Source organism: Pseudomonas sp. TE12508 (genome assembly GCF_056279485.1).
Genome location: NZ_JBWCCN010000002.1, coordinates 281,153 through 338,622, shown reverse-complemented (window position 1 = coordinate 338,622; position 57,470 = coordinate 281,153). Strand labels below are relative to the sequence as shown.

Genomic DNA, 57,470 nt, shown 5'->3' with positions numbered 1-57,470 from the left:
GTCACCCGGCTTTGCCCACGCAAAGGCCTTGGGACGACGCTTTTTTTTGGAAGGTGCGAAATCGATGAACGAACCATCAGCCGGCCCACTGGCCTGGGTCAACGGCAGCGATGCCCCGGAAAAGACTGAAATCAACCTCGGCTTCATGGCCCTGAGCGACTGCGCCTCAGTGGTGGTCGCCGCCACCCAGGGCTTCGCCCAACCCTACGGCCTTACCCTGAACCTCAAGCGCCAGTCGTCCTGGGCCAACCTGCGAGACAAACTGGTCAGCGGCGAACTCGACGCCGCCCACAGCCTGTACGGCCTGATCTACGCCGTGCACCTGGGCATCGGCGGCGTAGCCTCCACCGACATGGCCGTGCTCATGGGCCTGAACCAGAACGGCCAAAGCATCAACCTTTCCCACGGCTTGCAGGCCTTGGGCGTGACCAGTCCTGAAGCACTGGACCGGCACGTGCACCAAAGTCGCCCAAAACTGACCTTCGCTCAGACTTTTCCCACGGGCACCCACGCCATGTGGCTGTATTACTGGCTCGCGAGCCAGGGCATTCATCCGTTGCAGGATGTCGACAGTGTGGTGGTACCGCCGCCGCAAATGGTCGCGCACCTGCAAGCCGGGCGCATCGACGGTTTCTGCGTCGGCGAGCCGTGGGCGGCCAGTGCGGTGCAGCAGAATCTCGGGTTTACGATGGCCACCAGCCAGACCCTGTGGCCCGATCACCCGGAAAAAGTCCTCGGCTGCACCCGCGCCTTTGTCGAGCAATACCCCAACACCGCACGGGCATTGGTGATGGCGATCCTCGAAGCCAGCCGATTCATCGAAGCCAGCCACGAAAATCGCCGCAGCACCGCGCAACTGTTGAGTGCGCCTGAGTATCTGGATGCTCCGCTCGACTGCATCGAACCACGGTTGCTCGGTGACTACGCCGACGGCCTGGGTAATCGCTGGCAAGACCCGCACGCCATGCGTTTTCACGTTGGTGGCGAGGTCAATTTTCCGTATTTGTCCGACGGTATGTGGTTCATGACCCAGTTCCGTCGCTGGGGGTTGTTGCGTGACGACCCGGATTACCTCGGCGTGGCCCGTCAGGTCCAGCAACTAGACTTATACCGTGAGGCCGCCACCGCTGTCGGCGTGCCCGCCCGGAGCCAGGAAATGCGCAACAGTCAATTGATCGACGGCAAAGTCTGGGACGGCTCGGACCCGGCCGGCTATGCCCGCAGCTTCACGCTGCACGCCATGAGCGACAGCGCTCCCCTTCTCGCCAGCCGCTGACAGGAGCCTGCGAATATGTTGCGTATCCTGCTGATCAATGACACAGCGAAAAAAGTCGGGCGCCTGAAGGCGGCTCTGACCGAAGCCGGGTTCGAGGTCATCGACGAGTCCGGCCTGACCATTGACCTGCCCGCGCGCGTCGAAACGGTGCGTCCGGACGTGATCCTGATCGATACCGAGTCACCGAGCCGCGATGTGATGGAGCAAGTGGTGCTGGTGACCCGTGACCAACCACGGCCGATTGTGATGTTCACCGACGAGCACGACCCCGACGTGATGCGCCGCGCAATCAAGTCCGGCGTCAGTGCCTACATCGTCGAAGGCATTCACGCACAACGCTTGCAGCCGATTCTCGACGTGGCCATGGCGCGCTTTGAAAGCGACCAGGCCCTGCGCGCGCAACTGCACGCTCGCGACCAGCAACTGGCCGAGCGCAAGCGCATCGAGCTGGCCAAGGGGCTGCTGATGAAGATGAAGGACTGCAACGAAGAAGAGGCCTACACCCTGATGCGCCGCCAAGCCATGAGCCGCCAGCAGAAGCTGATACAGGTGGCGGAGCAGATTATTGCCATGAGTGAACTGCTTGGCTGAGGTATTGCGGTGCCTGTCAGGGCCTGCTCGCGATTGGCCGCAACTCGGTCTCAAACAGTTGGCACAGATCTCGCTAGGTAATCACCGCAAGGTAACCAACGGCGGTTGCCCCACCTACGACGAAGACGTCGCTCACCTCATTCGCCCCCTGGCGGATCGGGTAGCGGCGTTTTTTCGTTTTGGCCCCAGAGACCGGGGCCGGTGGTGCGGCCGTAGCGGCGCCCCACCCGCAAGCTCATGACTCCTTCTTGATACGCCTGACAGCTGAGGTGCGCGATGAATTCAAGCTTCTGGAAATCCGGCCATACCCCGACACTGTTCGCAGCCTTCCTCTATTTCGATCTGAGCTTCATGGTCTGGTACCTGCTCGGCCCTCTGGCGGTGCAGATCGCCGCTGATCTGCACCTGACCACCCAACAGCGCGGGCTGGTGGTGGCCACGCCGATTCTGGCCGGGGCCGTATTGCGCTTTGCGATGGGCCTGCTGGCTGATCGCCTTTCGCCAAAAACCGCCGGGATAATCGGCCAGGTGATCGTCATCTGCGCCCTGTTCGTCGCCTGGAAAGTCGGCATCCACAGTTACGAGCAAGCGCTGTTGCTGGGTCTGTTCCTCGGCATGGCCGGTGCGTCCTTCGCCGTCGCCCTGCCGTTGGCCTCGCAATGGTATCCGCCGCAGCACCAAGGCAAAGCCATGGGCATCGCCGGTGCCGGTAACTCGGGCACCGTGCTGGCCGCCTTGATCGCTCCGGTGCTGGCCGCCGCATTTGGCTGGAGCAACGTGTTCGGATTCGCCCTGATCCCGCTGATCCTGACCCTGATCGTCTTCACCTGGCTGGCCAAAAATGCACCCGAGCGCCCGAAAGCCAAGTCCGTGTCTGACTATTTCAAGGCCCTGGGTGATCGCGACAGCTGGTGGTTCATGTTTTTCTACAGCGTAACCTTCGGCGGTTTCATCGGTCTGGCCAGCGCCCTGCCCGGCTACTTCAACGACCAGTACGGCCTGAGCCCGGTGACTGCCGGCTACTACACTGCTGCTTGTGTGTTCGGTGGCAGCCTGATGCGTCCGTTGGGTGGCGCGCTGGCGGATCGCTTCGGCGGGATTCGCACCCTGCTGGCGATGTACACCGTGGCAGCGATCTGCATTGCAACGGTAGGTTTCAATCTGCCGAGCTCCTACGCCGCGTTGGCGCTTTTCGTCTGCACTATGCTCGGTTTGGGTGCAGGAAACGGTGCGGTATTCCAGTTGGTCCCGCAGCGTTTTCGTCGGGAGATCGGTGTGATGACCGGCCTGATTGGCATGGCCGGCGGCATCGGTGGCTTCGCACTGGCGGCCGGCATGGGCGCGATCAAGCAAAGCACCGGCAGCTATCAAATGGCCTTGTGGTTGTTCGCCAGCCTCGGCGTACTCGCCTGGTTTGGTCTGCATGGTGTGAAACGTCGCTGGAGAACCACTTGGGGTTCGGCAGCCGTTACCGCAGCACGGGTGTGAGGACTGAATGAGCCTGCAACTGAGCTTCGCCGAACACAGCGCCATCGGCCCCCGCGAGGAGAACCAGGACGCTGTGCGCCTGGTCACTCCGGCCCCGGCGCTGGCGGCAAGCAAGGGTTACCTGTTCGCCATCGCCGACGGTGTCAGCCAATGTGCCGATGGCGGGCTCGCAGCCCGTTCGACCTTGCAGGCCTTGGCGCTGGACTACTACGCCACCCCGGAAACCTGGGGCGTCGCCCAGGCATTGGACCGTCTGCTACTGGCGCAAAACCGCTGGTTGCAGGCGAACGGCGGCGGGCAACCGCTGCTGACTACCGTCAGTGCCTTGGTGATGCGCGGCCGGCGTTTCACCCTGGCGCATGTCGGCGATTGCCGGGTTTATCGCTGGCACGCCGACACACTGCAACGGGTGAGTGAGGATCACGTCTGGGACCAGCCGGGCATGCAGCATGTGCTCAAACGGGCCCTTGGGCTGGATCAACACCTGGTGCTGGACTTTCTCGATGGTGAACTGCGCCTGAACGAGAGTTTCGTGCTGCTCAGCGACGGCATCTGGGCCGTGCTGGGCGACACGGCCATTGCGGCGATTCTGCGCGATCAACCCGACCTGAACAGTGCCGCGCAGACCCTGGTCAATGCTGCACATCTGGCCGGCAGTCAGGACAACGCCAGCGCCCTGTTGGTGCGGGTCGATGCCCTCGGTGAAACCAGCATTGGCGACGCGCTGATTCATCTGCAGCAATGGCCGCTCCCGCCTGCGCTGAAACCGGGCCAGACTTTCGAAGGCTGGCAGGTCGAAGGGATCCTCGGCCAGAGCCAACAATCGCTGCTCTACCGGGTGCGCGACGCACAACAACAGCCCTGGCTGCTGAAAACCTTGCCCAGTGCGCTCCGTGACGATCACCAGGCCGGGCAGGCGTTGTTGTCGGAGGAATGGTTTCTCAAGCGTGTGGCCGGGCGGCACTTCCCTGAAGTCCATGCCGCCAGTCAGCGTCAGCATTTGTACTACGTGATGCGGGAATATTCCGGGTCGACCTTGGCTGAGCTGCATGAGCGTGTCGCAACGCTGCCATTGGCTCAATGGCTGGACCTGGCCGAACGCCTGCTGCGGGCCATCGGCATATTGCATCGACGGCAAATTCTGCATCGCGATATCAAACCGGAGAACCTGCTGCTGGGGGACGACGGTGAGCTGCGCCTGCTGGATTTCGGCCTCGCCTACTGCCCCGGGCTGTCCGAAGATCAAGCCTGCGCACTACCCGGAACACCCAGCTATATCGCGCCGGAAGCTTTTCGAGGTGATCCTCCTACACCACAGCAGGATTTGTATGCGGTCGGCGTGACCTTGTATTACCTGCTGACCGGGCATTATCCCTACGGCGAAATCGAAGCATTCCAGCGCCCTCGGTTTGGTGTGCCTGTCAGCGCCAGTCGCTACCGGCCCGACCTGCCGGATTGGATTGCGCAAAGTCTGGAGCGCGCGGTGGCGGCAGCTCCGGATCAGCGCTTTGAAACGGCGGAAGAATGGTTATTGCTACTGGAACAGGGAGAACGTCGCAGTTTGAGCGTGCGCCCCAGACCGTTGCTGGAGCGCGAACCGCTGAAAGTCTGGCGGACGTTGGCACTGGTGTCGTTGCTGGTGAATCTGGTGCTGCTGTTTTTGTTGTTTCATGGTTAAAAGATCAAAAGATCGCAGCCTGCGCCAGCGCCTACCGGTGCCCACGATCTCCTGTAGGAGCTGGCGAAGCCTGCGATCTTTTGATCTTTTCTGCTTCAAAACCGGGCATGGCGCATTGATCCGGTGCACGCAAACACCCTCCTCCCACGGTGAGAGCCCATAAATTCCGCATTTGTGCGACTTGGCACAACCACTGCATTACCTTTCCCAACATACATAAAGCCCAACCTTCAACGTAGAAGGCTGCGCTGCCCGAGAGAACGGGACAAGGACAAAGGCGTCCTCGCTAGTTAACTAGCGGGACGCCTTTTTTTGTTTGCGCAAAATTTTGTCGAGCAAGGCCTGAATGCCCTGATGAGGCAGGCCCGAGCTCCCCGGAGAACCTGATGAAAAAACTAAAACTAGTGATGATCGGCAACGGCATGGCCGGGGTACGTACCCTGGAAGAACTGCTCAAGCTGAGTAATGAGCTGTACGACATCACGGTCTTCGGCGCCGAACCCCATACCAACTACAACCGCATCCTGCTGTCGCCCGTGCTGGCTGGCGAACAGACTTTCGAAGAGATCGTGCTCAACGATCTGGACTGGTACCTGGAAAACAACATCAAGCTGCTGCTCAACCGTAAAGTGGTGGAGATCGACCGGGTCAAACGTCGGGTCATCGCCGAAGACGGCACCGAGGCCGAATACGACCGCCTGCTGATTGCCACCGGTTCGACCCCGTTCATCCTGCCGATCCCCGGCAACACCTTGCAGGGCGTGATCGGCTACCGCGACATTGCCGACACCCAGGCGATGATCGACACCGCCAAGACCCACAAGCACGCCGTGGTCATCGGCGGCGGCCTGCTGGGCCTTGAAGCCGCCAACGGCCTGATGCTGCGCGGCATGCACGTCACCGTGGTGCACATCGGCGAATGGCTGCTGGAGCGGCAACTGGACAAAACCAGCGGCCAACTCCTGCAAACCGCCCTGGAAGCCCGTGGCCTGCATTTCCGCCTGTGCGAACAGACCCAGGCCCTGCACGATGCCGGCAATGGCCGGGTCGGCTCGGTTGAGTTCAAGAACGGCGACATCATCCCGGCCGACCTGGTGGTGATGGCCGCTGGTATTCGTCCCAACACCGAACTCGCGGAAAAATCCGGCATCCCGTGCAATCGCGGGATTCTGGTCAACGACACGATGCAAACCTACGACCCTCGGGTCTACGCCATCGGCGAATGCGCCAGCCACCGTGGCATCGCCTACGGCCTGGTCGCGCCGCTGTTCGAACAGGCCAAGGTCTGCGCCAACCACCTCGCCCAGCTGGGTTTCGCCACCTACAAGGGTTCGGTGACGTCGACCAAACTGAAAGTCACCGGCATCGACTTGTTTTCCGCCGGCGACTTTATGGGCGGCGAAGGCACCGAGACCATCACCCTCTCCGACCCGATCGGCGGGGTTTACAAAAAACTGGTGATCAAGGATGACGTGCTGGTCGGCGCCTGTCTGTACGGCGATACGGCAGATGGCGGTTGGTATTTCCGGCAGATCCGTGAGAACCACGCCATCGGCGAGATCCGCGATCACCTGATGTTCGGCGAAAACGCTCTTGGCGATGTAGGACATCAAGGCCAGGACAAGGCCATGAGCATGGCCGACACCGCCGAAGTCTGCGGCTGCAATGGCGTGTGCAAAGGCACCATCGTCAAGGCCATCCAGGAACACGGCCTGTTCAGCGTCGATGACGTGAAAAAACATACCAAAGCTGCCAGTTCTTGCGGCTCCTGCGCCGGCCTCGTCGAGCAGATCCTGATCAACACCGTGGGCGGTGCGGCGGACGTCAAGCCGAAAAGCGAGAAAGCCATCTGCGGTTGCAGTGACCTCAATCACGGGCAAATCCGCCAGGCCATCCGCGACCAGCACCTGCTGACCATCGCCGGCACTATGAGCTACTTGAACTGGCGCACCCCGAACGGTTGCGCCACGTGCCGTCCGGCGCTCAACTACTACCTGATTTCCACTTGGCCGGGCGAAGCCAAGGACGATCCACAATCGCGCCTGATCAACGAACGCGCCCACGCCAACATTCAGAAAGACGGCACTTACTCTGTAGTCCCGCGGATGTGGGGCGGTGTGACCAATCCTTCAGAGCTGCGGCGCATTGCCGACGTGGCCGACAAGTACAACGTGCCGATGGTCAAGGTCACCGGCGGCCAGCGCATCGACTTGCTGGGGATCAAAAAGCAGGACCTGCCAGGCGTCTGGAAAGACCTGGACATGCCGTCCGGTCACGCCTACGGCAAATCCATCCGCACGGTAAAAACCTGTGTCGGCAGCGAGTTCTGCCGCTTCGGCACCCAGAACTCCACGCAACTGGGCATCGAGCTTGAGCACGACCTGTTCAACATGTGGTCGCCGCACAAAGTGAAACTGGCCGTCTCCGGTTGCCCACGCAACTGCTCGGAAGCGGGGATCAAAGACGTCGGAATTATCGGCGTGGATTCCGGCTGGGAGATGTACATCGGTGGCAACGGCGGGATCAAAACCGAAGTCGCGGAATTCTTCGTCAAACTGAAAACCGCCGAAGAAGTGCGCGAGTACAACGGCGCGTTCCTGCAGCTGTATCGCGAAGAAGCCTTCTACCTTGAGCGCACCGTGCACTACCTGCAACGGGTCGGTATGGAACACATCAAGAAAGCCGTGCTGGAAGACCCGGAACGGCGCAAGGCATTGAATGATCGCCTGCAATTTTCCCTGTCGTTCGAGCAGGATCCCTGGAAGGAACGCCTCGAACAGCCGCTGCTGAAAAAAGAATTCGAGGTCATTCCCGTGAAGAACCTGGAGGTGCAGGCATGAACTGGCTGGATATCTGCGCACTGGAAGAGATCAACACCCTTGGCTCGCGGATCATCGCGGGCCCGAAAGGCGACATCGCGATTTTTCGTACGAGTGACGATGAGGTTTTCGCCCTCGACGATCGCTGCCCGCACAAGGGCGGGCCGCTGTCCCAGGGTTTGATCTATGGCAAACGAGTGGCCTGCCCGCTGCACAACTGGCAGATCGACCTGGAAACCGGCGAGGCCCAGGCCCCTGATATTGGCTGCGCCCACCATCATTCGGCACGGGTCGAGAATGGCCGGGTGCTGCTGGCCCTGCGGGAAGCAAGCTGATGAACCAGATCACCGCCTCCACCTGCTGCTACTGCGGGGTCGGCTGTGGTGTGCTGATCGAGCACGACGGCGAGCGCATCCTCGGCGTCAGCGGCGATCCGGCACACCCGGCCAACTTCGGCAAGTTGTGCAGTAAAGGTTCGACCCTGCACCTGACTGGCGACCTGACGGCACGGGCGTTGTACCCGGAACTGCGCTTGGGCAAAGGCCTGGCCCGCAGCCGCACCGACTGGGACACTGCCCTCGATCACGCCGCCAACGTCTTCGCCGAAACCATCGCCGAGCATGGCCCGGACAGCGTTGCGTTCTATATCTCCGGGCAGTTGCTGACCGAGGATTACTACGCCTTCAACAAACTGGCGCGAGCGCTGGTGGGCACCAACAACATCGACAGTAATTCACGGCTGTGCATGTCTTCAGCCGTGGTCGGCTACAAGCGCAGCCTCGGCGCCGACGCCCCGCCCTGCAACTACGAAGACCTGGAATTGAGCGACTGCGTGATGATCGTCGGCAGCAACATGGCCTACGCCCACCCGGTCCTGTTTCGTCGCCTGGAAGAAGCGAAATCCCGCCGCCCACAGATGAAAGTCATCGTCATCGACCCACGGCGCACCGACACCTGCGATTTGGCTGACATGCATTTGGCGATTCTGCCTGGCACCGATGTCGCCTTATTCCATGGGATTTTGCACCTGTTGCTGTGGGAAGACTGGGTCGACCGCGACTTCATCAAGGCCCACACCGAAGGCCTGGCCGAGCTGAAAAACCTGGTGCGTGATTACACCCCGACAATGGCGTCGCAACTCTGCGGCATCAGCGTCGAGCAACTGCATCAATGCGCGCAATGGGTCGGCACTTCGCCGAGCTTTCTGTCGCTGTGGTGCATGGGGCTGAATCAGTCCACTGCCGGCAGCGCGAAGAACAGCGCGTTGATCAACCTGCACCTGGCTACCGGGCAAATCGGCCGGCCCGGTGCAGGACCTTTCTCGCTGACTGGTCAGCCAAATGCCATGGGCGGCCGGGAAACCGGCAGTTTGTCGAACCTGCTGCCAGGCCATCGCGAAGCGGCCAATGCCGAACACCGCGCGCAAGTGGCTGACTACTGGGGCGTTGATCAACTGCCCGCGAACACCGGACTGACGGCCATCGAACTGTTCGAGCAGATGCGCAGCGGCAAGATCAAAGCCCTGTGGATCGCCTGCACTAACCCTGCACAGTCGCTGCCGGACCAGACCGCTGTGCGCGAGGCACTGCAAGCCTGTCCGTTCGTGGTGTTGCAGGAAGCCTTTCGCACCACCGAAACCGCCGCGTTCGCCGACCTGCTGTTGCCCGCCGCCAGTTGGGGTGAAAAGGACGGCACGGTCACCAACTCCGAACGGCGCATTTCCCACGTCCGTCAGGCTATCGGCGCACCCGGTGAAGCACGGCCCGACTGGTCGATCACCATGGATTTCGCACAGCGCCTGGAAAAACATCTGCGCCCTGGAGCCACCAGCCTGTTTGCCTTTGAAACCCCGGCGCAGGTCTTCGACGAATACAAACACCTGACTCGCGGCCGCGACCTCGACCTCTCCGGAATCAGCCATGCGCTGATCGACCAGCTCGGCCCGCAGCAATGGCCCTTCCCCGCCGGGGCCCGCGAAGGCACGGCGCGGCTGTATCTCGACGGAGTTTTCCCGACCGCCAGCGGGCGTGCACAGTTCATCACCGACCCGTATCGCGCCGCCAAGGAACAACGCGATGCGCGCTTCCCGCTGACCCTGATCACCGGCCGCCTGCGCGATCAATGGCACGGCATGAGCCGCACCGGCACCGCCGCGCAGCTATTCGGCCATGTCAGTGAAGCCGTGTTGAGCCTGCACCCGGATGAACTGCGTCGGCATCGCCTGCAACCGGGCGATCTGATCAATCTGAAAAGTCGCCGGGGCTCGGTGATCGTCCCGGTCAGCAGCGATGACAGCGTACGTCCGGGCCAGGCATTCATGCCGATGCACTGGGGCGACCGCTTTCTCAAGGGCGGCGTGAATACCCTCACCCTTCCCGCCTTCGACCCATTGTCGAAACAACCGGAACTCAAACACAGCGGTGTGCGACTCGAGCCTGTGCAATTGCCTTGGCAGCTTTTCGCCCTGATAGAGGGTGATGTTCAACAGCACTTAGAGACGCTGCGACCGCTCTGCGAGGCGTTTTCCTACGCAAGCCTCAGTCTTACCGGCCGTGAACGCCCTGCACTGCTGATACGCGCCGCCAGCGCCACCGCGCCAGAGCCACAGCTGTTACGTGATATCGATCAATACCTGGGGCTCAACGACGGCCCGGTATTAGCCTACGACGATCCTCGGCGCTCGATCGGCAAACGGGTACGCATCGAAAACGGCCGGATCACCGCGATTCGCCTGGCCGGTGAAACGCTGGCCCAACACTGGCTGCAAAGTCTGTGGCTCGAAGGTCGCGCCGACGAACAGCTACGCCGTTGGCTGCTGGCGCCTTTGAGTGCGCCACCGGGCAGCGCTGGCGGTCCGGCATCGGGCACCAAAACCCTGTGCAACTGCATGAACGTCAGCCAGAACGCGGTGTGTGCCGGCATTGGCCGTGGCCTGGATTTGCAGGGTTTGAAACAAGAACTGGGTTGTGGCACGCAATGCGGCTCCTGCGTCCCGGAAATCAAGCGTTTGCTGGCCGCCACCGCGCAGCCAGTCGCCGTCATCTCGTGAGGAAAACACTATGAGCGCAAAAGTCTGGCTGGTGGGTGCGGGTCCTGGCGACCCTGAATTGCTGACCCTCAAGGCGGTTCGAGCGTTGCGCGAAGCGGACGTGGTGCTGATCGACGATCTGGTCAATGAGGCGGTGCTGGAGCATTGCCCGAACGCGCGAATCATTCCTGTGGGTAAACGCGGTGGCTGTCGCTCCACGCCTCAAGCCTTCATTCATCGCCTGATGTTGCGTTATACCCGTCACGGCAAATGCGTGGTGCGGCTCAAGGGTGGTGATCCGTGCATCTTCGGGCGCGGCGGTGAGGAAGCGCAGTGGCTGCGTGAGCGTGGCGTCGAGGTTGAACTGGTCAATGGCATCACCGCTGGCCTTGCCGGTGCGACCCAATGCGATATTCCGCTGACGCTGAGGGGTGTCGCGCGTGGTGTGACACTGGTCACCGCGCACACCCAGGATGACAGCAGCCTGAACTGGCAGGCCCTGGCACAAGGGGGCACAACACTGGTGATTTATATGGGCGTGGCGAAACTCAGTGAAATTCGTGAGCAACTGCTGGCCGGCGGAATGGCTGCCGATACGCCTGTGGCGATGATCGAAAATGCTTCCCTGCCGCATCAACGGGAATGTCGGAGCGACTTGGCAGCCATGGAAAACGATGCCTGTGACTTCCAGCTCAAAAGCCCGGCGATCCTCGTGATCGGTGCTGTGGCGGCCTGCGATGAGATCAAAAGATCGCAACCTGCGGCAGCTCCTGCATTGGCTCGGTGTTTATCCTTGTAAGGATCAAAAGATCGCAGCCTGCGGCAGCTCCTACATGGATTTGGCATTTAGCCCTGTAGGAGCTGCCGCAGGCTGCGATCTTTTCGGAACACCGCCAAAACCTCGCTGAAACCCAAATCGCAGACAAAGAAAAGCCCGGCCTAAGCCGGGCTTTTCCAGAGCTGCGAGCTAATTACTTAGCGCTAGCTTCAACCTGCGCTTCTACGCGACGGTTTACAGCGCGACCAGCTTCAGTTTTGTTGTCAGCAACTGGGCGGGATTCGCCGTAGCCAACAGACTGAACGCGGGACGATTCAACACCGTACTGGTTGGTCAGAACTTGCTTAACGGCGTTTGCACGACGCTCGGACAGTTTCTGGTTGTAAGCGTCAGGACCGACGGAGTCAGTGTGACCTTCAACAGTAGTAGTGGTGGATGGGTACTGCTTCATGAAGTCAGCCAGGTTTTTGATGTCGCCGTAGCTGTTAGGCTTGACTACCGACTTGTCGAAGTCGAACTTCACGTCCAGCTCAACACGAACAACTTCAGCAACTGCTGGGCAGCCATCAGCGTCAACAGTTACGTTGGCTGGGGTGTCCGGGCACTTGTCAACGTTGTCGCAAACGCCATCGTTGTCGCTGTCAGCGCAGACTTCAGCTGGTGCTGGAACTGGAGCAGCAGCAGGCTTGGAGCCGCCACCGAAGTTCACACCGATACCGACGCTTGGAGCCCACTCGGTGTCGCCCTGGTCGATGTTGTATTGAGCTTCAACGCCAGCACGGGCGTAGAAGTTGTCGGTGAAGTACAGCTTGGCACCGCCGCCAACGTTGGCGAAGGTGGAACCGTTACGACCACCGGAACCGTTCTGACCGATGCTCTGGTCGGAGAAACCAGCCGATACGTATGGACGCAGCATGTCGCCCGGGTTGTTGAAGTGGTACAGAGCATCCAGAGCAGTGTTGGAGCCCTTGATGTTACGGCCATCTTCGGCACGTGCGTTGTGCACTTCGTCGTAGGCCAGACGCAGTTCAACGTCGTCGGTCAGGAAGTAACCGATCGAACCGCCGAACAGGTTGCCGTTGTTCTTGAAGTCACGAGCGCTATCGAACATTTCTTTCTTAGCGAAGCCTTCGATTTCAACTGCGCCTTGGCCTTGTGCCAGAGCGCCGAACGAAGTGGCAGCAATAAGAGAACCAATGGCCAAGCCCAAGGTGTTTTTCAGTTTCATCCGTTAAATCCCCATCTGGTGATTGTGAAGCAGTCCCGCAAACCGGGGGACAACTCGGCGGCAAGTCTATCAGAACTTGCCTACACGTAAGAGATATTTGCGCCGAACTAAGTTTCAGCAATGCCTGCAAATTTCTCACGCAATTTGTCTAGAGCGCGTTTGTAACGCATTTTTGTTGCACTCAAACCCATGTGCATTATGTCTGCGATCTCCTGAAATTCCAGCTCTGCGACAAATCGTAGCACCAGAATTTCTCGGTCGATCGGGTTCACATACACCAGCCAGCGATCAAGTCCGCCCTTTTCCTCGGGTTTCGGCATCTTTTCTTCAGATGCTTCCTCGAGGGGGTCCAGACTCAAAGCGTCCATCAAGCGACGCTTTCGCCGTTCTTTCCGATACTGCGTGATGCACTCGTTGTACGTGATGCTATATAGCCATGTCTTGAACTTCGATTTCCCCTCGAAGTTCTTCAGGCCGTACAGCACCTTCAACATCACTTCCTGACAGACATCGTCTGCATCACGATCGTTCCCAAGATACCGTGCACAAACGTTAAATAATGTTCGCTGGTAACGCCGCATCAGTTCTTCATAAGCGCGCGTTACGTGAAACAGCTCGGTATGCGAGCGCGCGACCAACTCCTCATCAGAGAGCTCGCGGGGGTCGTAGCGCGTGGAGAGCGATTGAGCTTTATTCAAAACAAGTCTGGCCGACAGTCAGGTCAATGTCCGCCGCAGTCCTTCAGGACATTTTGCGGCGGCATACATTAGCAGGATTTGCCGGGTTAGCGGCTACTCACATGCTGCTCCAAGAGAATCCGATTCGAGAGAGAGACTAGCTCACCCTCATCGGTCAGCACGGTGGTTTTAACCGTGCCGATCTCTTCGATCTGACCTTCGACCTCGCCAACTCGCACTTGTTGCCCAACCTGATACAACTCACGCACATAGATTCCCGCAAGAATCTGACCGGCAATTTCCCGGCTTCCCAACCCCATGGCCAGCGCAACCGCCAGACCAACGGTAATCAAGACGATCACGATCACATGGTTGAGCAGGTCAGTCTTGACCTCCAACTGGCTGATCGCAACCGAAATACTGATGATGATCACCAGGCCCTGGGCAATTCGCCCCAGACCCGCGGCGTAATCAAGCCCTACGCCTTCAGCCGCGCCACGCACCAGCCCATTGGCCAGTTGCGCCAGCAAGACCCCCACCAGCAGTACCAGCGCAGCACCGAATACTTTCGGCAAATACAGCGCCAACATGTCCAGCGTAGCCGAAACTCGCTCAAGTCCAAGAGATTCTGCGGCAGAAACCAGAAAAATCAGCAGAACAAACCAATACACGATTTTACCGATCAACGTCGAGATAGGCACCTGAAGGCCTGCTCGGGACAGCAATTTGGTCAACCCGGTGCCGCCCATCAGGCGATCGAGGCCCAGTTTGGCGAGCAATTTGGAGAGCAGTGTGTCCAGCAGTTTGGCCACGACAAAACCCAGCAGCAGCACAACCAGTGCGCCAAACAGGTTCGGAATGAAGTTTGCAACCTTGGTCCATAACGCAGTCATTGCAGTGACGAGGCTCTGAGTCCAGAGATCAAGTTCCATATTCAATCAGCCTTATCAGCAGTGCGAGCGGTAGGTTTACGAAGACGGGAAACCGGCGAGATATGGGCCGATCCGTTATTCAGGGCGATCATCAGCGCGGGCAACCAGCGGCCCAGCAGGCTGAACAGATCGCCGGCACCGACCTGGCGGTTGGCGGTTTTCAGCACGCGGCCCAGGCAGGCATCGTCGTCACGGCTGGACGGCGAAGCTTTGAGCATGTCACGCAAAGACTGTTCAAACGGATCGTGCATACGCACCTCTCGTGATATCTGTGAAAGACGCGGTCAAATTTGGTCGGGTCACATGACTCATCATCAGAACCAGCGCAAACGTCGGAATAGCCACCACTGCCCCAGCGCTACCGAGCCTGCCAGCAAGCAGGCGATCAGGAAGCCATAAGGGCTGGTGGAGAACGGAATACCGCCGACGTTGATGCCCAAAAGGCCGGTCAGAAAACTCATCGGCAAAAAGATCCCGGTGATGATCCCGAAGCGGTACATCGTGCGATTCATGCGCACGCTCAGACGCCGGTCTTCGGCCTCCAGGACCAGCCCCACGCGCTCTCGGGTCAATTCCAGTTCCTCGAGATAACGGGTCAGGCTGTTGTTCAATTCGTTCCAGTAATCGCCATCGTCTTCGACGAACCACGGTAGTTTTATCCGCGTCAGCTGACCGAAAATATCCCGCTGCGGTGCCAGAAAACGTTTCAGTGCGGCCGCCCTGCGACGGATCTGCAAAACGGCCCCATGCTCAGGTGTATACCGTTCGTCGGTATCCAGCTTTTCTTCTTCCTCATCGACGATTTCCGAGAGGCAGCTGACCAGATCCTGCACTTTGTTAGTCAGGTATTGCGCCATATAAAGAATGAGTTCGGAGGCGGTTTTCGGCCCTTTGCCTTCGGTCAGTTGCACCAGCAACTCATCGGTGGCGCGCAACGGCCGCAGACGCAGGGAGATCACGCGCTGGGCCGAACCGAAGATCCGCACCGAGACCATGTCTTCCGGCTCGGCACCTGGATTGAGGTTGATCCCGCGCAAAAACAGCAACAGCTCGGCGTCCGGCAGCGGCAAAAGGCGCGGCCGGGTGTTCTCTTCCAGCAACAAGTCGCAACTAAATTCACTCAGACCGCTGTATTTACGCAGCCAGGTCTGGGTTTGCGGATGACTGCGATCCCAGTGCAGCCACAGGCTTTCATGGGCCTGCAACTGCAAGTCATCGAGTTCAGTCCGGGCTATCGAACGCGCACCGCCTTTACCGTCCAGCACCAGGGCATGCACCAGCCCCCACTGCGCGTTTTCTTCCTCGAACGTCCTCACCCCTTTAATGAAACGCGCTTTATTCAGGCATCTTCAGCGGGCTTGGCGAAATGATCACGCCGTTGTTATCCGCATAAACATAGTGACCCGGGTGGAAGGTCACACCCGCGAAGGTCACGGCAATATTGAGTTCACCCACACCGCGCCGGTCGGTTTTCATCGGGTGACTGGCCAGGGCTTGAACCCCCAGATCGGTTTGCGCGATGATGTCCACGTCGCGAATGCAACCGTAGATCACCAGCCCTTCCCAACCGTTACTGGCGGCTTTCTCGGCCAGCAGGTCGCCCAACAGCGCGCGGCGCAGGGAACCGCCACCGTCGACCACCAGCACTTTACCGTTACCCTTGAGCGCTACTTGCTCCTTGACCAGCGAATTATCTTCGAAACATTTGATGGTCACGATTTCGCCGCCGAAAGAATCACGGCCACCGAAATTGCTGAACATCGGTTCCAGCACCTGCACCAGCTCCGGATAGGCATCGCACAGGTCAGGCGTGAGGTAATGGTTCATCGAGAAACTCCTGTAGGAAGGAAGACAATCGAGTAGGCAGCATACGCGGGCCAAGGCTGAACGGCCGCAAACGCGCAGAGCGAAACAGTCACCAAAAGTGACCAGAACCGCTTAATGCGTCATATCTTAGCCGCAAGCCGTTCAGAGCGAAATGCCCTTGTTAGAGCATCAGGTTCAAACGGCCGAGGCCAAATCCGGCTTTCCACCCAGCAAAGGCGTCTGTTGATCTGCCAGCCAACGCGCCACCAACGGCCAGACTTCAGTTTGCGCAGATTTGCTGACAAGCATTTCCACATGACCGAAATTATCGCCAAAGCCTTGCTCGCGGCCAAGGGTGATGAATTGCTTGTGCTCGGAGCCGACCTGATCGAACAGCTTGCGGCAGGCCCAGGTCGGGTCCTGATGATCGCCCGCGGCACTCACGGCCAACACCGGTAACTGAATCTCGGCCAAACCCGCCCACCAGTCCTTGTCGGCATCGCCAAAACGCCCGAACAGCCCGTACCAGCGCATGCTTTCCAGGGCCAGGCCAATCGGCTCGTCCTCCGGGCCGCGCTTGAGGCGTGAACCTGACAGTTGAGCAAACCGCTTGAGGATGAAGCGCCCGCTCCACTCCACCGGTGGAAACTTCAACGGCCAATAGGTACGGCTGACCTGCGTACCGAAGAACGCGGCAGACGCGACGACAGGCTCGCCGATGTATTCTCCACCCAGCGCCGCCGCCAGCGTAATGCCACCCAGCGAGTGACCGATCCAGTGTGGGACCTGGCCGCTTTGCTCGCGAACGAATGCGCCAATGGCCGGCAAATCGTAACGCGCGTAGTCGGCGACGCGGTTTTTGCGATAGTCCTGATTGCGCTGAGACAGCCCATGACCGCGCATTTCCGGAATCCACACATCGAACCCCAGACGCGTCAGATAAGCCCCCAACCCCAAACCTTTGGGAGAGAACCAGAAACGTCGATTGGAAAAGCTGCCGTGCAACAGAATCACCGGCACGCCACGCACCGTCGGCTCATCGGCCAGACCCAGGCGTGTCACAGCCAGTTCGACGGTGCCGTCGGGGCTGTTGCCGGGTTTCAAACGATAGACGTCTTCGCTCAGATCACCGCGCCGCTCGGCGCTGATCAGGGCGACAGGAAATAGGTTGCTGCTGCTTTGCATAATGCTCTTGCACAAAAAAGGGCGGCATCCAGAGGAGCCCGCCCTACTTGAATATCTAAAAGAGCCGGCCAGTGTTGGAGCGAGCCTGCTCGCGAAGGACGCCAGAACAACGCGTTTATCCAGCAAGTACGCGTTATCGTTTACGACCATCGCGAGCCGGCTCGCTCCCACAGAGAGCGGCCCGTCCACACCATCAGGCCGGAGCTTGACCTTCAGCCAGGAAGAACCAGGTTTCCAGCACGGAATCGGGGTTCAGCGAAACGCTTTCGATGCCCTGCTCCATCAGCCATTTGGCCAGATCAGGGTGGTCCGAAGGACCCTGACCGCAAATGCCGATGTACTTGCCGGCCTTGTTGCAGGCCTGAATAGCATTGGCCAGCAGCTTCTTGACCGCAGGATTACGCTCGTCGAACAGGTGCGCGATGATCCCGGAGTCACGGTCCAGGCCCAGGGTCAGCTGGGTCAGGTCGTTGGAACCGATGGAGAAGCCGTCGAAGAACTCGAGGAATTCTTCAGCGAGGATCGCGTTGGACGGCAGCTCGCACATCATGATGATGCGCAGACCATTCTCGCCGCGAGCCAGGCCATTTTCGGCCAACAGATCGATCACTTGGCTGGCTTCGCCGAGGGTACGAACGAACGGCACCATGATTTCAACGTTGGTCAGGCCCATCTCGTTGCGCACGCGCTTGAGGGCGCGGCACTCGAGCTCAAAGCAGTCGCGGAACGATTCGCTGATGTAACGCGAAGCGCCACGGAAGCCCAGCATCGGGTTTTCTTCTTCCGGCTCGTAGAGTTTGCCGCCGATCAGGTTCGCGTATTCGTTGGACTTGAAGTCCGACAGACGCACGATGACCTTTTTCGGGGTGAACGCAGCGGCCAGGGTGCTGATGCCTTCAACCAGTTTGTCGACATAGAAGTCAACAGGATCGTTGTAACCGGCAATGCGCTTGTCGACGCTGTCTTTGATTTCTTGTGGCAGGCCGTCGTAGTTCAACAGCGCTTTGGGGTGCACGCCGATCATGCGGTTGATGATGAATTCCAGACGGGCCAGGCCCACACCGGCGTTCGGCAGCTGCGCGAAGTCGAAGGCGCGGTCCGGGTTACCAACGTTCATCATGATCTTGAACGGCAGATCCGGCATGGCATCCACGGAGTTTTTCTTGATGTCGAAGCCCAGTTCGCCTTCGAAGATGTAACCGGTGTCGCCTTCAGCGCAGGAAACGGTCACGCCCTGGCCGTCTTTCAACAGCTGGGTAGCGTTGCCGCAACCGACCACGGCCGGGATACCCAGCTCACGGGCGATGATCGCCGCGTGGCAGGTACGACCACCACGGTTGGTAACGATGGCACTGGCACGCTTCATCACCGGTTCCCAGTCCGGGTCGGTCATGTCGGAAACCAGAACATCGCCCGGCTGGACTTTGTCCATCTCGGACACATCCTTGATGATCCGCACCTTGCCGGCGCCGATGCGCTGGCCGATAGCGCGACCTTCCACCAGCACAGTGCCGGTTTCTTTCAGCAGGTAACGTTCCATGACGTTGGCCTGGGTGCGGCTTTTCACGGTTTCCGGACGGGCCTGCACGATGTAGAGCTTGCCGTCGTCGCCGTCTTTGGCCCATTCGATGTCCATCGGGCACTTGTAGTGCTTCTCGATGATCATCGCTTGCTTGGCCAGCTCGCTGACTTCGGCGTCGCTCAGGCAGAAACGTGCACGATCGGCCTTGTCCACGTCGATGGTCTTGACCGATTTACCAGCCGTGGCCACTTCGCCGTAAATCATCTTGATGGCTTTGCTGCCCAGGTTGCGACGCAGGATGGCCGGACGACCGGCTTGCAGCGTGCCTTTGTGGACATAGAATTCATCCGGGTTCACCGCGCCTTGTACGACGGTTTCACCCAGGCCGTAAGCGCCGGTGATGAACACCACGTCACGGAAGCCCGATTCGGTATCGAGGGTGAACATCACGCCGGCAGTGCCGGTTTCGGAGCGGACCATGCGCTGCACACCGGCCGACAGGGCAACCAGCTTGTGGTCGAAGCCCTGGTGGACGCGGTAGGAAATCGCACGGTCGTTGAACAAGGAAGCGAACACCTCTTTGGCGGCGCGAATAACGTTTTCGACACCACGGATGTTCAGGAAGGTTTCCTGCTGGCCAGCAAAGGAAGCGTCCGGCAAGTCTTCGGCGGTAGCGGAAGAGCGCACGGCAACGGCCATGTCAGGGTTGCCGGCCGACAGCGTGGCGAACGCAGTGCGGATCTCGGCGTTGAGCTTCTCGGGGAATTCGGCTTCCATGATCCATTGACGGATCTGGGCGCCGGTTTTGGCCAGGGCGTTGACATCGTCGACATCCAGCGCGTCGAGGGCTGCGTGGATCTGATCGTTCAGACCGCTCAGTTCCAGGAAATCACGATACGCCTGAGCTGTCGTGGCGAAGCCACCGGGCACCGATACACCGGCACCTGCAAGGTTACTGATCATCTCGCCCAGGGATGCGTTCTTGCCCCCCACATGCTCTACATCATGGACGCCGAGCTTATCGAGGGAAACTACGTACTCTACCAAGGTGATCTCTCCACTAACTGTGTTGGAAAAGCTCAGAAGCCGGCGACTCGGGGGAGCATTTGCCGGCTGTATGGCCTGGACCTGGAAAATAAGTGAGAATGCTGGCCACTGGCGGCCGACAAATCGCGCCTACTATATCCAAGAATCGTTACTAGCTTAAGGCCCAAGGTGCAAATGAAACGATCTGCTTTCTTTATCTCCGATGGCACGGGCATTACGGCCGAAACCCTAGGTCAAAGCCTGTTGGCGCAGTTCGAAAACATTACCTTCAGCAAAATCACGCGGCCCTACATCGACAACGCGGATAAAGCGCGGGCCATGGTACAACAAATCAACAAAGCCGCCGAAAACGATGGTTTTCGTCCGATTATTTTCGACACCATTGTCAATCAGGACATTCGTGAGATCCTCGCGACCTCGAATGGTTTCATGATCGACATTTTCTCGACCTTCCTGGCGCCACTGGAACAGGAACTGACCGAGCATTCTTCCTACACCGTCGGCAAATCCCACTCCATCGGCGGCAACTCCAATTACATGGAGCGCATCGAGGCGGTGAACTTCGCCCTCGACAATGACGATGGCGCCCGCACCCACTATTACGACAAAGCTGACCTGATACTAGTGGGTGTGTCGCGCTGTGGTAAAACCCCGACGTGTTTGTACATGGCCATGCAATTCGGCATCCGCGCGGCCAATTACCCGTTGACCGAAGACGACATGGAGCGCCTGCAACTGCCAACCGCCCTGCGCGCCCATCATCACAAGCTGTTCGGCCTGACCATTGACCCGGACCGGCTTACAGCCATCCGCAATGAGCGCAAGCCCAACAGCCGCTATTCGAGCTACGCACAGTGCGAATTCGAAGTGCGCGAGGTGGAGAATCTGTTTCGCCGCGAGAACATTGCCCACATCAATTCCACGCATTTCTCCGTGGAAGAGATTTCGGCGAAGATTCTGGTGGAGAAAGGTGTGGAGCGGCGGTTCAAGTAGTTCTTCCGCGCCTGTCAGGCCGCCTTCGCGAGCAAGCCCGCTCCCACATTTGATCTTCAGCGAACACAGATTTTGTGTACGACAAAGATCCAATGTGGGAGCAGGCTTGCTCGCGAAGAACGATAACTCGATCTCCTAGATCACAAACAAATCCACAAACCGGTTCACCGGAGTCGCTTCAAGCGCAGCCTGGTCCTTGCACAACGCAAAAATCTCGGCACTGCGCTGAGCCGTGAAGCGCGTAGCCAGATTGGCTTTGAACTTGTCTTCCAGCAACGGAATACCATCGATGCGGCGACGGCGATGGCCGATCGGGTATTCCACCACCACGTTCTCGGTGCTGGAGCCGTCCTTGAAGAACACCTGCACCGCATTGGCGATGGAGCGTTTATCCGGCTCCAGGTATTCGCGGGTGAAACGCGGGTCTTCGACGATGACCATTTTGTCGCGCAGCACGTCGATGATCGGATGCACGGCGTGGAAATCGTCTTCATATTGCTCGGCCACCAGATTACCGAACACCAAGGGTACGGCGATCATGTACTGGATGCAGTGGTCGCGGTCCGCAGCGTTGGCCAGCGGGCCGACCTTGGAGATGATGCGGATCGCCGATTCGTGGGTGGTGATGACGATCTTGTCGATTTCGTGCAGGCGATTCCTGACCAAGGGGTGCAAGGTGACGGCGGCCTCGCAGGCAGTTTGCGCGTGAAACTCGGCGGGAAAGCTGATCTTGAACAGCACGTTTTCCATCACGTAGCTGCCGAACGGCCGGGAGAAGCTGAAGGCACGTTTGTCTTCAGGCTTGAGCGCCAGGTCGTTGTTGGAGTGGCTGAACAACACGTCGTAGAAACCCCATTGTTTGGCGGTCAGCACACCGGGAATACCCATCTCCCCACGCATCGCAATGTCCGCCAGACGCACGCCACGACTGGACGCATCCCCCGCTGCCCAGGATTTACGCGACCCGGCATTGGGTGCATGCCGGTAAGTGCGCAGCGCCTGGCCGTCGGCAAAGGCATGGGACAACGCCGACAGCAGTTGCTCGCGATTGGCGCCCATGAGCTTGGCGGCGACAGCGGTCGAGGCGACTTTCACCAGGATGACGTGATCGATACCGACACGATTGAAGGAATTTTCCAGCGCAATCACGCCTTGAATCTCATGCGCCATGATCATCACTTCCAACACCACACGAATGGTCAGCGGTGCATCGCCATTGGCCAGGCGTTTTTGCGACAGGTGGTCAGCCACCGCGAGAATGGCACCGAGGTTATCGGACGGATGACCCCATTCGGCGGCGAGCCAGGTGTCGTTGTAATCGAGCCAGCGAACGATGCAACCGATGTCCCACGCCGCTTTGACCGGATCGAGACGGTAACTGGTGCCCGGCACGCGAGCACCGAAGGGAACGACCGTGCCTTCGACGATGGGGCCCAGGTGTTTGGTGCATTCGGGAAAACGCAGGGCCAGCAGACCGCAGCCGAGGGTGTCCATCAGACAGTTGCGGGCGGTATCCAGCGCTTCCGGAGATTCGATTTTGAAGTTGAGGACGTAGTCAGCGATGTCCTGCAGGACCGTGTCGTAGTCGGGGCGGTTGTTCAGGTCGACGTTGGCGCTCATGTTCGATTCACTCGGTCAGTGGTTCGCTGATGGGACCTCGGTTCAGGATCAATCTTAGTTGGTGACGCCATTCTTGTTATTGAAATGCAGTCAACTGTGGGAGCGAGCCTGCTCGCGATGGCGGTGCGACTGGCAACATAGATGTTGAATGTTATGGCCTCATCGCGAGCAGGCTCGCTCCCACAGGGTTTTGTGCGTATGTCTGGATTGGGGTTAGAAAGAATCCCCCGGCACACGGACGTAACCTTCCATCAACACCCGCGCACTGCGGCTCATGATGGCTTTTTTCACAGTCCATTCACCGTTAACCTGGCTGGCCTCGGCCCCCACGCGCAAGGTGCCTGAGGGATGACCGAAGCGCACAGCGTTGCGTTCGATACCGCCTGCCGCCAGGTTGACCAACGTGCCGGAAATCGCCGCTGCCGTGCCGATGGCCACCGCTGCCGTGCCCATCATCGCGTGGTGCAGTTTGCCCATGGACAGCGCACGCACCAGCAGGTCGACGTCGGTTGCCGCAATCGCCTTGCCGCTGGACGCAATGTAATCCGCCGGTTTGGCGACGAACGCCACCTTCGGTGTGTGCTGACGCTTGGCCGCTTCGTCCAGATGCTGAATCAGCCCCATGCGCAGCGCGCCGTAAGCGCGGATGGTTTCGAACATCGCCAGGGCCTTCAGGTCGCCGTTGATCGCGCCCTGCAATTCGGTACCGGTGTAACCGATGTCTTCGGCATTGATGAAAATAGTCGGGATGCCAGCGTTGATCAGGGTCGCCTTGAGCGTACCGACGCCCGGCACTTCGAGGTCATCCACCAGATTGCCGGTGGGGAACATCGACCCCCCTTCACCCTCTTCTTCCGCCGCCGGGTCGATGAATTCGAGCTGCACTTCGGCCGCCGGAAAGGTCACCCCGTCGAGTTCGAAATCGCCGGTTTCCTGCACTTCACCGTTGGTGATCGGCACATGGGCGATGATGGTCTTGCCGATGTTGGCCTGCCATACGCGCACCTCTGCCACACCGTTATGCGGGATGCGGCTGGCGTCCACCAGGCCATTGCTGATGGCGAACGAACCGACCGCAGCCGAGAGGTTGCCGCAGTTGCCGCTCCAATCAACGAAAGGCTTGTCGATGGACACCTGACCGAACAGGTAATCGACGTCATGGTCGGCCTTGAGGCTTTTCGACAGGATTACGGTTTTGCTGGTGCTGGAGGTCGCACCGCCCATGCCGTCGATTTGCTTGTCGTAAGGGTCGGGGCTACCGATCACGCGCAGCAACAACGCATCGCGAGCCGGCCCTGGGATTTGTGCCGCTTCGGGCAGGTCTTTCAGGCTGAAGAACACGCCTTTGCTAGTGCCGCCGCGCATGTAGGTAGCAGGAATCTTGATCTGGGGTGTGTGAGCCATATAGATCCTTATCGGCCAGCGCGGGGCTTAACCCCCCGCGCGGCTCGTCGTGTTAAACGGCAACCGCCGATTCTTCAAGGAAGTCCTGAGCGAAACGCTGCAACACGCCGCCGGCCTCGTAGATCGACACTTCTTCAGCGGTGTCGAGGCGACAGGTCACCGGCACTTCGACGCGTTCGCCATTCTTGCGATTGATCACCAGCGTCAGCGTCGCACGCGGGGTGCGGTCGCCGATCACGTCGTAGGTTTCGCTGCCATCGATGGCCAGGGTGTGACGGTCGGTGCCCGGCTGGAACTCCAGCGGCAACACGCCCATGCCCACCAGGTTGGTGCGGTGGATGCGCTCGAAACCTTCAGCGGCGATCGCTTCCACACCCGCCAGACGCACACCTTTGGCTGCCCAGTCGCGGGACGAACCCTGGCCGTAGTCGGCACCGGCGATGATGATCAGCGGCTGCTTGCGCTCCATGTAGGTTTCGATGGCTTCCCACATGCGCATGACCTGGCCTTCCGGCTCGACCCGCGCCAGGGAACCCTGCTTGACCTTGCCGTTTTCCTGAACCATTTCGTTGAACAGTTTCGGGTTGGCGAACGTCGCGCGCTGCGCAGTCAAGTGGTCGCCGCGGTGGGTGGCGTAGGAGTTGAAGTCTTCTTCCGGCAGGCCCATTTTCGCCAGGTATTCACCGGCGGCGCTGTCGAGCATGATCGCGTTGGAAGGCGACAGGTGATCGGTGGTGATGTTGTCCGGCAGTACCGCCAGCGGGCGCATACCCTTGAGCGGACGAGCGCCGGCCAGCGCGCCTTCCCAATACGGCGGACGACGAATGTAGGTGCTCATTTCGCGCCAGTCATACAGCGGCGTGACCTTGGGACCGGTGTCTTCGTGGATCGCGAACATCGGGATGTACACCTGACGGAACTGCTCCGGTTTCACCGAGGCCTTGACCACCGCGTCGATTTCTTCGTCGCTCGGCCAGATGTCTTTCAGGCGGATTTCCTTGCCATTGACCACGCCCAGCACATCTTTTTCGATGTCGAAACGGATGGTGCCGGCGATGGCGTAAGCCACCACCAATGGCGGCGAAGCGAGGAACGCGTTCTTGGCGTACGGGTGAATCCGGCCGTCGAAGTTGCGGTTGCCTGACAGCACAGCGGTGGCGTACAGATCGCGGTCAATGATCTCTTGCTGAATCACCGGGTCAAGTGCGCCGGACATGCCGTTGCAGGTGGTGCAAGCGAACGCCACGACGCCGAAGCCGAGTTGCTCCAGTTCGGTGGTCAGGCCGGCTTCGTCCAGGTACAGCGCCACGGTTTTCGAACCCGGCGCCAGCGAGGATTTAACCCACGGCTTGCGGGTCAGCCCGAGCTTGTTGGCGTTGCGCGCCAGCAGGCCGGCGGCAATGACATTGCGTGGGTTGCTGGTGTTGGTGCAACTGGTGATGGCGGCGATGATCACCGCGCCATCCGGCATCTGGCCGGGCACGTCGTCCCACTGGCCGGAGATACCTTGGGCCGCGAGATCGGACGTGGCGACACGGGCGTGCGGGTTGCTCGGGCCGGCCATGTTGCGCACCACCGAGGACAAGTCGAAGCTCAGCCCGCGCTCGTACTGCGCATTCTTCAAGCTGTCAGCCCACAGGCCCGTGGTCTTGGCGTAGTTCTCGACCAACTGCACTTGCTCGTCTTCACGGCCGGTGAGTTTGAGGTAGTCGATGGTCTGCTGGTCGATGTAGAACATCGCGGCGGTGGCGCCGTATTCCGGGGCCATGTTGGAGATGGTCGCACGGTCGCCCAGGGTCAGCGCGGAGGCGCCTTCGCCGAAGAACTCCAGCCACGCGCCGACGACTTTTTGCTGACGCAGGAACTCGGTCAGCGCCAGCACCATGTCGGTGGCGGTGATGCCCGGTTGCAGCTTGCCCGTCAATTCGACGCCGACGCTTTCCGGCAGACGCATCCACGATGCGCGACCAAGCATCACGCTTTCCGCTTCCAGACCACCAACACCAATGGCGATCACGCCCAGCGCATCGACGTGCGGGGTGTGACTGTCGGTGCCGACGCAAGTATCGGGGAAGGCCACGCCATCGCGGACCTGAATCACCGGCGACATTTTCTCCAGGTTGATCTGGTGCATGATCCCGTTACCCGGCGGGATCACGTCGACGTTCTTGAAGGCTTTTTTGGTCCAGTTGATGAAGTGGAAACGGTCTTCGTTGCGACGGTCTTCAATGGCGCGGTTCTTCTCGAACGCTTCCGGGTCGAAGCCGCCGCGCTCAACGGCCAGGGAATGGTCGACGATCAACTGCGTCGGCACTACCGGGTTCACTTGCGCCGGGTCGCCGCCTTGCAGGGCGATGGCGTCACGCAGGCCGGCGAGGTCCACCAGGGCGGTCTGGCCAAGAATGTCGTGGCACACCACGCGGGCCGGGAACCATGGGAAATCGAGGTCGCGCTTGCGCTCGATGAATTGCTTCAGGGATTCAGTGAGCGTGGCCGGGTCGCAGCGACGCACGAGGTTTTCCGCCAGCACGCGAGAGGTGTACGGCAGGGTGTCATAGGCGCCAGGCGAAATGGCATCGACCGCCGCACGGACGTCGAAATAATCCAGATGGCTGCCGGGCAGCGGTTTGCGGAATTTTGTGTTCATCGTCAGGACTCGGTCACGGTGGTTTCAAAAGGTGGGCGCCTGGCACTGCTCCCGAAGTGAACACAACCCACTGTGGGAGCGAGCCTGCTCGCGATAGCGGTGTATCAGTCGACATTGATATTGAATGTCAGTCCGTCATCGCGAGCAGGCTCGCTCCCACAGGGTTTCCGGTTTCTTCAGTAGCCAGCGTCAGTGCCCCCCCGGTCAGCGTTGTTCGATTGGCACGAACTTGCGCTGTTCGACGCCGACGTATTCGGCGCTCGGGCGGATGATGCGGTTATTGGCGCGTTGTTCGAACACGTGTGCAGCCCAGCCGGTCAGGCGCGAGCAGACGAAGATTGGCGTGAACAACTTGGTCGGAATGCCCATGAAGTGGTACGTCGACGCATGGTAGAAGTCGGCGTTCGGGAACAGTTTCTTTTGTTCCCACATGGTCTTGTCGATGGCTTCGGAGACCGGGAACAGCACCGTGTCACCCACTTCGTCAGCGAGCTTTTTCGACCAGGCCTTGATGACCTCGTTGCGCGGATCGTTGTCCTTATAGATCGCGTGGCCGAAGCCCATGATCTTGTCCTTGCGCTCAAGCATACCGAGGGTGCCTTTGATCGCCTCTTCCGGCGACGAAAAGCGCTCGATCATTTCCATCGCCGCTTCGTTGGCGCCGCCATGCAGCGGGCCGCGCAGGGAGCCGATGGCCGCCGTGATGCAGGAATACAGATCCGACAGCGTCGAGGCGCACACCCGGGCGGTGAAGGTCGAGGCGTTGAACTCGTGTTCGGCGTAGAGGATCAGCGAAACGTTCATCACCTTGACGTGCAACTCGCTCGGTTTCTTATCGTGCAGCAGGTGCAGGAAATGGCCGCCGATGCAGGCTTCGTCGGTCACGCAATTGATGCGTTTGCCGTCGTGGCTGAAGCGATACCAGTAGCACATGATCGCCGGGAACGCGGCCAACAGGCGGTCGGTTTTGTCGTGCTGTTCGGAGAAGTCCTGCTCCGGCTCGATGTTGCCCAGGAATGAGCAACCGGTGCGCATCACGTCCATCGGATGAGCGTCGGCGGGGATGCGTTCCAGCACTTCTTTCAGCGCTTGCGGCAGGTCACGCAGCTTGCTCAGTTTTTGGGTATAGGCAGCGAGTTGTGCCTTGGTCGGCAGTTCGCCGTACAGCAGCAGGTAAGCCACTTCTTCGAATTGTGCGTCAGCCGCCAGTTCGCGAACGTCGTAGCCGCGATAGGTCAGACCTGCGCCCGACTGGCCCACGGTGGACAGTGCGGTTTGCCCGGCAACCTGGCCACGGAGCCCGGCGCCACTGAGTACTTTTGCTTCGGCCATTGCTGTCTCCAGTTTTTCTTGAATTTGTCAGGGAATCGGCAAATTGTGTTTCATCAGGTTCTTTGTGATGCCGAAAGATCGCAGCCTCGCTTCGCTCGACAGCTCCTACATTGACCCCGTTCGACAACAGCCCTGTAGGAGCTGTCGAGTGAAACGAGGCTGCGATCTTTTGATCTTTTGTTCTTTACTTCTTCGCTGCAAACAACGCATCGAGCTTCTGCTCGAAGGTGTGGTAATCGATGCGATCGTAAAGCTCCATACGCGTCTGCATGGTGTCGATCACGTTCTGTTGCGTGCCGTCACGGCGGATCGCGGTGTAGACGTTTTCCGCGGCTTTGTTCATGGCACGGAACGCCGACAACGGATACAGCACAAGGGACACGTCGACGGCAGCAAGCTGCTCGGTGGTGTACAGCGGTGTCGCGCCGAATTCGGTGATGTTGGCCAGGATCGGCGCTTTCACGCGGCTGGCAAACAGCTTGTACATCTCAAGCTCGGTGATCGCTTCCGGGAACACCATGTCGGCACCGGCCTCGATGCACGCCGCGGCGCGATCCAGCGCAGATTCAAGACCTTCCACCGCCAGCGCATCAGTGCGGGCCATGATCACGAAGCTGTCATCGGTGCGGGCATCAACGGCCGCTTTGATGCGGTCGACCATTTCCTGCTGCGAGACGATCTCTTTATTAGGACGGTGACCGCAGCGCTTGGCGCCGACCTGGTCTTCGATGTGAATCGCCGCCGCGCCGAACTTGATCATCGACTTCACGGTACGGGCGACGTTGAACGCCGAAGAACCGAAACCGGTGTCCACGTCCACCAACAGTGGCAAGTCGCAGACGTCAGTGATGCGACGCACGTCGGTCAGCACGTCATCCAGACCGGTAATCCCCAGGTCCGGCACGCCGAGGGAGCCGGCAGCTACCCCGCCACCCGACAGGTAAATAGCCTTGAAACCGGCGCGCTTGGCCAGCAGTGCGTGGTTGGCGTTAATCGTGCCGACCACTTGCAGCGGATGTTCGCTGGCGACCGCATCGCGGAAACGCTGGCCTGGAGTGCTCTTGTTGGAACTCATGACTCACCTCGTTCAGTGGCTGTCGGGTTGGCGCCGTCCTGGTAGTGACGGGCGATATTGCGTTTGGAGGCGCCGATGTGACGGCGCATCAACAACTCGGCCAATTCACCGTCACGGTCGGCGATGGCATCGAGAATTCGGTGGTGTTCGGCAAACGCCTGGCGCGGCCGATTGGGTGTGGTGGAAAACTGGATGCGGTACATGCGCACCAGCTGATAGAGCTCACCGCACAGCATCTGGGTCAGGGTGCGGTTGCCGCTGCCCTGGATGATCCGGTAATGAAAGTCGAAATCGCCTTCCTGCTGGTAGTAACCGACACCGGCCTGAAACGCCGCATCGCGCTCGTGGGTTTCGAGCACCCGGCGCAGTTCGTCGATTTCTTCGACCGTCATGCGTTCAGCCGCCAGACGGCACGCCATGCCTTCCAGGGATTCGCGAATTTCGTAGAGTTCCAGCAGTTCGGCGTGGCTCAGCGACACCACCCGCGCGCCGACGTGCGGCACGCGAACCAGCAGGCGCTGGCCTTCCAGACGGTGAATCGCCTCACGCAGCGGCCCGCGGCTAATGCCGTAGGTGCGCGCCAGCTCCGGCTCGGAGATCTTGCTCCCCGGGGCGATCTCGCCTTTGACGATGGCCGCCTGAATGCGTCGGAAGACGTTTTCGGAAAGTGTTTCCGAGTCGTCCTGAATCGTGACCGGGGGATCGAGTTGATCCAGCATATTGTCGACACCTTGAAAACCAATGCCGCAAAAACTAGCGAATATGGCCGGTCACGTCAAAGGATAATTCGATATTGTCGACAATCGTCTAATAACCACCCTGCACCATAAGGAAGCAACACCTCAAGTTATAGCCGTCGGCCAGCGCTGGCGCCATAAACCCACCGTGCTAGAATGCCGCCCGCATTTGCTTGTCATCTGCATTGCCTGTCATAAAAAACGGATAGGCATACGAGGGAGCTTGTGCAGCAATGCCAGGGCCTTGAATTGAAGAACGGACCGCTGCGCACCAGGATTTATGAGACTCAAGCCCTTCACCACATTCCTTTGTCTTTTTGGCCTGCCAGGTTTCGCCGCGGCAGGGGAAAAGACTGTGTACGGCCTCAATGAGTACGCTTCGCTGGACGGCATCAATCTGGAAGTCGCCGCCAAACTCGACACCGGGGCGAAAACCGCTTCGCTGAGTGCCCGCGACATCAAACGTTTCAAACGCAATGGCGAATCCTGGGTGCGCTTCTATCTGGCTATCGACGCCGCGCATTCGCACCCGATCGAACGACCGCTGGCCCGTGTCAGCAAGATCAAGCGCCGGGCCGGTGACTACGACCCGGAAGAAGGCAAAAAGTACACCGCCCGTCCGGTCATCGAGCTGGATATCTGCATGGGTTCGGCTTTACGCAGCATCGAAGTGAACTTGACCGACCGCAGTGCCTTCCAATACCCGCTCCTGATCGGCTCCGAAGCGCTCAAACGCTTCGATGCGCTGGTCGACCCCAGTCTTAAATACGCTGCTGGCAAACCCGCCTGCGCCACCGACGCACATACCGCAGAGTAATTCCAATGCGCGCTCTTACCCTCCATCTGAAACTGCTGATCGCCATCCTGGTGGTGCTGGGCATTTCAGTTACGGCCTATCAGATTTTCGTGCTCGGAATTCCGGTGACCGAAGACGCTACCGACGACTTGTGGAACATCGACGCCAAGGTCGAGTTCGTCGCCAATGCCAAAGACCCGATCAAGATTCAGATGTTCGTGCCACCGCTGAGCCGCGACTACGTGAGCCTCAACGAGAGTTTCATTTCCAATAATTACGGCGTGGCGGTGAACCGTGTCGATGGCAACCGCAAAGTCACCTGGTCGGCGCGTCGGGCCAAAGGCAATCAGACCCTTTATTACCGACTGGTGCTGACCAAACGCTACAGCGGCGAAAAATCCAAGGTCAAAGGCCCGACCTTCCGCGACAGCATTGCCGTCGAAGGCCCGGAAAAAATCGCCGCCGAAGCCCTGCTCGCGCCGATCCGCCAACACTCGGCCGACGTCGAAACCTTCATCGGCGAAGCCATCAAGCGCGTCAATAACCTCAACGACGACAACGTGAAACTGCTGCTGGGCGGCGATCCGTCCACCGCGAACAAAGCCAGAATCGTCGAGCTGGTACTGTCCATCGCCCACGTGCCGATCGAAAAGGTCCACACCATCCGCCTGGTGGCCGATCAACCACAGATGCCTGAACTCTGGTTGCGCAGCTTCAACGGCACCGACTGGCTGTACTTCAACCCGGAAACCGGCGAACAGGGCCTGCCCACCGACCGCTTGCAGTGGTGGACCGGCGATGAAAACCTGATCACCGTCGATGGCGGCAAAAAAGCCACCGTCACCTTCAGCCTGAACAACAGCGAAATGAACGCCATTCGCCTGGCCAAGCTGACCGACGAAAACTCCGACGCCAACTTCCTCGAATACTCGCTGTACGGCTTGCCGCTGCAAACCCAGCAGACGTTCATGATCATGGTGATGATCCCGATCGGCGTGCTGGTGATCCTGATTCTGCGCAACCTGATCGGCATTCAGACACTCGGCACCTTTACCCCGGTGCTGATCGCCCTCGCCTTCCGGGAAACCCAACTCGGCTTTGGTATTGTGCTGTTTACGATCATTACGGCGCTGGGGCTGTCGCTGCGCTCCTACCTTGAACACTTGAAGCTGCAAATGCTGCCGAGGCTATCGGTGGTGCTGACCTTCGTGGTGGTGCTGATCGCGGCGATCAGCCTGTTCAGCCACAAACTCGGCCTGGAACGCGGCTTGTCGGTGGCGCTGTTCCCGATGGTGATTCTGACCATGACCATCGAACGCCTGTCGATCACCTGGGAAGAGCGCGGGGGCGGCCATGCCATGAAAGTGGCGATCGGTACCCTGTTCGCCGCCTCTTTGGCGCACCTGATCATGAGCGTGCCTGAGCTGGTGTACTTCGTGTTCACCTTCCCGGCGATCCTGCTGATTCTGGTGGGCTTCATGCTGGCCATGGGTCGCTATCGCGGTTACCGCCTGACCGAGCTGGTGCGTTTCAAGGCTTTCCTGAAGAAGGTTGACGCCTGATGTTCGGTCTCTGGAAGACCTGGAAAGCCCTTGAGGCCCGGGGCATCATGGGGATCAATCGGCGCAACGCAGACTACGTGCTCAAGTACAACAAGCGCAGCCTGTACCCGATCGTCGATGACAAGATCATCACCAAGGAGCGCGCCATCGCCGCCGGCATTCATGTGCCGGAGCTGTACGGCGTGATCTCCACCGAGAAAGAAATCGACAACCTCGGCGAGATCATCGGCGGGCGTACCGATTTCGTGGTCAAACCGGCCCAGGGCGCCGGCGGTGACGGCATTCTGGTGATCGCAGACCGCTTCGAGGGCCGCTATCGCACGGTGTCGGGCAAGATCATCAGTCACGAGGAAATCGAGCATCAGATTTCCAGCATCCTGACCGGCCTGTATTCGCTCGGCGGTCACCGCGACCGCGCGCTGATCGAGTACCGCGTGACCCCGGACCAGATCTTCAAAAGCATCAGCTATGAAGGTGTGCCGGACATTCGCATCATCGTGCTGATGGGCTATCCGGTGATGGCCATGTTGCGCCTGCCGACTCGCCAGTCCGGCGGCAAGGCCAACCTGCACCAGGGCGCCATCGGCGTCGGTGTCGATCTGGCCACCGGCCTGACATTGCGCGGTACCTGGCTGAACAACATCATTAACAAACACCCGGACACCACCAACGCCGTGGACGGCGTGCAACTGCCCTACTGGGACGGTTTCATGAAGCTCGCGGCCGGCTGCTATGAGCTGTGCGGGTTGGGTTACATCGGTGTCGACATGGTGCTCGACCAAGAGAAAGGGCCGTTGATTCTTGAGCTTAACGCCCGGCCCGGGTTGAACATTCAGATCGCCAACGACTGCGGGTTGACGTTGCGTACCCACGCGGTCGAAGCGCGACTGGAAGAATTGAAGGCTCGTGGGGTTGTTGAGACGGTTCAGGAGCGGGTTGAGTTCGTTCAGGAAATGTTTGGGCATATTCCAGCGGTTGAGGGCTGATCCCTTACACTGATCGTTCCCACGCTCCGCGTGGGAATGCATCCCGTGACGCTCCGCGTCACAGGCGGACGCAGAGCGTCCGTGGCGGCATTACCACGCGGAGCGTGGGAACGATCAACAGCCCTCAACCTTGTCGCCAATCTACCAATCCCCGACATCCCCTCTAGGAGCAAATCCCGCAGAGGACTACAATCGCTCCCCCGCCTCGATGGCTGATCTGCCCCGCCCATGCTGACCTGCTCCGTACATCCGCTGCCCTATCGCGCCAACCCCGCCGAATACTTCGCGGCGATTCGTCATGCCCCCGGTGCCGTGCTGCTCGACAGCGGCCGGCCGAGCGCCGAGCGTGGGCGTTATGACCTGCTCAGTGCCTGGCCGCTGGAACAACTGGCTGTGTTACCGGATGAAAGCGGCAGCCATTTCCTGCAACGCCTTCGCGACACTCTGAAGCGACTCGGTAAAGCCACTGCTCCTTTCGACCTGCCTTTCGCCGGTGGCCTGATCGGTTATCTGAGCTATGACTTCGGCCGGCATCTGGAAAACCTGCCGAGCCAGGCGCGGGACGACCTGCAATTGCCTGACGCACGTTTTGGACTGTACGACTGGGCCCTGATCAGCGATCACCACTTGGCCACCAGCCAACTGGTGTTCCACCCGGCGCTGATCGACAGCGAGCGGCAGCGGCTGCTCGAACTGTTCACGCAACCTGCACCTCAGAAAACCGAGCCTTTCAAACTCGACGGCCCGATGAGTGCCGACCTGAGCGCCGACGACTATCGACAAGCCTTCGAACGCATTCAGCAGTACATTCAGGCCGGCGACTGCTATCAGGTCAACTTCGCCCAGCGCTTTCGTGCGCAATGCCAGGGCGATCCATGGGCCGCGTACTGCGCGCTGCGGGCGGCGTGCCCGACACCTTTTTCCGGTTTCCAGAGCTTGCCCGACGGCGACGCCGTGCTGAGCCTGTCGCCAGAGCGTTTCGTCAAAGTCAGTGAGCGCCACGTCGAAACCCGCCCGATCAAAGGCACACGCCCCCGCGGTCTGACTGCAGTTGAAGATGCGGCGAACGCCGCCGAACTGCTGGCCAGCCCCAAGGACCGCGCGGAAAACCTGATGATCGTCGATTTGCTGCGCAACGACCTCGGCCGAACCTGCCGCATCGGCTCGGTGCGGGTGCCGGAGTTGTTCAGTCTGGAAAGCTATCCGAACGTGCATCACCTGGTGAGCAGCGTTACCGGCGAGCTGGCGGCTAACAAGGATGCGCTGGACTTGATTGCCGGCAGCTTCCCCGGCGGCTCGATTACCGGCGCCCCGAAGATTCGTGCCATGCAGATCATCGATGAGCTGGAACCGACCCGTCGTGGATTGTATTGCGGTTCATTGCTGTACCTGGACGTACGCGGCGAGATGGACAGTTCCATCGCCATCCGTAGTTTACTGGTCAAGGATGGACAGGTGTGCTGCTGGGGTGGCGGCGGGATCGTCGCGGATTCGGACTGGCAGGCGGAATATCAGGAATCGATAACCAAGGTGAAGGTGCTGCTCGATACACTGCAAAACCTCTGATATCAGGCTTCTGTGGCGAGGGGGCTTGCCCCCGTTGGGGTGCGAAGCGCCCCCAAAACCCGACACCGCGAATTTTCAAATAGACCGCATGCACCGGTTTACGACTGCTTCGCAGCCGAACGGGGGCAAGCCCCCTCGCCACAATGTTGTGTTTACAAACTCAACGCCCGATTCGAAGCCTTGATGAACTCCTGCTTCAACTCCGCAAAGCTGTGCACCGCCGGGAACTGTGGAAACTCACGAATCACATTGTCCGGTGCATGGAACAGAATCCCCGCGTCCGCCTCGCCCAGCATCGTCGTATCGTTGTAGGAGTCCCCCGCCGCGATCACCCGGTAGTAGAGGCTCTTGAACGCCAATACCGACTGCCGCTTGGGATCTTTCTGACGCAACTGATAGCCCGTGACCCGACCGGCATCGTCGGTAATCAGACGATGGCAAAGCAAGGTCGGAAAGCCCAGTTGACGCATCAGCGGCTGGGAGAATTCGTAAAAGGTGTCCGACAGAATCACCACCTGAAAGCGCTCACGCAGCCAGTCGACGAATTCGCTGGCGCCTTCCAGAGGCTTTAGCGTGGCGATCACTTCCTGAATGTCGGAAAGCTTCAGGCCGTGCTCGTCGAGAATCCGCAAGCGCTGCTTCATCAACACGTCGTAGTCGGGAATGTCCCGAGTGGTGGCCCTGAGGGAGTCGATCCCGGTTTTTTCGGCAAAGGCGATCCAGATTTCCGGGACCAGCACACCTTCAAGATCCAGACAGGCAATTTCCACAAGACACTCCCATTTTGTACTGTTTATTGAGTCGAGCGAGCAAAAGGACTGCCGAACTCTAGCGACTCGCCCTCCTCTGTGCAACGCAGAGGGCGCACCAGCCACCGCAGGATTTTGTTACCATCGACGCATATAGAGCGCCCAGCGCCACCGACCTGTAGGAAGCCGCCCTGATGAGCCCATCGTTCGATGTCGTGGAACTCGCCACGACCTATGCCAACAAATCCGCTCAGGACATCCTGAAACTCGCGTTCGCCGAGTTCGGCGATGACCTGTGGATATCTTTCAGCGGCGCCGAGGATGTGGTGCTGGTGGACATGGCCTGGAAGCTGAACAAGAACGTCAAGGTGTTCAGCCTCGACACCGGTCGCTTGCACCCCGAGACCTACCGCTTCATCGAACAGGTGCGTGAGCACTACAAGATCGATATCGAAGTGGTATCGCCGGACTACACCAAGCTCGAACCTTTCGTGAAGGAAAAAGGCCTGTTCAGTTTCTACAAGGACGGCCATGGCGAGTGCTGCGGCATCCGCAAGATCGAGCCGTTGCGTCGCAAGCTCTCGGGCGTGACCGCCTGGGCCACCGGCCAGCGTCGGGACCAGAGCCCGGGCACCCGCAGTGCGGTCGCGGTACTGGAAATCGATACCGCGTTTTCTACCCCGGAACGCACTCTGTACAAATTCAACCCGCTGGCACAAATGACCAGCGAAGAGATCTGGGGCTACATTCGCATGCTGGAGCTGCCGTACAACAGCCTGCATGAGCGCGGTTTCATCAGCATCGGCTGCGAGCCTTGCACCCGTCCGGTGTTGCCGAACCAGCATGAGCGCGAAGGTCGTTGGTGGTGGGAAGAAGCCACGCAGAAAGAATGCGGGCTGCATGCCGGGAACATCATCAGCAAATCCAAGGCTTAAAAATCACAGTCTAAAACCGCGTTATCGTTCATCGCGGGCAAGCCTCGCTCCCACAGGTTTTGTGTCGTTTACATCATTACTATACGACTCAAAACCCTGTGGGAGCGGGCTTGCTCGCGAAGGCCGCACCTCGGTTCTAAATCAGGCTCAAAGCGCACTGAACCGCTGCCCCAACCCCTGCTCCGCAAACTGCTCAATGATGAAATCGACAAACGCCCGGGTCTTGCCCGGTAGCAGTTTGTGTTCGGCGTAATAGATGGAGATGTTGCCGTCATCGACGTACCAGTCAGGCAACACCCGCTGCAACGTCCCCGCATTCAGATAACCCACGGCAAACGGCATGCTCACCAATGCAATACCCAACCCCTGAGCCGCCGTGGCGCAGGCGGCTTCCGAATCGCTCATGGTCATCCGCGCCTTGAGCGTCAGCGGGCTGTGTTGCCGGGTGCGACTGGTCAACAGCCAGGAACGCACGCGCCCCGTCTGTGGCGACCGTATCAAGATGCCGTCGTGGTGTTTGAGGTCGTCGGGCTCGATGATCGCCTCGTGCTTCGCCAAGTACTCGGCTGAAGCTACCAATACCCGATGGGCTGGCGTCAGTTTGCGCGCCACTACGCCCTGCGGCAGTTCGAATCCACCACCAATCGCCGCATCGAATCCCTGGCCGATCAGGTCGACCTGGCGGTTATCGAAATGCCAGTCCGGGTTGATCGCCGGAAAGCGCTGCAGAAACTCGCCCAGCAACGGCACGATGTACAAACGCCCGAACACTGTGCCCATGCTGACTTTCAATGTGCCGGCGGGACGTCCTTCGGCGCTGGCCAGGTTGGCCACGGCATTCTGGATCGTATGCAGGCTGGCGCTGACTTCGCCGAGAAACAGCTGACCGGCCTCAGTCAGCGTCAAGCTGCGCGTGCTGCGCTGGAAAAGCCGCACACCCAGTCGCGCCTCCAGCTTGGCAACGCTCTTGCCCACCGCCGCCGGCGTCAGGCTCAAGCGCCGCGCCGCTTCGGCGAAGCTGCCAACCTCGGCGCTACGCACGAAGCATTCGATACTGCTGAAGGTTTCCATAAGCGTCACTATAAACTTCTGGTTTACACAGACTATAGCAATGACGGTCTACCCGCGAAGTAGTGCGAAGCCGATACTCGACTCCAACAACAAGGCAGCCCGCCTTGAATTTCTGGAGATCGACATGACCACTCAACACCTCAGCGGTAAAGTAGCTCTGATTCAAGGCGGTTCACGCGGCATCGGTGCTGCCATCGTCAAACGCCTGGCCGCCGAAGGCGCTACCGTCGCCTTCACTTACGTCAGCTCGACCGCCAAAGCCGAAGAGTTGCAAAACAGCATCACCAGCGACGGTGGCAAAGCCCTGGCCATCAAGGCCGACAGCGCCGATGCCGTCGCGATTCGCAATGCCGTTAAGGTCACCGTCGAAGCCTTCGGTCGCCTGGACATCCTGGTCAACAACGCAGGCGTTCTGGCCATCGCACCGCTGGAAGACTTCAAACTCGAAGACTTCGACCAGACCCTGGCGATCAATGTGCGCAGTGTGTTCATCGCCACTCAGGAAGCCGCCAAACATATGACCGAAGGCGGTCGCATCATCAACATTGGCAGCACCAATGCCGAGCGCATGCCCTTCGCCGGTGGTGGCCCGTACGCCATGAGCAAATCGGCGCTGGTCGGCTTGACCAAAGGCCTGGCCCGCGACCTCGGCCCACGGGGTATCACCATCAACAACGTGCAACCAGGCCCGGTCGACACCGACATGAACCCCGCCAGCGGCGACTTCGCTGAAAGCCTGATCCCGCTGATGGCCGTGGGTCGTTATGGAAGAGTGGAAGAAATCGCCAGCTTCGTCGCTTATCTTGTTGGCCCCGAAGCCGGCTACATCACCGGTGCCAGCCTGACCATCGACGGTGGTTTCGGCGCCTGATACAGGTCACTGTGGGAGCGGGCTTCTGTGGCGAGGGGGCTTGCCCCCGTCCGACTGCGAAGCAGTCGTAAAACAGGTAACCGCTTTCTAATTCAAGACCGCTCTGACTGGTTTCAGGGGTGCTTCGCGCCCCAACGGGGGCAAGCCCCCTCGCCACAGAAGCCCCACATCAGATAGGTGTTAAGCCCACTCAAGTGCCGGCAGGCCACATGCGCTGGGCTTGAACGCCTTCAACGTACGAAGAATGCCATCGGCGTGTGCGTACTTTTCGTCGGCCATCGCCGCATCCGGGATCGCAATCGCTGTCATCCCCGCCGCTTTCGCCGCCGTGACACCGAACGGCGAATCCTCGAACACCAGGCAATCCTCGGGCGCGACACCCAGGCGCCGCGCCGCCGTCAGGAAGATATCCGGCGCCGGTTTGGCCGCGCCCACTTCCGGGTCATCCGCGGTGACGATGAAGTCGAACAGCGCAAACCAGTCGCGGTGCAAGGTGGTTTTCTGGCCGAACGACTGACGTGAAGAACTGGTGCCCACCGCAATAGGAATGTTGTTGGCCTTCAAGTGCCTAACCAGCTCCTCTGCGCCAGGCATCGCCAGCGCCGTCGGAAAACGCTCGCGCATCAGCGGTTCGCGGATCACCAGAAACTCTTCGGCTGTAATTGGCAGGTCCAGCGCCTCGACCACATAGCGCGCCAGATCACCCGCACCACGACCGATGATGTTCTGTTTGACGCTCCAGTCGAAGGTCCGGCCATAACGCCCGGCAATAATGGACGTGACCTCGGTGTAAATACCCTCGGTGTCCAGCAGCAAGCCGTCCATGTCGAATATCACGGCCTTGATCGGGCCGAACTCATCCAAGGGTGCATTCATCGCATCTGATCCGTTTTCTCATGACATCCCAAGAGCGGCTAAGGCACGCCGGGGTCGTGATGGATTAAAGGGTTCAGCAGCATAGCGAGCGCGGTTGGCAGAGAGCAACGGGCAATGCCTGGCGGACACAAAAAACTGTGTCGAGGACGCCCACGATGATTTAGCGACTTCCCCTACACCAAACACCTCTTTTCCCGACTTCTTTCCTCGTTGATCCCCCGCAAAGTCTTGCGCTCCAGATTAATCAGCGCGAGGGACTGCGAATGTTCGAACCTGACAAGGTCCTGGCCTTGAACAATGCCATCGGCTTGCTGGTGGTCGCCGCCATGAACCCCGAGCAGCCGGACATCGAAGCATTGCTCGGTGATTTTCGACTCTGCCTCAACGACTACGAGGCCTGGGCGGAAAACTTCTGGACCGGTGGGGCACTGGATGTCGAGCAGGTGTTCAAGGTCGGCAACGAAGTCCGGCTCAGCGCACCGAAGGACTCCACTACCCCTGTCAGTTCAACGCTCGCCATGTGCCCTGCCAGCGGTCCATTGACCCTGGTTCATATGTTTGAGGCCGCGCGTTTCGTGCCGATCGGCGATACGCCGGTGATGCTCGAACCGGTTATCTCGCAGCGTAATGGTGAACTGACGTTCGGTGAGCCCGTTCACGAAACCATCGGCCCCAGCGGCATCCTCGAAATCCCCGACTGCTGGCGCGGCCAGCGTTATCGCATCACCTTCTTTCCCAATGTTTGCGCTGATCACGTCAAAGCGCTCTATGCCTCCTATCAAGGCGTGATCGGCGAGCTGGAAGGTTGGTTGCGCAATGAATGGTCGAGCGAATTCGAGCCTTTATGGGCAGGTTTCTCCGAGGCAACCTTCACTCAGCGCTACGGCCTGCTGCAACAGGCCGACTGGCGCGGCCTTGAGCGTTCGCTGCAGGGTTTGTGGGATGACGTGAAGCAGGTCTACGCCCTGGTGGCCGACCTGCAAACCAATAGCGAAAAACTCCTTGAGTACCTGACCCAAGGCGAGCTCGAGACGCTGCTGAATGCCTCGGCTGAAGCCATCGCCAATGTGTTGCTGATGTTGAGCGATGAGCCATTGATGTTCATCCATCTCGCCGCCTTCATCAGTTGGATAAAGATGTTGCCGCCGCAGTACATCGCTGAAGTCGTGGCGCAAATTCGTACAGAACTATTGATCAGTTTCCTGCTGGTGCGCCTCACCGGCCCTACGGGCCTGAAGCTCGGCATGAGCGCCAAAGTACTGGACAAGATCAAGTCCCGGCAGGCGCGACAGTGGTTGGCGGCGGCCAGTTTGCGACTGGCCGAACTAACGGCCAAATCTGACCTGACAGCCCACGCTGGCGCGCTCAAACCGCTCGTGGTCAGTGCGCGAAATGCACCGCTGAAACCTGCACCAACGGTTCCGCTACAGATCAGCGCCGGCGACTCACCGGTTGTGCAGGTGAACAATCCAGTCGCCATTGCTCGCGACAAGTCCAACGCCATGACCCGGCTGGGCCGTCACGAACCTCACGACGATGCATCGAGTCAGGCGAAAAACCCCAACGGCGACAGCGCCGATTGCGCGGCACGGACCTGCACCAACGGCTGCCCGGTGTCGATGGTCACCGGTGAAGAGCTGCTGACCCTCACCGACGGTTCGCTGGACGGGCTGCTACCGTTTGCCTTTACCCGGTTGTACCGCACCAGCGCGGCGAAAATCGATTGCGGACTGGGCTGGGGCTGGAGCCATTCGCTGGCACAGCGGTTGGAGCTGGACGATGAACAGGTCGTCTGGATCGACCATGAAAACCGTCGCACCACCTTTCCGTTGCCAAGCGTCGAGCGTCCGGCGATTCATAACAGCCTGTCGCGGGCAGCGATTTACCTTGGGAATGAGTCGCAAGAGTTGATTCTCGCGTTGGCCGGCGAGACGAGCCGGTTCTATCACTTTCGAGAGGGTCGCTTGACGGCGATCAGCGACGTCTACAACAACCGCCTCCACATCACTCGCGACCGTCAGGATCGCATTCAACGCCTCGATAACGGCGCCGGTCGTTCCCTGCTGTTGCGCTACGAGCGCAGGCACCTCGTCGCCATTGAATATCAGTCGTTTCATCCCACCGATACCGTGGGTGAAGCCTGGCATACAGAGCAGACGCTGGTTTTCTATCGCTACGACGCCCGCCAACGCTTGATCGAAGCAACCAATGCCGCCGGTGAAAGCGAGCGTTACGATTACGACGACCAGCACGTGATTCTGCAGCGGCAACTGGCCGGTGGCGCGAGTTTCTTCTGGGAGTGGGAAAGGTCTGGCAAGGCCGCGCGATGCGTGCGGCATTGGGCGTCGTTTTCCCAGATGGACACGCGTTATGTCTGGGACGACCAGGGCGGCGTCACCGTCCAGAACATCGATGGCAGCCAAGAGGTTTATGTCCACGATGATCGGGCGCGGCTGGTGCGTCGGGTCGAGCTGGATGGCGGCGAACACCTTAAGGCCTACGACGACAATGGCCGGTTGGTAGCCGAACAGGATCCGCTCGGGGCGATCACTGAATACCGTTACGACGAAGTCGGACGGTTGGTCGCGCAGGTTCCGCCGCAAGACGAGCCAACATCCTACGAATACCGCAATGGTTTCCTGCATGCACGCTATCGCGGCAAAGCGGTGTGGAAGTATCAACGCAATGCCCAGGGGGATGTTACCGAAGCCACCGATCCGGACGGCCAGGTCACTCACTACCACCACGACGCTCAGGGGCGTTTGCTGTCGATCCGCTTCCCGGACAACAGCCGGCATGTCTTCATCTGGAACGGACTGGGACAACTACTCGAAGAGACCTTGCCGGACGGTAGTCAGCGGCGCTTTTCCTACGATGCGTTAGGTCGACAGACGACCCGTCAGGACGAGCACGGTGCGCTCACCCAGTACCAATGGGATGCCGTCGGGCGACTGGTTCAGACGACGCGTCCCACCGGCGCCAGTCGCGCCTTCAGTTACAACGCCTATGGCAAGATCACCGCCGAGCGCGATGAACTGGGCCGCGTCACTCGCTATGAGTACTCCGACGATTTACATCTGGTCAGCCGCCGGATCAATCCCGATGGCACACAACTGCGTTATCGCTACGACAACGCGCAGTTACGACTCACGGAAATCGAAAACGAATCTGGTGAACAATATCGGCTGGACTACACGCCCAACGGCCTGATCCGACAGGAAACCGGCTTCGACGGCCGCCGCACCGCTTACAGCTACGATCTCAACGGCCACCTGCAGGAGAAAACCGAGTTCGGTGATGACGACTCGCAGCTGATCACCGGCTATCAGCGGGACTCGGCTGGACGTCTGTTGGTCAAGACCCTGCCCGATGGCGTCAAGGTCAAGTACCGCTATGACCGCCTCGGCCGACTGGTCAGTGTCGATGACGGCCACGACCATCCGCTGGAGTTCGAATACGACGCCCAGGACAGGCTGATCACCGAGCATCAAAGTTGGGGCACATTGCGTTATCGCTACAACGCCTGCGGCCGACTCAATCACCTGCGCCTGCCAGACAACAGCAAACTCGATTATCACCGCGCCAAGGGTGGCGCGCTGACGGCCATTGACCTCAATGGCACACGACTCACCACCCACCAGTTTGCCTTCGGTCGCGAACAAAACCGCCAACAGGGTCTGTTGCTCAGCGAATACGCCTACGACGACCAGAGCCGGCTGAAGGCCCATGCTGTCAGCCAACATCGACATCCGCTGTACCGTCGCGACTATGCCTACAACACCAACGGCAATCTCGACCACATCGCCGACACCCGCCACGGCCAGCGCAGCTACCAATACGACTCGCTCGACCGCCTGATCCGCGTCCGCCATTCCCGAGACCAATCACCGGAAAGCTTCGCCCACGACCCGGCCGGCAATCTGTTGATGCAGGATCGTTCCGGCGTTGCGAAGGTGCTGGGTAATCGCCTGCTGATACAAGGCGATCGACATTACGACTACGACGCCTTCGGCAACCTGATCCGCGAGCGTCGCGGCACCGCGCAAAAACTCGTCACCGAATACCACTACGACTGCCAGCACCGGTTGATCGGCGCCACCCTGCCCAATGGCAGCCAAGCCACTTACCGCTACGACGCCTTCGGCCGCCGTATCAGCAAATCCGTCGACGGCAAAACCACCGAGTTCTTCTGGCAAGGCGACCACCTCGTCGCCGAACACAGCCAGGATCACCATCGAAGCTACATCTACGAACCCGGCACCTTCCGTCCACTGGCCATGCTCGACGGCAAAGGCCCACGTCAAGCCTGCCCGTTCTACTACCAACTCGACCACCTCGGAACACCGCAAGAACTCACCGACTACAGCGGCGACATCATCTGGGCCGCCCGATACACCGCCTACGGCCGCCTCACCCGCCTGAACCGCGACACTCACCAGGTCCTCGATCAGCCGCTGCGCTTTCAAGGCCAGTATTTCGACGCCGAAACCGGCCTGCATTACAACCGGCACCGGTACTACAACCCGGATGTCGGGCGGTACCTGACACCGGACCCGAGTAAGTTGGCGGGTGGGTTAAACGGGTATCAATACACGCGCAATCCGACGGGCTGGGTTGATCCGTTGGGGTTGAGTGAGTGTCCGGGAGGGGATGGGTGTAAGAAGCCGTCGTTTGGGGATGTGGATCCGGCGGGTAAGGTGGGGGTTGATGAGGGGGAGCCCGGAACCCCAAATCCAAAACAAGAGAACTATTATTTATACCGTGGTGACGACCGAGAACCATGGGAAATTTTTGAGGCAGGATTTGAGCCCTTGGGAGACAGTACAGATCTGTTTCTGCATGCATCAGATAACAGAAGCCCTCCCAGTTATTTTGTCAGCACTACGACAAACGAAAAAGAGGCAAAAAAGTTTGCCACAGGCTACGGTCTTGCCGACGGCTATATATATGTTCTGAAAAACATTCGCGGCATCGATGTAAATAAAGAACTGGGCATGATGTCACCACATCGGCGTGAGGCTGAGATAGCAATCCCAGGAGGAATAAAAAATCACGACATCGTGGGCGCCACTCCCGTCTATGATGATGGTAGCTATAAGGGCTACTCAATACCCAACCCTTTCAGGAAACAACCATGAAAACTATAGAGATTTTAATAAACAATCATGGCGTCATAGAAAGGGCCACAATCGAATGCGACAGAAAAAAACCGACACTCACATTCACGATGCAAAGTGGTTTAAAAAAAGTTTATACAGCCTCTGACCTTTACGTATGCTTTGGCATGTTAAGAGCCGACCATCCCGAGATAAAATTCTTGTGTAAAGGCGCCAAATTAAATGTTCATCCTTCACGAATGTCATCCCAAATGTCTAGCGGCTTGGTCGCATACGAACTTAAACTTGGAAAATCTAGCGAAGAAGAGGACATGGTACGAATTTTCGACTACGAAGACGAAAATATTACTAGCAATATTGAAGAGCAAAGAACCTTCTATAAAAACTGGATCGAGTCATTAATTATTAAAATACAAAAAAAACCTGAAGATAATACTCAATAAAACAACCAACAATATAGAATCATGAACTCACGCAAGACGCTGATTGCGCAAAACGTCAAGCATTAGTTACGCCTGTCAAAACATCCAAAGCCCAGCTCGACGCTGGGCTCAACTCTACGATAAACACTCTGACTCAGCCGCCAGAACCACCGACCTTATCTCCACTTCCTGCTCCGTCAGCGGTCTCATTTATCTCAAAATCACCTGACTCTCCAGACCCACTTCCAGAACCACTCCCCATCGAACTTCCACCGCTCATCGACCCACTTCCCTCCCCCGGGCTGGTGCTACTCCCGTTGGCATCACCACCATTCCCACCACCAATGGTGTCCGGTGGCGGCACCTTCCCATCCGAGGCGCCCGCATTCATTTCCGAGTATGGCGGCATCCCGCCCTTGTCGACCGGCGCATCGCGGCCAGAAGATTGAGCAAACGCCGCCAATGAACTGATCGACAATAAGCCGACCACCGTCAGGGTCGTCAGTTTTGACCTGATCATGGCGCACCTCCTTTAAAGAGTGCTTTACCTGATCTCTGGCAGCAGTCGCTTTCTAAAGGTGCCGCGCAATCGACGAGCGGCGATGGATCGCTGCGCAGGTTTCAGCTCGGTTCTCCCGATAGATCGTCACCGGCAATGTCCGGGTCATCGGGATGGGCTTCCACATCCCCGCGCTTCACATCATCGGTATCGGTGGGCACCTGCTCCACGCCGGTGTCGTCATCGTCGGGCGGGCGCTGGTCGCGACTCAGGGAGTCGGTGGGTGAAGGCAGCGGGTATTCGGGGGTATCGTCGTCGATATCGGAGTCTTTTGGATCAGCGTTCATAACGCACCTCTCAATGGACCTGAAAAGCAGATCCTGATATTTCGAGGACAACACGATAGATGCGGTTCGATCAGAAGGACGATCGGTCGGCCGGACCGCAAAGCACGATCACTCGTCGTCTTCCTCGTCATACTCATCATTTTCATAGTTGCCCACATCGCCTGCGTCATCGGCATCGTTGAGCGGCACCGTGGCGTCGTCCATCAGAGACCCCGGATCTTCGTTGCCAGGATCATTGATTGGACCTTCATCTTCCATGCCTTCTGTTTCCGGAGTCATGACATGCCTCACAACGTTCGGGGGTGTATGAAGTTCGAGGCGTCCTACGGGCAAACGTTCCAGAGTCCTGGTGACAGAAACGAAAAACCCGGCACTGGGCCGGGTTTTTACTGTCACTCGATATCGAGTTAGCGATGCTTGTACTTATTTTTATGCTTGTGTTTGTGGTTGCCGCCACCGGAATGCGAGCTGCCGCTGTCATTACCCAGGTTGCTGCCCACCGCGCCACCGGCTGCACCGCCCACACCAGCGCCAATGGTCGAACCGGTGGAGCCGCCCAGACTATTGCCGATCACCGAGCCGCCTGCGGCGCCGATACCGCCGCCAACAGCCGCTTCTGTTCGACTGCCCTTGCGCGCACCGACCGCGCTGCCCGCCGCACCACCGACACCAGCGCCAACCGCGGCTCCTGTGCTGCCGCCTAGTTGACCGCCGACCACGTTACCCAACGCGCCGCCAAGACCACCGCCCACTGCAGCGGTGCCGTCGCCGGCAGCCATCGCACCCTGAGCAATCAAAAGTCCTAAAACCACCGTGGACAATGTCAAACGCATGATATGAACCTCTAATTTCCGCATCGGGGGAAGATCGTGCCGCGGATAGGCATCAGTCTGGCATCTGCGTCTGTTGAACAGCAAATCAGATACCGGCTGTAAGAGATTTGAGCCACATACTTCAGAAACGTTCCAAAACGAAGAAGCCCGGCATTGAGCCGGGCTTCTTCAGCGGATCATCTTGGGATCAATGGCCTTTTTTGGACAGATTGCTGCCCACGCCGCCGCCCAATGCACCACCCAGGCCTGCACCGATAGTGGAGCCAGTCTTGCCGCCCAGGCTGTTGCCGATTACCGACCCGCCCGCCGCGCCGACACCGCCGCCGATGGCCGCTTTGGTGCGGCTGCCTTTGCGTGCTGCAACAGCACTGCCAGCTGCGCCCGCTACGCCGGCACCAATCGCTGCACCTGTGCTGCCGCCCATTTTCTGACCGACCACATTACCCAGTGCGCCACCCAGACCACCACCGAGCGCAGCAGTGCCATCACCGGCAGCCATCGCACCTTGAGCAACCAAAAGGCCCAGAACCAGAGCAGGCAGTGTCAAACGCATAACGAGAACCTCAAAAAAAGGGGGAAACCGAAAGGCCGGAGATTGAATGCTTTAGAGGAGGCAAAGTCCAGACACAAACACGGAACAACCTCGTCATTGGCGACGGTTGGACAGCATTTATGGAAAAGGTTTTATGACAGGCAAAAAAAAGCCCGCTGGGGAGACGGGCCAGGGTACTGCTTTCTAACGGATGAGCTGAGACTACGTAGGCAGGTGTGAAAAGTTTGTGAAAAAACCTGCATGACTGTAGGACATTTCCCCGCACTGCCTCCAAGCATGCTTTTTTCCCTTCAAAAACAAGAAACCCCGCTCAATGGCGGGGTTCGTACGAGTCACTGTTTACTTCCGGGAAGGCGCACCCAGCTTGGGCATGAATTTCGATTTCGGCCCTCGAGTTCGAGGTACCGTAGATTTGATTTTGTTGATTTTGATACGGTCTTCACCGAAGCTCGGCACATAGTCCGTCTGACCACACTGCACGCAATTATTGATTGGAAACTCCGCCCCGTCGTCTTCGATATACGGCTCAGTCATATCTTCGCTCCTCTCAAAACGGGTCGATACCGGCAAGCCCTATTTGCCTGAAAAATATCCACCACCCAGGATTTTGAGACTAGCCGGTCATTCTCGGACTTGTGATTCAGATTGTTACGTGCCCGACGAATGGCCAGCGCGGCGTCCTACCTCAGCTTGACCGCCGTCCCGGTCACAAACACCACCACCATCCCACCCTTGCCGGCCGGCATGCTGATCTCATAATCGAGCCCTACCACTGCATCCGCTTGAAGCGCTCGCGCCCGCTCCTTGATCTCGTCGGTCGCCTGAATCCGCGCATCTTTCAATGCTCGCTCCAACGTTTGAGAGCGCCCACCGAAAAAATCCCGCATACCAGCAAATAGATCACGGATCACGTTGACGCCCTGCACCGACTCGGCGCTGACGATGTCCAGGTATGCGGTAATTTGCCGGCCTTCGATGGTGTGGGTTGTGGTGGTGATCATGAAATGTCCTTGTTCAGAGCTGCCGTCGATTGGGTGAAACGATGGGAAAACGGCGCGAGAATTGAGTATAGAGATCGATTCCCGTCGAGCGGGTTGCCAGTCTAACAGGGGGGCGGAATTCACCTGAAATGGGGCTTAGAGGGCAGCTTGAAAAGGGGGCCGCCAGTGACAGCCATGATTGAATAATCCAGACACCAGAAACCACAAAACCCCTGACTTCTCTCGAAATCAGGGGTTTTGTGTACATCGAATTTGGCGGTGAAGGAGAGATTCGAACTCTCGATACAGTTTCCTGTATACACACTTTCCAGGCGTGCTCCTTAAGCCACTCGGACACTTCACCGTATCTCGTCAAACATGTTCTGTCTGTCGAGGCGCGCTAATGTAGTCGAAAGCTTTTCTGATGGCAAACTTTTTTTGCAGAATTTTCATGCGGTTAGCGATTTAGTCGTTCCGCCGGGTGCCGTGCCATGGCAAACCCGCCAATCTCCGGCTTCACGCCCTCTTCTATATAGAGGGGAATGCGCGGCTGGCGTGGCCGGCAACGCTTGCCGGGCGGGGAAAAGGGTGACCGGGTGGTCAGTCACGGCGCTTTACCTGGCCTACGGCGGTGGGTAACGTCTGCCCTACTTTATTAGAAGGATTGGCGTCATGAGTGAGTTGATTTCTTACCATCTCGAAGACGGTATCGCGACCCTGACCTTGAGCAATGGCAAGGTCAATGCCATCTCACCGGATGTGATTGTTGCGTTTAACGCTGCGCTGGATCGGGCGGTGGCGGATCGGGCGGTGGTGATCATTACCAGTCAGCCGGGGATTTTTTCGGGCGGTTACGACTTGAAGGTGATGACGGCCGGCCCTAACGAGGCCAGAGCGCTAGTGGCAGCTGGGTCGACATTGGCTCGTCGCCTGCTGTCGCACCCGTTCCCGGTGGTCGTGGCGTGCCCTGGGCATGCGGTGGCCAAGGGTGCGTTTATTCTGTTGTCGGCTGACTACCGCATTGGTGTCGATGGCCCGTTCAGCATTGGCCTGAACGAAGTGCAGATCGGCATGACCATGCACCACGCCGGTATCGAACTGGCGCGTGATCGTCTGCGCAAGTCGGCGTTTCATCGTGCGGTGATCAATGCCGAGATGTTCAATCCGCAGAGTGCTGTGGATGCCGGCTTCCTTGATGTGGTGGTGTCGGCCGAAGAGCTGCAAGGCGCAGCGCTGGCAGCGGCTCGTCAGTTGAAGAAGCTCAACATGACCGCCCATAAAAACACCAAGCTGAAAGTGCGCAAGGCGTTGCTGGAGACGCTGGACAACGCGATCATCCTGGATCAGGAGCATATGGGTTAAGCCCGAACGCGCTGTACCGAAAAGCCCGACCGTCGTATCGGGCTTTTTCTTGCCCGCTTGGTTTAAAACCTTACAACCGCTCTAAACCGCATCTGACCCATAAGTCGGAAACAAGCGCTCAAACATCGGCTATCTCCCACTTCTATAGCGGCAATTGCCGAAAACAGTGCACATCCGTACACTGCGCCACCTTTTGTCCCGGTGGGCCCTTTAAATGCTGTTTTTGTTTCGTATGTTATTGATGGGCTTGCACTTTATTCTGGCCGGCATGCTTGGGGTGATTCTCGGTCTGTGCCGGCCGTTCAATCCGGACAACAGCCGTTTATGCGCACGTTTATACGCGTGGCCGGCGATGTGCATTCTGCGTTTGCGAGTGAAGGCCGACGTCGGGCCATTAATGGATAAGCCTGACAGCTGCGTGATCATTGCCAACCACCAGTCCAACTACGATCTGTTTGTGTTCGGCAACGTGGTGCCCCGCCGCACCGTGTGCATTGGCAAGAAGAGCCTGAAGTGGGTGCCTTTGTTCGGGCAGTTGTTCTGGCTGGCCGGCAATGTGTTGATCGACCGCGGCAATGCGCACAAGGCACGCCAGTCGATGCTGACCACGACTCGCACCTTGCAGCATGAAGACACCTCGATCTGGGTCTTCCCGGAAGGCACGCGCAACCTCGGCGAAGAACTGCTGCCGTTCAAAAAAGGTGCGTTCCAGATGGCGATTGCCGCAGGCGTGCCGATTGTTCCGGTGTGTGTCAGCAGTTACGTCAAACACATGCGATTGAACCGCTGGCGCAGTGGGAAAATTCTGATCCGTTCGCTGCCGGCGATTCCTACGGCTGGATTGAGTCTGGATGATATGCCGATGCTGATCGCCCAGTGCCGTGAGCAGATGCGCGAGTGCATCGACTCGATGGATCGGCAACTGCAGGCCGCCTGAAAGAAGCCCGCCCTGTGCGGGTTTTCTTTTGCCTGCGAACTCTACAGATTTTGCTGACTCTCAAGCAGCAGACAAGGTTAAGCTGAATCCTGCTTGCCACGGCATTTTTGCTAATACAAAGCGCTAATAAGAAGTGAACCAAAATCATGGGTAGAGTCGTTGCTGCTGCGGTTTACAGCGCCGGTAAAAAAGTCACCAATATCACCCTCGACGAAGGCGCTGCCTGGGCTGCCAAGCCTGGCCATTTTGTGTGGATTGGCCTCGAAGAACCGAACGCCCAGGAGCTGTTCAATCTGCAACGCCAGTTCAATCTGCACGAACTGGCCATCGAAGATGCCCTGGAAAAACACAGCCGACCGAAGCTGGAGACGTTCGGCGACGCGCTGTTTATCGTCACGTATTCGCCTATCCGCAATGAAGGCAAACTGCAGTTCATCGAGACTCATATCTTCGCCGGCAAGGGTTACATCATTACCGCACGCAATGGACATTCGGCTTCCTACGCGTATGTCCGACAGCGCTGTGAGGCGCGGCCGCTGTTGTTGGAGCATGGGGAGGATTTCGTACTCTATGCCATCCTCGACTTCGTGATTGAAAACTACCAGCCGATGGGCGAAGCGATCCATGCCGAGATCGATGAGCTGGAGAGCAATGTCCTCTGCGGTTCACTGAAGGAGCGCGATATCCAGAAACTCCACGGCCTTCGCCGCGATGTATTGCGCTTGCGCCGGTTTGCGGCACCCATGGTGGAGATCGGTGAGGAACTGCAAAAGCTGAGCTTTCCGTTCATCGACAAGAACATGCGCCCGTATTTCCGCGACGTGCAGATTCATGTCACGCGGCAGATGGAAGACCTGACGACCCTGGCGGACATTGCCAGCCAGACCATCGAGGTCGGGGTGTTGCTGGAGGCGTCACGCCAGAGCGTGGTGCAGCGCAAGTTCGCGGCGTGGGCGGCGATTCTGGCGTTCCCGACGGCGATAGCGGGGATTTACGGGATGAACTTCGAGGACATGCCAGAGTTGAGTTGGCATTACGGGTATTTCGGGGTGTTGGGGTTTATTACTATTGGGTGTGTCGGTTTGTGGGCGAGTTTCAAGCGGTCGGGATGGTTGTAGTCAGGACTGAGGCGTCTGAACGAATTCGCGGGCAAGCCTTTAAGGCTTAACCGACTCACCCTCACCCTCAGGCTTGTGCGCCACAAACCGCATCATCCACTCTGCGACGGTCGTGCCGTGATGCTCGTGTTCAAGACTGGCCATACCTTTCGAATAAATCTGCTCGCCCAGCGCTTCCTGACGAATATCCAACAACGCCCGTGAGTAATCGTGAATGAACTCCGGGTGCCCCTGGAAGCACAGCACTTGATCGTTAATGTGGTACGCGGCGAACGGGCAGAAATCACTCGAAGCAATCACCGTGGCGTTTTCCGGGAGCGCGGTGACCTGATCCTGATGGCTGATCAGCAGCGTCAGTTCCTCCCTCAGAGGGCTCATCCACGGCGCCTTGGCCGCGAGTTTGTATTTGTGGGTGCCGACTCCCCAGCCCTGGGTCGCCCGCTCGCTCTTGCCACCCAACAGCAGCGCCAGCAGTTGATGGCCGAAGCACACGCCCAACAGTTTGTCGCCGCGTTCGTAGCGGTTCAGCAGGTACGTCTTGAGGGTTTGAATCCACGGGTCGGTGCCGAAGGAATCGGCTTTGCTGCCGGTGACCAGATACGCATCAAAGGTCAGGTCATCGCTGGGATAATCGCCCTGCATCACGTTGTACACGGTGAACTCGGCAGCGATGGGTTGCTGCGAAAACAGACGCTGGAACATCTGCCCGTAACCCTGATATTGATCGACCAGTTCCGGACGCAGGATGTCGGTTTCCAGAATGCAGATGCGTAACGACATAAAAAATACCTGACACATGATGGGAATAATGCACACCCCAGAGCCTGCCTTGAAACACGGTGGCAAGGCAAGCCCCGGAACGCGTCATCGGTCCCTTGGAACGCCCCTTAGAACAACGCGTTTTTGGCGGCTTTCTCCAGCAGCAGTGCAGGTGGAGTGAAGCGCTCGCCGTACTGCTCGGCCAGGTACTGGGCGCGGGCGACGAAGTCTTTCACGCCATACTGATTGATGAACTGCAGCGCACCGCCGGTCCAGGCCGCGAAGCCGATGCCGAAGATCGAGCCAACGTTGGCATCCGCCGTCGAGGTCAGCACGCCCTCTTCCATGCAGCGCACGGTTTCGATGGCTTGGACGAACAGCAGTCGATCGCGTATGTCCTTCGGCGAAATCTGCCCATCGGCTTTCTCGAAGCGGGTTTTCAGCTCAGGCCACAAATGCTTCTGCCCTGTGGCCGGGTAATCGTAGAAACCACCTCCAGCGGCCTTGCCCGGACGCTTGTATTCCTTGAGCAGCAAGTCAATCACTGCGAACGCCGGGTGCTCAATCAGCGGTTTCCCTTCTACTCGCAGGTCTTTGGCGGTTTGTTCGCGGATATGGCTCATGAGGCTGAGGGAAACTTCGTCGGAGATCGCCAGAGGTCCGACAGGCATACCGGCCTTGCGCGCTTCGGTCTCGATCATCGGCGCGCTCACACCTTCGCCGAGCATGGCGATGCCCTCGTTGGTGAAGGTGCCAAATACTCGTGAGGTAAAGAAGCCGCGACTGTCATTGACCACGATCGGGGTCTTCTTGATTTGCAGGACGAAATCGAAACCGCGAGCCAGGGTTTCGTCGCTGGTATGGACGCCCTTGATGATTTCCACCAACGGCATTTTCTCCACGGGACTGAAGAAATGCAGGCCGATAAATTTCGTCTGGTCCGGCACGGCGGTGGCCAAGCCACTGATCGGCAAGGTCGAGGTGTTGGAGGCGATGACCGTATCCGGGCCGACGACTGTTTGCGCAGCCGATGAGACCTTGGCCTTCAGTTCGCGATCTTCAAACACCGCTTCAATGATCAAATCGCAACCGGCCAGATCCGCATCGTTTTCGGTGGCATGGATTCGAGCCAAAATATCCTCGCGCTGCTCACGAGTTAACTGACCACGCGCAACTTTCTTGTCCAGTAACGTCGCCGAGTGGGCCTTGCCCTTCTCTGCCGCGGCGAGGTTGATGTCTTTGAGCACCACGTTGATGCCGGCCGATGCGCTGACAAACGCGATGCCCGCGCCCATCATCCCGGCGCCGAGCACGCCGACTTTCTTTGTTACGTAAGGCGCTATGCCTTGGGGCCGAGAGCCGCCGGCATTGATTTCATTGAGCTGAAACCAGAACGTGCCAATGAGGTTTTTCGACACCTGGCCGGTGGTCAGCTCGGTGAAATAGCGGGTTTCGATCAGGTGCGCCGTGTCGAAATCCACTTGAGCGCCTTCCACCGCAGCACAGAGGATTTTCTCCGGCGCAGGCAGGCAGCCCTGGGTTTTGCTGCGCAGAATCGATGGCGTGATAGCAAGCATCGGCGCGAGCTTGGGATCCGACGGCGTGCCGCCAGGAATCTGATAACCCTTCACGTCCCAGCGCTGCACAGCGACCGGGTGATCGACAATCCACGCCCGCGCCTTGGCCATCAGTTCATCGCGATCGGCGGCCAACTCGTCGATCAACCGCGCCTGCAACGCCTGTTGCGGGCGGATTTTCTTGCCTTCAAGCAAATACGGCAGAGCTTTTTCGATGCCCAGCATGCGGACCATGCGCACTACCCCGCCGCCGCCCGGCAACAGGCCAAGAGTGACTTCCGGCAGACCCAGCAGCACCGATGGGTTGTCCAGCGCGACGCGGTGATGACAGGCCAGACAGATTTCCCAACCGCCACCGAGCGCCGCGCCATTGATCGCAGCGACCACCGGTTTGCCGAGGGTTTCCAGGGTGCGCAGTTGGCCCTTGAGTGTCAGCACCATGTCGTAAAAGGCTTTGGCTTCGGGTTTGCCGACCTTGATCAGTTCATTGAGGTCGCCGCCGGCGAAGAAGGTCTTCTTGGCCGAGGTGATGATCACGCCGGCAATGGCGTCCTTGTCGGCGACCAGTCGGGCGACGCAGGTGGCCATGGCGTCGCGGTAGACCGCGTTCATGGTGTTGGCACTCTGGCCCGGCATGTCGATGGTCAGAACGACAATCTGGTCCTGACCCTTTTCGTAACAGATGGCTTCGGTCATGGCAATTTTCCTTTAAGTCAGGGCTCAGAGGCGTTCGATGATGGTGGCAATGCCCATGCCGCCGCCGACACACAATGTCGCCAGGCCATAGCGCAGGCGCCGGGCTTCCAGTTCATCGAGCAGCGTGCCGAGAATCGCGCAGCCGGTGGCGCCGAGCGGGTGGCCCATGGCGATGGAGCCGCCGTTGACGTTGACCTTGTCGGGGTCGATGGCCATGTCTTTGATGAACTTGAGCACCACCGAGGCGAACGCTTCATTGACTTCGAACAGGTCGATGTCTTCGACCCGTAGCCCGGCCTTGGCCAGCGCCTTGCGGGTCGCCGGCGCGGGACCGGTGAGCATGATGGTCGGGTCAGTGCTGGTGACCGCCGTGGCGACGATTCGCGCCCGTGGCTGCAAGCCCAGCGCCCGGCCCTTCGCTTCGGAGCCGATCAGCATCAGCGCTGCGCCATCGACGATCCCGGAGCTGTTGCCCGGCGTATGAACGTGGTTAATCCGCTCCACCTGGCTGTAAACCCGCAATGCGGTGGCGTCGAAGCCCATTTGCCCGATCATTTCGAAACTCGGCTTGAGCTTGCCCAGGCCTTCCATCGTCGATTCGGCACGAATGAACTCATCGTGATCGAGCAGAATGATGCCGTTCTGGTCCTGCACCGGCACCAGCGACTTGTTGAACGAACCGTTCGCTCGCGCCCGCGCCGCCTTCTGCTGGGAGTGCAACGCGAAGGCATCGACGTCCTGACGGCTGAAACCTTCAATCGTGGCGATCAGGTCCGCACCCACGCCCTGGGGCGTGAAGTGGTTGTGCAAATTGGTTTCCGGGTCCAGCGCCCAAGCCCCGCCATCGCTACCCATGGGCACGCGGGACATCGACTCGACGCCACCGACCACCACCAGGTCTTCGAAGCCGGAGCGCACTTTCATTGCGCCGAGGTTCACCGCTTCCAGACCCGACGCGCAGAAGCGATTGAGCTGCATACCGGCCACGCTGACGTCCCAATCGGCCACCTGCGTGGCGGTCTTGGCGATGTCGGAACCCTGATCGCCGATGGGCGTCACGCAGCCGAGCACCACATCATCCACCTGACTGGTGTCCAGGGACGTGCGCTGCTGCAGCGCCGTCAGCAGCCCGGCCACCAGATTCACTGGCTTGACGCTGTGCAAGGCGCCATTGGCCTTGCCTTTACCACGGGGCGTGCGTAACGCGTCGAATATCAAAGCCTGGGTCATGACGTCCTCGAACCTGATGGTGAATGAAGATCAAAAGATCGCAGCCTTCGGCGGCTCCTACAGGAGACCGTGTGACCCTGATCTTTATGCCCTCACCTTATGCCCAGCAGCCGTGGATTCAATGACCACAGCGCTCATTGGCGTTGACGGTCACGCTCAGACGAACGGTAGTCTGCTATCGGATAAACCGATTCAAGTCACCAAGCTGTCTAGCAAACGGGCGCCCAAGAAGCTGGCCATAAGCCTCATGCCTTTTTAGCAGTGATTAGTGCTAATTCCATACGAAATGGATCTAAGTCAAGCGTAACGCGGGCCCTAAGGTAAACCTGTACGAAGTTGTCGTCGGGTTTTGCCGAGGCACTCGTCCTACAGGAAGTGCAGCGCTCTGCCGTCATGGATATGCAGGCAGGCACCAGGAAATAACAAAAAAGGCGGTCAAGCCATGTTCAAGCATTCGAAAGTTCGTCAAGCCGGGCTCATTCTATTCGCCACTACACTGTTGTTGATTTTGCCGAACCTGACCAAAGTGATTGGCTGATCGAGCATCAGGGTTTTCATTTCGCCTGATAAAAATGTGATTGGCTCGCTATTCGAGCCGGCGTGGCTGTGCCAACCTTTGCGGCACATCCACGACATGGACGGCGATCACTTGAAAGCGCTCATTGTGTTTGGGGCCTTGCTGCTCAGCATGCCTCTGTCTGCCGCACAGCTGAATCTGGAGCTGGGCGCGAGTTCTCGCACCTGGCAGACCGAGCAATTGCTCAAGCATCCTCAGGTTCAGACCATCACGATCACCAACGACGTTTCCTACAAACGGGACATGAGCTATCGCGCCGTGCCGTTGGCGGCGTTGTTGACGGGCATCAAGCCTGAGGATCATCTGCAAGCCGTTGCCCTGGACGGTTTTGCCGCCGAACTGGCCGCCGCGCCGTTACTCAACACCCAAGGCGCGCGGGCCTGGCTGGCGATTGAAGACCCGGCCAAGCCGTGGCCACCGTTGTCAGAGGGTAAGCACAGTGCGGGACCGTTTTATCTGGTCTGGACCGATCCGCAAACGGGCAATATCAGCCCCGAGCAATGGCCGTTCGAAGTAGCGAGCATCAAGCGCATGGCCCCGGTGGCCGAGCGCTTCCCTGCCCTGCTGCCCGATCCTGCGCTGAAGGCGGACGATCCAGTGAACAAGGGCTTTGCGCTGTTTCAGAAGAACTGCCTGGCGTGTCATCGATTGAATGGCGCGGGGGATGCGCAGTTCGGGCCGGACCTGAATATTCCGTTCAACCCGACCGAGTACTTCGGCGCGGATTTCCTCAAGCGCTACATTCGTGATCCGCAGAGCTTGCGTCAGTGGCCACAGGCGAAGATGCCGGCGTTCGCGACGACGGTGTTGCCGGAGGGGGATCTGGAATTGTTGGTGGGGTATTTGAAGCATATGGCGGGGCGCAAGGTGAAGCCCTGAAGACATCCTTCCTGTCAGTGATCGTTCCCACGCTCCGCGTGGGAATGCAGCCCGTGACGCTCTGCGTCACATCCAAAGCCGAACGCGGAGCGTCCGTGGAGGCATTCCCACGCGGAGCGTGGGAACGATCGGTGGTAGGTTACTGCTGTTGCACCGAAATCACCGGCGCAGGCGTCGGTGACACAAACACCTTCGCATGCATCTGCTCGCACCCACCGCCACGGCGCATGCCGCGCACCGGACAGGCGTCCAGGTAGTCGAGGCCCACGGCCAGTTTCAGGTGACGCTCCGGGCGGGCCAGTTCGTTGG

General features: G+C 59.1%; 49 protein-coding genes and 1 tRNA gene (1 of these 50 cut by a window edge). 21 read left to right on the top strand and 29 right to left on the bottom strand.

What is annotated here, in order from left to right; genetic code table 11:
* Nucleotides 1–64 precede the first annotated feature (64 nt).
* From ACZ9IM_RS03860 to cobA, 8 genes are all read left to right on the top strand, one after another.
* Entirely contained in the window at nucleotides 65–1,276 is a 1,212-nt protein-coding gene (locus tag ACZ9IM_RS03860) for a CmpA/NrtA family ABC transporter substrate-binding protein (protein WP_476223406.1), read from the top strand.
* A 15-nt stretch (nucleotides 1,277–1,291) separates the two neighbouring features.
* A complete protein-coding gene (locus ACZ9IM_RS03855; RefSeq protein ID WP_008006986.1) occupies nucleotides 1,292–1,867 on the top strand; it encodes an ANTAR domain-containing response regulator in 576 nt (191 codons plus the stop codon).
* Between the two features lie 276 nt (nucleotides 1,868–2,143).
* A complete protein-coding gene (locus tag ACZ9IM_RS03850) occupies nucleotides 2,144–3,355 on the top strand; it encodes a nitrate/nitrite transporter (protein ID WP_427625523.1) in 1,212 nt (403 codons plus the stop codon).
* A 7-nt stretch (nucleotides 3,356–3,362) separates the two neighbouring features.
* A complete protein-coding gene (locus ACZ9IM_RS03845) occupies nucleotides 3,363–5,033 on the top strand; it encodes a bifunctional protein-serine/threonine kinase/phosphatase (RefSeq protein ID WP_476223405.1) in 1,671 nt (556 codons plus the stop codon).
* Between the two features lie 386 nt (nucleotides 5,034–5,419).
* Nucleotides 5,420–7,873, top strand: coding sequence for a nitrite reductase large subunit NirB (gene nirB / locus ACZ9IM_RS03840; RefSeq protein ID WP_123496409.1), 2,454 nt, complete (start codon nucleotides 5,420–5,422; stop codon nucleotides 7,871–7,873).
* Nucleotides 7,870–8,187, top strand: a complete 318-nt coding sequence (nirD, locus tag ACZ9IM_RS03835; protein WP_007902067.1) for a nitrite reductase small subunit NirD — start codon at nucleotides 7,870–7,872, stop codon at nucleotides 8,185–8,187. The genes nirB and nirD overlap by 4 nt, the downstream gene beginning before the upstream one ends.
* Nucleotides 8,187–10,901: a nitrate reductase gene (locus tag ACZ9IM_RS03830; RefSeq protein ID WP_427625521.1), complete on the top strand. Its 2,715-nt coding sequence runs from the start codon at nucleotides 8,187–8,189 to the stop codon at nucleotides 10,899–10,901. The genes nirD and ACZ9IM_RS03830 overlap by 1 nt, the downstream gene beginning before the upstream one ends.
* Nucleotides 10,902–10,911: 10 nt before the next feature.
* Complete coding sequence (gene cobA, locus ACZ9IM_RS03825) at nucleotides 10,912–11,679, top strand: uroporphyrinogen-III C-methyltransferase (RefSeq protein ID WP_008074090.1); 768 nt, start codon at nucleotides 10,912–10,914, stop codon at nucleotides 11,677–11,679.
* A 172-nt stretch (nucleotides 11,680–11,851) separates the two neighbouring features.
* Here the strand turns inward: cobA and ACZ9IM_RS03820 are convergent, their stop codons facing one another.
* The 8 genes from ACZ9IM_RS03820 to ppsA form a co-directional block, all read right to left on the bottom strand.
* Nucleotides 11,852–12,886: an OmpA family protein gene (locus ACZ9IM_RS03820; protein WP_427625520.1), complete on the bottom strand. Its 1,035-nt coding sequence runs from the start codon at nucleotides 12,884–12,886 to the stop codon at nucleotides 11,852–11,854.
* A gap of 107 nt (nucleotides 12,887–12,993) precedes the next feature.
* Entirely contained in the window at nucleotides 12,994–13,584 is a 591-nt protein-coding gene (gene sigX, locus ACZ9IM_RS03815; RefSeq protein ID WP_032830573.1) for an RNA polymerase sigma factor SigX, read from the bottom strand.
* 86 nt (nucleotides 13,585–13,670) lie between these two features.
* Complete coding sequence (locus tag ACZ9IM_RS03810; protein ID WP_007902078.1) at nucleotides 13,671–14,495, bottom strand: mechanosensitive ion channel family protein; 825 nt, start codon at nucleotides 14,493–14,495, stop codon at nucleotides 13,671–13,673.
* A gap of 2 nt (nucleotides 14,496–14,497) precedes the next feature.
* Entirely contained in the window at nucleotides 14,498–14,746 is a 249-nt protein-coding gene (locus ACZ9IM_RS03805) for a hypothetical protein (protein WP_007902080.1), read from the bottom strand.
* A gap of 63 nt (nucleotides 14,747–14,809) precedes the next feature.
* Entirely contained in the window at nucleotides 14,810–15,811 is a 1,002-nt protein-coding gene (locus ACZ9IM_RS03800; RefSeq protein ID WP_476223404.1) for a zinc transporter ZntB, read from the bottom strand.
* A gap of 19 nt (nucleotides 15,812–15,830) precedes the next feature.
* Nucleotides 15,831–16,322: a ribonuclease E activity regulator RraA gene (rraA, locus tag ACZ9IM_RS03795; protein ID WP_427625245.1), complete on the bottom strand. Its 492-nt coding sequence runs from the start codon at nucleotides 16,320–16,322 to the stop codon at nucleotides 15,831–15,833.
* A gap of 174 nt (nucleotides 16,323–16,496) precedes the next feature.
* Nucleotides 16,497–17,486, bottom strand: a complete 990-nt coding sequence (locus ACZ9IM_RS03790; RefSeq protein WP_427625244.1) for an alpha/beta fold hydrolase — start codon at nucleotides 17,484–17,486, stop codon at nucleotides 16,497–16,499.
* A gap of 193 nt (nucleotides 17,487–17,679) precedes the next feature.
* Complete coding sequence (gene ppsA / locus ACZ9IM_RS03785) at nucleotides 17,680–20,055, bottom strand: phosphoenolpyruvate synthase (protein WP_427625242.1); 2,376 nt, start codon at nucleotides 20,053–20,055, stop codon at nucleotides 17,680–17,682.
* A 174-nt stretch (nucleotides 20,056–20,229) separates the two neighbouring features.
* Here ppsA and ppsR point away from each other — a divergent pair, with 174 nt between their 5' ends.
* On the top strand, nucleotides 20,230–21,048 hold the full coding sequence (gene ppsR, locus ACZ9IM_RS03780) for a posphoenolpyruvate synthetase regulatory kinase/phosphorylase PpsR (protein ID WP_007902088.1): 819 nt from the start codon (nucleotides 20,230–20,232) through the stop codon (nucleotides 21,046–21,048).
* 135 nt (nucleotides 21,049–21,183) lie between these two features.
* On the opposite strand, the gene prpD is transcribed toward ppsR, so the two are convergent.
* The 6 genes from prpD to ACZ9IM_RS03750 form a co-directional block, all read right to left on the bottom strand.
* Entirely contained in the window at nucleotides 21,184–22,668 is a 1,485-nt protein-coding gene (gene prpD / locus ACZ9IM_RS03775; protein WP_476223403.1) for a 2-methylcitrate dehydratase, read from the bottom strand.
* 213 nt (nucleotides 22,669–22,881) lie between these two features.
* Entirely contained in the window at nucleotides 22,882–24,072 is a 1,191-nt protein-coding gene (prpF, locus tag ACZ9IM_RS03770; protein ID WP_427625239.1) for a 2-methylaconitate cis-trans isomerase PrpF, read from the bottom strand.
* A 52-nt stretch (nucleotides 24,073–24,124) separates the two neighbouring features.
* Nucleotides 24,125–26,719, bottom strand: a complete 2,595-nt coding sequence (gene acnD / locus ACZ9IM_RS03765) for a Fe/S-dependent 2-methylisocitrate dehydratase AcnD (RefSeq protein WP_427625238.1) — start codon at nucleotides 26,717–26,719, stop codon at nucleotides 24,125–24,127.
* A gap of 204 nt (nucleotides 26,720–26,923) precedes the next feature.
* Entirely contained in the window at nucleotides 26,924–28,051 is a 1,128-nt protein-coding gene (gene prpC, locus ACZ9IM_RS03760; protein WP_123496385.1) for a bifunctional 2-methylcitrate synthase/citrate synthase, read from the bottom strand.
* Nucleotides 28,052–28,235: 184 nt separating this feature from the next.
* Nucleotides 28,236–29,126 carry a methylisocitrate lyase gene (gene prpB, locus ACZ9IM_RS03755; RefSeq protein WP_427625237.1) on the bottom strand — a complete coding sequence of 297 codons (891 nt, stop codon included), beginning with the start codon at nucleotides 29,124–29,126 and terminating at the stop codon, nucleotides 28,236–28,238.
* Nucleotides 29,123–29,842 carry a GntR family transcriptional regulator gene (locus ACZ9IM_RS03750; protein WP_177319500.1) on the bottom strand — a complete coding sequence of 240 codons (720 nt, stop codon included), beginning with the start codon at nucleotides 29,840–29,842 and terminating at the stop codon, nucleotides 29,123–29,125. The genes prpB and ACZ9IM_RS03750 overlap by 4 nt, the downstream gene beginning before the upstream one ends.
* 301 nt (nucleotides 29,843–30,143) lie before the next feature.
* On the opposite strand from ACZ9IM_RS03750, the gene rloA reads away from it, so the two are divergent.
* The 4 genes from rloA (at nucleotide 30,144) to pabB (ending at nucleotide 34,773) form a co-directional block, all read left to right on the top strand.
* A complete protein-coding gene (rloA, locus tag ACZ9IM_RS03745) occupies nucleotides 30,144–30,680 on the top strand; it encodes a retropepsin-like aspartic peptidase RloA (RefSeq protein WP_007902103.1) in 537 nt (178 codons plus the stop codon).
* Nucleotides 30,681–30,685: 5 nt separating this feature from the next.
* Complete coding sequence (rloB, locus tag ACZ9IM_RS03740) at nucleotides 30,686–32,221, top strand: osmotic stress tolerance membrane protein RloB (RefSeq protein WP_427625236.1); 1,536 nt, start codon at nucleotides 30,686–30,688, stop codon at nucleotides 32,219–32,221.
* A complete protein-coding gene (locus tag ACZ9IM_RS03735) occupies nucleotides 32,221–33,207 on the top strand; it encodes an alpha-L-glutamate ligase-like protein (RefSeq protein ID WP_063343003.1) in 987 nt (328 codons plus the stop codon). The genes rloB and ACZ9IM_RS03735 overlap by 1 nt, the downstream gene beginning before the upstream one ends.
* A gap of 228 nt (nucleotides 33,208–33,435) precedes the next feature.
* A complete protein-coding gene (pabB, locus tag ACZ9IM_RS03730) occupies nucleotides 33,436–34,773 on the top strand; it encodes an aminodeoxychorismate synthase component I (protein WP_476223402.1) in 1,338 nt (445 codons plus the stop codon).
* A 152-nt stretch (nucleotides 34,774–34,925) separates the two neighbouring features.
* Here the strand turns inward: pabB and thrH are convergent, their stop codons facing one another.
* A complete protein-coding gene (gene thrH, locus ACZ9IM_RS03725) occupies nucleotides 34,926–35,543 on the bottom strand; it encodes a bifunctional phosphoserine phosphatase/homoserine phosphotransferase ThrH (RefSeq protein ID WP_008074130.1) in 618 nt (205 codons plus the stop codon).
* Nucleotides 35,544–35,716: 173 nt separating this feature from the next.
* Here thrH and ACZ9IM_RS03720 point away from each other — a divergent pair, with 173 nt between their 5' ends.
* Complete coding sequence (locus tag ACZ9IM_RS03720; RefSeq protein ID WP_008074131.1) at nucleotides 35,717–36,457, top strand: phosphoadenylyl-sulfate reductase; 741 nt, start codon at nucleotides 35,717–35,719, stop codon at nucleotides 36,455–36,457.
* A 147-nt stretch (nucleotides 36,458–36,604) separates the two neighbouring features.
* On the opposite strand, the gene ACZ9IM_RS03715 is transcribed toward ACZ9IM_RS03720, so the two are convergent.
* On the bottom strand, nucleotides 36,605–37,528 hold the full coding sequence (locus tag ACZ9IM_RS03715) for a LysR family transcriptional regulator (RefSeq protein WP_476223401.1): 924 nt from the start codon (nucleotides 37,526–37,528) through the stop codon (nucleotides 36,605–36,607).
* Between the two features lie 124 nt (nucleotides 37,529–37,652).
* On the opposite strand from ACZ9IM_RS03715, the gene ACZ9IM_RS03710 reads away from it, so the two are divergent.
* Nucleotides 37,653–38,399, top strand: a complete 747-nt coding sequence (locus tag ACZ9IM_RS03710; RefSeq protein WP_476223400.1) for a 3-oxoacyl-ACP reductase family protein — start codon at nucleotides 37,653–37,655, stop codon at nucleotides 38,397–38,399.
* 180 nt (nucleotides 38,400–38,579) lie between these two features.
* Here ACZ9IM_RS03710 and ACZ9IM_RS03705 read toward each other — a convergent pair whose 3' ends face one another.
* A complete protein-coding gene (locus tag ACZ9IM_RS03705) occupies nucleotides 38,580–39,275 on the bottom strand; it encodes an HAD-IA family hydrolase (RefSeq protein WP_007902125.1) in 696 nt (231 codons plus the stop codon).
* A gap of 263 nt (nucleotides 39,276–39,538) precedes the next feature.
* Here ACZ9IM_RS03705 and ACZ9IM_RS03700 point away from each other — a divergent pair, with 263 nt between their 5' ends.
* Complete coding sequence (locus tag ACZ9IM_RS03700) at nucleotides 39,539–44,413, top strand: RHS repeat-associated core domain-containing protein (protein ID WP_476223399.1); 4,875 nt, start codon at nucleotides 39,539–39,541, stop codon at nucleotides 44,411–44,413.
* On the top strand, nucleotides 44,410–44,835 hold the full coding sequence (locus tag ACZ9IM_RS03695; protein WP_476223398.1) for a hypothetical protein: 426 nt from the start codon (nucleotides 44,410–44,412) through the stop codon (nucleotides 44,833–44,835). Before ACZ9IM_RS03700 ends, ACZ9IM_RS03695 begins: the two co-directional genes overlap by 4 nt.
* Before the next feature lie 133 nt (nucleotides 44,836–44,968).
* Here ACZ9IM_RS03695 and ACZ9IM_RS03690 read toward each other — a convergent pair whose 3' ends face one another.
* The 8 genes from ACZ9IM_RS03690 to ACZ9IM_RS03655 form a co-directional block, all read right to left on the bottom strand.
* The gene (locus tag ACZ9IM_RS03690; RefSeq protein ID WP_476223397.1) at nucleotides 44,969–45,334 is read right to left on the bottom strand and encodes a hypothetical protein; all 366 of its coding nucleotides are present in this window, start codon (nucleotides 45,332–45,334) and stop codon (nucleotides 44,969–44,971) included.
* 101 nt (nucleotides 45,335–45,435) lie between these two features.
* Entirely contained in the window at nucleotides 45,436–45,660 is a 225-nt protein-coding gene (locus ACZ9IM_RS03685) for a hypothetical protein (protein ID WP_063342996.1), read from the bottom strand.
* A gap of 108 nt (nucleotides 45,661–45,768) precedes the next feature.
* Entirely contained in the window at nucleotides 45,769–45,939 is a 171-nt protein-coding gene (locus ACZ9IM_RS03680) for a hypothetical protein (protein WP_427625226.1), read from the bottom strand.
* A 128-nt stretch (nucleotides 45,940–46,067) separates the two neighbouring features.
* Nucleotides 46,068–46,493, bottom strand: a complete 426-nt coding sequence (locus ACZ9IM_RS03675) for a glycine zipper domain-containing protein (protein WP_123496365.1) — start codon at nucleotides 46,491–46,493, stop codon at nucleotides 46,068–46,070.
* Between the two features lie 187 nt (nucleotides 46,494–46,680).
* A complete protein-coding gene (locus ACZ9IM_RS03670) occupies nucleotides 46,681–47,046 on the bottom strand; it encodes a glycine zipper domain-containing protein (RefSeq protein WP_007902140.1) in 366 nt (121 codons plus the stop codon).
* 339 nt (nucleotides 47,047–47,385) lie between these two features.
* Nucleotides 47,386–47,580: a hypothetical protein gene (locus ACZ9IM_RS03665; RefSeq protein WP_008072999.1), complete on the bottom strand. Its 195-nt coding sequence runs from the start codon at nucleotides 47,578–47,580 to the stop codon at nucleotides 47,386–47,388.
* A gap of 146 nt (nucleotides 47,581–47,726) precedes the next feature.
* Nucleotides 47,727–48,047 carry a YbjQ family protein gene (locus tag ACZ9IM_RS03660; RefSeq protein WP_007902143.1) on the bottom strand — a complete coding sequence of 107 codons (321 nt, stop codon included), beginning with the start codon at nucleotides 48,045–48,047 and terminating at the stop codon, nucleotides 47,727–47,729.
* A gap of 253 nt (nucleotides 48,048–48,300) precedes the next feature.
* Nucleotides 48,301–48,390 (bottom strand) — tRNA-Ser (locus tag ACZ9IM_RS03655).
* A 308-nt stretch (nucleotides 48,391–48,698) separates the two neighbouring features.
* Between ACZ9IM_RS03655 and ACZ9IM_RS03650 the strand changes: the two genes are divergently transcribed.
* From ACZ9IM_RS03650 to ACZ9IM_RS03640, 3 genes are all read left to right on the top strand, one after another.
* Complete coding sequence (locus tag ACZ9IM_RS03650) at nucleotides 48,699–49,388, top strand: crotonase/enoyl-CoA hydratase family protein (protein ID WP_008073002.1); 690 nt, start codon at nucleotides 48,699–48,701, stop codon at nucleotides 49,386–49,388.
* Nucleotides 49,389–49,602: 214 nt separating this feature from the next.
* Nucleotides 49,603–50,325: a lysophospholipid acyltransferase family protein gene (locus tag ACZ9IM_RS03645; protein WP_427625224.1), complete on the top strand. Its 723-nt coding sequence runs from the start codon at nucleotides 49,603–49,605 to the stop codon at nucleotides 50,323–50,325.
* Nucleotides 50,326–50,471: 146 nt separating this feature from the next.
* The gene (locus ACZ9IM_RS03640) at nucleotides 50,472–51,443 is read left to right on the top strand and encodes a magnesium and cobalt transport protein CorA (RefSeq protein WP_476223396.1); all 972 of its coding nucleotides are present in this window, start codon (nucleotides 50,472–50,474) and stop codon (nucleotides 51,441–51,443) included.
* Nucleotides 51,444–51,482: 39 nt separating this feature from the next.
* On the opposite strand, the gene ACZ9IM_RS03635 is transcribed toward ACZ9IM_RS03640, so the two are convergent.
* The 3 genes from ACZ9IM_RS03635 to ACZ9IM_RS03625 form a co-directional block, all read right to left on the bottom strand.
* Nucleotides 51,483–52,223, bottom strand: a complete 741-nt coding sequence (locus ACZ9IM_RS03635) for an amidotransferase (protein ID WP_476223395.1) — start codon at nucleotides 52,221–52,223, stop codon at nucleotides 51,483–51,485.
* 107 nt (nucleotides 52,224–52,330) lie between these two features.
* Complete coding sequence (locus ACZ9IM_RS03630) at nucleotides 52,331–54,475, bottom strand: 3-hydroxyacyl-CoA dehydrogenase NAD-binding domain-containing protein (protein WP_476223394.1); 2,145 nt, start codon at nucleotides 54,473–54,475, stop codon at nucleotides 52,331–52,333.
* Nucleotides 54,476–54,499: 24 nt separating this feature from the next.
* Nucleotides 54,500–55,705, bottom strand: coding sequence for an acetyl-CoA C-acetyltransferase (locus ACZ9IM_RS03625; protein ID WP_427625220.1), 1,206 nt, complete (start codon nucleotides 55,703–55,705; stop codon nucleotides 54,500–54,502).
* A 634-nt stretch (nucleotides 55,706–56,339) separates the two neighbouring features.
* On the opposite strand from ACZ9IM_RS03625, the gene ACZ9IM_RS03620 reads away from it, so the two are divergent.
* Nucleotides 56,340–57,161, top strand: a complete 822-nt coding sequence (locus tag ACZ9IM_RS03620; protein ID WP_427625253.1) for a c-type cytochrome — start codon at nucleotides 56,340–56,342, stop codon at nucleotides 57,159–57,161.
* Between the two features lie 139 nt (nucleotides 57,162–57,300).
* Here ACZ9IM_RS03620 and ACZ9IM_RS03615 read toward each other — a convergent pair whose 3' ends face one another.
* Nucleotides 57,301–57,470 carry the 3' portion of a transglutaminase family protein gene (locus ACZ9IM_RS03615; RefSeq protein ID WP_048394414.1) on the bottom strand. 640 nt of this gene lie beyond the right edge of the window, so 170 of the gene's 810 nt are visible here — the last part of the coding sequence; the start codon falls outside the window, past its right edge — the gene reads right to left on this strand; the stop codon is at nucleotides 57,301–57,303.

Excerpts from the sequence above, each read along its gene's own strand:
- ACZ9IM_RS03860 (WP_476223406.1), top strand. The coding sequence starts at position 65 with ATGAACGAACCATCAGCCGGCCCACTGGCCTGGGTCAACGGCAGCGAT.
- ACZ9IM_RS03855 (WP_008006986.1), top strand. The coding sequence starts at position 1,292 with ATGTTGCGTATCCTGCTGATCAATGACACAGCGAAAAAAGTCGGGCGC.
- ACZ9IM_RS03850 (WP_427625523.1), top strand. The coding sequence starts at position 2,144 with ATGAATTCAAGCTTCTGGAAATCCGGCCATACCCCGACACTGTTCGCA.
- ACZ9IM_RS03845 (WP_476223405.1), top strand. The coding sequence starts at position 3,363 with ATGAGCCTGCAACTGAGCTTCGCCGAACACAGCGCCATCGGCCCCCGC.
- nirB (WP_123496409.1), top strand. The coding sequence starts at position 5,420 with ATGAAAAAACTAAAACTAGTGATGATCGGCAACGGCATGGCCGGGGTA.
- nirD (WP_007902067.1), top strand. The coding sequence starts at position 7,870 with ATGAACTGGCTGGATATCTGCGCACTGGAAGAGATCAACACCCTTGGC.
- ACZ9IM_RS03830 (WP_427625521.1), top strand. The coding sequence starts at position 8,187 with ATGAACCAGATCACCGCCTCCACCTGCTGCTACTGCGGGGTCGGCTGT.
- cobA (WP_008074090.1), top strand. The coding sequence starts at position 10,912 with ATGAGCGCAAAAGTCTGGCTGGTGGGTGCGGGTCCTGGCGACCCTGAA.
- ACZ9IM_RS03820 (WP_427625520.1), bottom strand. The coding sequence starts at position 12,886 with ATGAAACTGAAAAACACCTTGGGCTTGGCCATTGGTTCTCTTATTGCT.
- ACZ9IM_RS03810 (WP_007902078.1), bottom strand. The coding sequence starts at position 14,495 with ATGGAACTTGATCTCTGGACTCAGAGCCTCGTCACTGCAATGACTGCG.
- ACZ9IM_RS03805 (WP_007902080.1), bottom strand. The coding sequence starts at position 14,746 with ATGCACGATCCGTTTGAACAGTCTTTGCGTGACATGCTCAAAGCTTCG.
- rraA (WP_427625245.1), bottom strand. The coding sequence starts at position 16,322 with ATGAACCATTACCTCACGCCTGACCTGTGCGATGCCTATCCGGAGCTG.
- ACZ9IM_RS03790 (WP_427625244.1), bottom strand. The coding sequence starts at position 17,486 with ATGCAAAGCAGCAGCAACCTATTTCCTGTCGCCCTGATCAGCGCCGAG.
- ppsR (WP_007902088.1), top strand. The coding sequence starts at position 20,230 with ATGAAACGATCTGCTTTCTTTATCTCCGATGGCACGGGCATTACGGCC.
- prpD (WP_476223403.1), bottom strand. The coding sequence starts at position 22,668 with ATGAGCGCCAACGTCGACCTGAACAACCGCCCCGACTACGACACGGTC.
- prpF (WP_427625239.1), bottom strand. The coding sequence starts at position 24,072 with ATGGCTCACACACCCCAGATCAAGATTCCTGCTACCTACATGCGCGGC.
- acnD (WP_427625238.1), bottom strand. The coding sequence starts at position 26,719 with ATGAACACAAAATTCCGCAAACCGCTGCCCGGCAGCCATCTGGATTAT.
- prpC (WP_123496385.1), bottom strand. The coding sequence starts at position 28,051 with ATGGCCGAAGCAAAAGTACTCAGTGGCGCCGGGCTCCGTGGCCAGGTT.
- prpB (WP_427625237.1), bottom strand. The coding sequence starts at position 29,126 with ATGAGTTCCAACAAGAGCACTCCAGGCCAGCGTTTCCGCGATGCGGTC.
- rloA (WP_007902103.1), top strand. The coding sequence starts at position 30,144 with ATGAGACTCAAGCCCTTCACCACATTCCTTTGTCTTTTTGGCCTGCCA.
- rloB (WP_427625236.1), top strand. The coding sequence starts at position 30,686 with ATGCGCGCTCTTACCCTCCATCTGAAACTGCTGATCGCCATCCTGGTG.
- ACZ9IM_RS03735 (WP_063343003.1), top strand. The coding sequence starts at position 32,221 with ATGTTCGGTCTCTGGAAGACCTGGAAAGCCCTTGAGGCCCGGGGCATC.
- pabB (WP_476223402.1), top strand. The coding sequence starts at position 33,436 with ATGCTGACCTGCTCCGTACATCCGCTGCCCTATCGCGCCAACCCCGCC.
- ACZ9IM_RS03720 (WP_008074131.1), top strand. The coding sequence starts at position 35,717 with ATGAGCCCATCGTTCGATGTCGTGGAACTCGCCACGACCTATGCCAAC.
- ACZ9IM_RS03715 (WP_476223401.1), bottom strand. The coding sequence starts at position 37,528 with ATGGAAACCTTCAGCAGTATCGAATGCTTCGTGCGTAGCGCCGAGGTT.
- ACZ9IM_RS03710 (WP_476223400.1), top strand. The coding sequence starts at position 37,653 with ATGACCACTCAACACCTCAGCGGTAAAGTAGCTCTGATTCAAGGCGGT.
- ACZ9IM_RS03705 (WP_007902125.1), bottom strand. The coding sequence starts at position 39,275 with ATGAATGCACCCTTGGATGAGTTCGGCCCGATCAAGGCCGTGATATTC.
- ACZ9IM_RS03700 (WP_476223399.1), top strand. The coding sequence starts at position 39,539 with ATGTTCGAACCTGACAAGGTCCTGGCCTTGAACAATGCCATCGGCTTG.
- ACZ9IM_RS03695 (WP_476223398.1), top strand. The coding sequence starts at position 44,410 with ATGAAAACTATAGAGATTTTAATAAACAATCATGGCGTCATAGAAAGG.
- ACZ9IM_RS03690 (WP_476223397.1), bottom strand. The coding sequence starts at position 45,334 with ATGATCAGGTCAAAACTGACGACCCTGACGGTGGTCGGCTTATTGTCG.
- ACZ9IM_RS03685 (WP_063342996.1), bottom strand. The coding sequence starts at position 45,660 with ATGAACGCTGATCCAAAAGACTCCGATATCGACGACGATACCCCCGAA.
- ACZ9IM_RS03680 (WP_427625226.1), bottom strand. The coding sequence starts at position 45,939 with ATGACTCCGGAAACAGAAGGCATGGAAGATGAAGGTCCAATCAATGAT.
- ACZ9IM_RS03675 (WP_123496365.1), bottom strand. The coding sequence starts at position 46,493 with ATGCGTTTGACATTGTCCACGGTGGTTTTAGGACTTTTGATTGCTCAG.
- ACZ9IM_RS03670 (WP_007902140.1), bottom strand. The coding sequence starts at position 47,046 with ATGCGTTTGACACTGCCTGCTCTGGTTCTGGGCCTTTTGGTTGCTCAA.
- ACZ9IM_RS03665 (WP_008072999.1), bottom strand. The coding sequence starts at position 47,580 with ATGACTGAGCCGTATATCGAAGACGACGGGGCGGAGTTTCCAATCAAT.
- ACZ9IM_RS03660 (WP_007902143.1), bottom strand. The coding sequence starts at position 48,047 with ATGATCACCACCACAACCCACACCATCGAAGGCCGGCAAATTACCGCA.
- ACZ9IM_RS03650 (WP_008073002.1), top strand. The coding sequence starts at position 48,699 with ATGAGTGAGTTGATTTCTTACCATCTCGAAGACGGTATCGCGACCCTG.
- ACZ9IM_RS03645 (WP_427625224.1), top strand. The coding sequence starts at position 49,603 with ATGCTGTTTTTGTTTCGTATGTTATTGATGGGCTTGCACTTTATTCTG.
- ACZ9IM_RS03640 (WP_476223396.1), top strand. The coding sequence starts at position 50,472 with ATGGGTAGAGTCGTTGCTGCTGCGGTTTACAGCGCCGGTAAAAAAGTC.
- ACZ9IM_RS03635 (WP_476223395.1), bottom strand. The coding sequence starts at position 52,223 with ATGTCGTTACGCATCTGCATTCTGGAAACCGACATCCTGCGTCCGGAA.
- ACZ9IM_RS03630 (WP_476223394.1), bottom strand. The coding sequence starts at position 54,475 with ATGACCGAAGCCATCTGTTACGAAAAGGGTCAGGACCAGATTGTCGTT.
- ACZ9IM_RS03625 (WP_427625220.1), bottom strand. The coding sequence starts at position 55,705 with ATGACCCAGGCTTTGATATTCGACGCGTTACGCACGCCCCGTGGTAAA.
- ACZ9IM_RS03620 (WP_427625253.1), top strand. The coding sequence starts at position 56,340 with ATGGACGGCGATCACTTGAAAGCGCTCATTGTGTTTGGGGCCTTGCTG.